The 57,671-nt window shown below is 58.2% G+C and carries 52 protein-coding genes (2 of these 52 cut by a window edge); 12 read left to right on the top strand and 40 right to left on the bottom strand.

The features are described 5' to 3' along the window. The 3 genes in view from BLU78_RS12115 to buk are tightly spaced (at most 45 nt apart) and all read left to right on the top strand, a layout consistent with a single transcriptional unit that may run on beyond the window. A protein-coding gene (locus BLU78_RS12115; protein ID WP_010265735.1) for an acetate/propionate family kinase crosses the window boundary here: on the top strand, positions 1-262 show its final stretch. Its footprint begins 941 nt before the window's first position; 262 of the gene's 1,203 nt are visible here — the last part of the coding sequence; the start codon falls outside the window, past its left edge; the stop codon is at positions 260-262. 35 nt (positions 263-297) lie between these two features. After that, on the top strand, positions 298-1,206 hold the full coding sequence (locus BLU78_RS12110; RefSeq protein WP_010265737.1) for a phosphate acyltransferase: 909 nt from the start codon (positions 298-300) through the stop codon (positions 1,204-1,206). A gap of 45 nt (positions 1,207-1,251) precedes the next feature. Further along, entirely contained in the window at positions 1,252-2,319 is a 1,068-nt protein-coding gene (buk, locus tag BLU78_RS12105) for a butyrate kinase (RefSeq protein ID WP_026020833.1), read from the top strand. Between the two features lie 31 nt (positions 2,320-2,350). On the opposite strand, the gene BLU78_RS12100 is transcribed toward buk, so the two are convergent. From BLU78_RS12100 to aroQ, 3 genes are read right to left on the bottom strand one after another with little or no spacing between them, the layout of a single operon-like run. Continuing rightward, a complete protein-coding gene (locus BLU78_RS12100) occupies positions 2,351-3,811 on the bottom strand; it encodes a lipopolysaccharide biosynthesis protein (RefSeq protein WP_010265741.1) in 1,461 nt (486 codons plus the stop codon). 11 nt (positions 3,812-3,822) lie between these two features. After that, on the bottom strand, positions 3,823-5,298 hold the full coding sequence (gene pyk, locus BLU78_RS12095; RefSeq protein ID WP_010265743.1) for a pyruvate kinase: 1,476 nt from the start codon (positions 5,296-5,298) through the stop codon (positions 3,823-3,825). Between the two features lie 20 nt (positions 5,299-5,318). Then, positions 5,319-5,738 carry a type II 3-dehydroquinate dehydratase gene (gene aroQ, locus BLU78_RS12090; protein ID WP_010265744.1) on the bottom strand — a complete coding sequence of 140 codons (420 nt, stop codon included), beginning with the start codon at positions 5,736-5,738 and terminating at the stop codon, positions 5,319-5,321. Between the two features lie 238 nt (positions 5,739-5,976). On the opposite strand from aroQ, the gene thiL reads away from it, so the two are divergent. Next, positions 5,977-6,915 (top strand): thiamine-phosphate kinase, encoded by a 939-nt coding sequence (thiL, locus tag BLU78_RS12085; RefSeq protein WP_010265746.1) that lies wholly within the window; start codon positions 5,977-5,979, stop codon positions 6,913-6,915. Between the two features lie 30 nt (positions 6,916-6,945). On the opposite strand, the gene BLU78_RS12080 is transcribed toward thiL, so the two are convergent. From BLU78_RS12080 to hpt, 3 genes are read right to left on the bottom strand one after another with little or no spacing between them, the layout of a single operon-like run. Beyond that, positions 6,946-7,221 carry an FtsB family cell division protein gene (locus BLU78_RS12080; RefSeq protein ID WP_010265748.1) on the bottom strand — a complete coding sequence of 92 codons (276 nt, stop codon included), beginning with the start codon at positions 7,219-7,221 and terminating at the stop codon, positions 6,946-6,948. After that, complete coding sequence (locus BLU78_RS12075) at positions 7,222-7,857, bottom strand: 7-carboxy-7-deazaguanine synthase QueE (protein ID WP_010265750.1); 636 nt, start codon at positions 7,855-7,857, stop codon at positions 7,222-7,224. Continuing rightward, complete coding sequence (hpt, locus tag BLU78_RS12070) at positions 7,857-8,399, bottom strand: hypoxanthine phosphoribosyltransferase (protein ID WP_010265752.1); 543 nt, start codon at positions 8,397-8,399, stop codon at positions 7,857-7,859. The genes BLU78_RS12075 and hpt overlap by 1 nt, the downstream gene beginning before the upstream one ends. 230 nt (positions 8,400-8,629) lie before the next feature. On the opposite strand from hpt, the gene BLU78_RS12065 reads away from it, so the two are divergent. Next, entirely contained in the window at positions 8,630-9,229 is a 600-nt protein-coding gene (locus tag BLU78_RS12065; RefSeq protein WP_010265755.1) for an RNA polymerase sigma-70 factor, read from the top strand. A gap of 41 nt (positions 9,230-9,270) precedes the next feature. Here the strand turns inward: BLU78_RS12065 and BLU78_RS12060 are convergent, their stop codons facing one another. The 22 genes from BLU78_RS12060 to trkA all read right to left on the bottom strand — a co-directional run bounded on the left by BLU78_RS12060 (position 9,271) and on the right by trkA (position 37,671). Then, complete coding sequence (locus BLU78_RS12060; RefSeq protein WP_010265759.1) at positions 9,271-11,277, bottom strand: glycoside hydrolase family 97 protein; 2,007 nt, start codon at positions 11,275-11,277, stop codon at positions 9,271-9,273. Positions 11,278-11,340: 63 nt separating this feature from the next. Further along, positions 11,341-12,936: a putative Ig domain-containing protein gene (locus tag BLU78_RS12055; protein ID WP_026020835.1), complete on the bottom strand. Its 1,596-nt coding sequence runs from the start codon at positions 12,934-12,936 to the stop codon at positions 11,341-11,343. A gap of 17 nt (positions 12,937-12,953) precedes the next feature. Beyond that, positions 12,954-14,642 (bottom strand): calcineurin-like phosphoesterase C-terminal domain-containing protein, encoded by a 1,689-nt coding sequence (locus BLU78_RS12050; RefSeq protein WP_010265763.1) that lies wholly within the window; start codon positions 14,640-14,642, stop codon positions 12,954-12,956. Between the two features lie 77 nt (positions 14,643-14,719). Beyond that, the gene (locus BLU78_RS12045; RefSeq protein WP_010265766.1) at positions 14,720-16,642 is read right to left on the bottom strand and encodes a BT_3987 domain-containing protein; all 1,923 of its coding nucleotides are present in this window, start codon (positions 16,640-16,642) and stop codon (positions 14,720-14,722) included. Between the two features lie 23 nt (positions 16,643-16,665). Beyond that, positions 16,666-18,534 (bottom strand): RagB/SusD family nutrient uptake outer membrane protein, encoded by a 1,869-nt coding sequence (locus tag BLU78_RS12040; protein ID WP_010265768.1) that lies wholly within the window; start codon positions 18,532-18,534, stop codon positions 16,666-16,668. Between the two features lie 20 nt (positions 18,535-18,554). Then, positions 18,555-21,860, bottom strand: coding sequence for a SusC/RagA family TonB-linked outer membrane protein (locus tag BLU78_RS12035; RefSeq protein ID WP_231290991.1), 3,306 nt, complete (start codon positions 21,858-21,860; stop codon positions 18,555-18,557). 70 nt (positions 21,861-21,930) lie between these two features. Then, positions 21,931-22,890: a FecR family protein gene (locus BLU78_RS12030; protein WP_176791140.1), complete on the bottom strand. Its 960-nt coding sequence runs from the start codon at positions 22,888-22,890 to the stop codon at positions 21,931-21,933. Between the two features lie 312 nt (positions 22,891-23,202). Then, positions 23,203-23,781: an electron transport complex subunit RsxA gene (gene rsxA, locus BLU78_RS12025; protein WP_010265773.1), complete on the bottom strand. Its 579-nt coding sequence runs from the start codon at positions 23,779-23,781 to the stop codon at positions 23,203-23,205. Positions 23,782-23,783: 2 nt separating this feature from the next. Continuing rightward, positions 23,784-24,368 (bottom strand): RnfABCDGE type electron transport complex subunit E, encoded by a 585-nt coding sequence (locus tag BLU78_RS12020; RefSeq protein ID WP_026020838.1) that lies wholly within the window; start codon positions 24,366-24,368, stop codon positions 23,784-23,786. Continuing rightward, positions 24,361-25,035 (bottom strand): RnfABCDGE type electron transport complex subunit G, encoded by a 675-nt coding sequence (locus tag BLU78_RS12015; protein ID WP_010265778.1) that lies wholly within the window; start codon positions 25,033-25,035, stop codon positions 24,361-24,363. The genes BLU78_RS12020 and BLU78_RS12015 overlap by 8 nt, the downstream gene beginning before the upstream one ends. 13 nt (positions 25,036-25,048) lie before the next feature. Beyond that, a complete protein-coding gene (locus BLU78_RS12010) occupies positions 25,049-26,017 on the bottom strand; it encodes an RnfABCDGE type electron transport complex subunit D (protein ID WP_010265780.1) in 969 nt (322 codons plus the stop codon). Between the two features lie 180 nt (positions 26,018-26,197). Continuing rightward, entirely contained in the window at positions 26,198-27,547 is a 1,350-nt protein-coding gene (gene rsxC / locus BLU78_RS12005) for an electron transport complex subunit RsxC (protein WP_010265783.1), read from the bottom strand. A gap of 16 nt (positions 27,548-27,563) precedes the next feature. Next, positions 27,564-28,508: an RnfABCDGE type electron transport complex subunit B gene (locus BLU78_RS12000; protein WP_010265786.1), complete on the bottom strand. Its 945-nt coding sequence runs from the start codon at positions 28,506-28,508 to the stop codon at positions 27,564-27,566. Further along, entirely contained in the window at positions 28,508-28,927 is a 420-nt protein-coding gene (locus BLU78_RS11995; protein WP_010265788.1) for a SoxR reducing system RseC family protein, read from the bottom strand. The genes BLU78_RS12000 and BLU78_RS11995 overlap by 1 nt, the downstream gene beginning before the upstream one ends. A gap of 4 nt (positions 28,928-28,931) precedes the next feature. Next, positions 28,932-30,512, bottom strand: coding sequence for an NAD+ synthase (locus tag BLU78_RS11990; RefSeq protein ID WP_026020839.1), 1,581 nt, complete (start codon positions 30,510-30,512; stop codon positions 28,932-28,934). A 170-nt stretch (positions 30,513-30,682) separates the two neighbouring features. Continuing rightward, positions 30,683-31,444 (bottom strand): zinc ribbon domain-containing protein, encoded by a 762-nt coding sequence (locus BLU78_RS11985; RefSeq protein ID WP_010265790.1) that lies wholly within the window; start codon positions 31,442-31,444, stop codon positions 30,683-30,685. A 23-nt stretch (positions 31,445-31,467) separates the two neighbouring features. Continuing rightward, a complete protein-coding gene (locus BLU78_RS11980; protein ID WP_010265792.1) occupies positions 31,468-32,253 on the bottom strand; it encodes a Nif3-like dinuclear metal center hexameric protein in 786 nt (261 codons plus the stop codon). 10 nt (positions 32,254-32,263) lie between these two features. Then, entirely contained in the window at positions 32,264-32,827 is a 564-nt protein-coding gene (locus tag BLU78_RS11975; protein WP_010265794.1) for a MerR family transcriptional regulator, read from the bottom strand. 2 nt (positions 32,828-32,829) lie between these two features. Continuing rightward, on the bottom strand, positions 32,830-34,206 hold the full coding sequence (locus BLU78_RS11970; protein ID WP_010265796.1) for a methyltransferase RsmF C-terminal domain-like protein: 1,377 nt from the start codon (positions 34,204-34,206) through the stop codon (positions 32,830-32,832). 2 nt (positions 34,207-34,208) lie between these two features. Then, positions 34,209-34,826 carry a deoxynucleoside kinase gene (locus BLU78_RS11965; protein WP_010265799.1) on the bottom strand — a complete coding sequence of 206 codons (618 nt, stop codon included), beginning with the start codon at positions 34,824-34,826 and terminating at the stop codon, positions 34,209-34,211. A gap of 17 nt (positions 34,827-34,843) precedes the next feature. Continuing rightward, positions 34,844-36,328 (bottom strand): GH3 auxin-responsive promoter family protein, encoded by a 1,485-nt coding sequence (locus BLU78_RS11960; RefSeq protein WP_026020840.1) that lies wholly within the window; start codon positions 36,326-36,328, stop codon positions 34,844-34,846. Positions 36,329-36,333: 5 nt separating this feature from the next. Beyond that, entirely contained in the window at positions 36,334-37,671 is a 1,338-nt protein-coding gene (gene trkA, locus BLU78_RS11955) for a Trk system potassium transporter TrkA (protein ID WP_010265804.1), read from the bottom strand. Between the two features lie 128 nt (positions 37,672-37,799). Here trkA and BLU78_RS11950 point away from each other — a divergent pair, with 128 nt between their 5' ends. Further along, complete coding sequence (locus BLU78_RS11950; protein WP_010265807.1) at positions 37,800-38,054, top strand: hypothetical protein; 255 nt, start codon at positions 37,800-37,802, stop codon at positions 38,052-38,054. Between the two features lie 30 nt (positions 38,055-38,084). Here the strand turns inward: BLU78_RS11950 and BLU78_RS11945 are convergent, their stop codons facing one another. The 5 genes from BLU78_RS11945 to BLU78_RS11925 form a co-directional block, all read right to left on the bottom strand. Next, positions 38,085-39,281, bottom strand: coding sequence for a leucine-rich repeat domain-containing protein (locus tag BLU78_RS11945; RefSeq protein ID WP_143029405.1), 1,197 nt, complete (start codon positions 39,279-39,281; stop codon positions 38,085-38,087). Positions 39,282-39,426: 145 nt separating this feature from the next. Next, positions 39,427-40,272, bottom strand: coding sequence for a 3'(2'),5'-bisphosphate nucleotidase CysQ family protein (locus BLU78_RS11940; RefSeq protein ID WP_010265812.1), 846 nt, complete (start codon positions 40,270-40,272; stop codon positions 39,427-39,429). Positions 40,273-40,357: 85 nt separating this feature from the next. Continuing rightward, a complete protein-coding gene (locus BLU78_RS11935; RefSeq protein ID WP_010265814.1) occupies positions 40,358-41,278 on the bottom strand; it encodes a hypothetical protein in 921 nt (306 codons plus the stop codon). Further along, positions 41,275-42,222 (bottom strand): hypothetical protein, encoded by a 948-nt coding sequence (locus BLU78_RS11930; RefSeq protein ID WP_010265816.1) that lies wholly within the window; start codon positions 42,220-42,222, stop codon positions 41,275-41,277. Before BLU78_RS11930 ends, BLU78_RS11935 begins: the two co-directional genes overlap by 4 nt. Next, positions 42,219-42,587, bottom strand: coding sequence for a response regulator (locus tag BLU78_RS11925; protein WP_010265818.1), 369 nt, complete (start codon positions 42,585-42,587; stop codon positions 42,219-42,221). Before BLU78_RS11925 ends, BLU78_RS11930 begins: the two co-directional genes overlap by 4 nt. 154 nt (positions 42,588-42,741) lie before the next feature. Here BLU78_RS11925 and rplU point away from each other — a divergent pair, with 154 nt between their 5' ends. Together rplU and rpmA are read left to right on the top strand one after the other, a co-directional pair. Next, a complete protein-coding gene (gene rplU / locus BLU78_RS11920) occupies positions 42,742-43,053 on the top strand; it encodes a 50S ribosomal protein L21 (protein WP_010265820.1) in 312 nt (103 codons plus the stop codon). A gap of 21 nt (positions 43,054-43,074) precedes the next feature. Next, the gene (gene rpmA / locus BLU78_RS11915) at positions 43,075-43,335 is read left to right on the top strand and encodes a 50S ribosomal protein L27 (protein WP_010265823.1); all 261 of its coding nucleotides are present in this window, start codon (positions 43,075-43,077) and stop codon (positions 43,333-43,335) included. Between the two features lie 265 nt (positions 43,336-43,600). Here the strand turns inward: rpmA and BLU78_RS11910 are convergent, their stop codons facing one another. The 3 genes from BLU78_RS11910 to nifJ form a co-directional block, all read right to left on the bottom strand. After that, positions 43,601-44,032 (bottom strand): META domain-containing protein, encoded by a 432-nt coding sequence (locus BLU78_RS11910; protein ID WP_010265825.1) that lies wholly within the window; start codon positions 44,030-44,032, stop codon positions 43,601-43,603. A gap of 215 nt (positions 44,033-44,247) precedes the next feature. Then, positions 44,248-45,108 (bottom strand): hypothetical protein, encoded by an 861-nt coding sequence (locus BLU78_RS11905; protein ID WP_231290993.1) that lies wholly within the window; start codon positions 45,106-45,108, stop codon positions 44,248-44,250. A 211-nt stretch (positions 45,109-45,319) separates the two neighbouring features. Next, the gene (nifJ, locus tag BLU78_RS11900; protein ID WP_010265829.1) at positions 45,320-48,853 is read right to left on the bottom strand and encodes a pyruvate:ferredoxin (flavodoxin) oxidoreductase; all 3,534 of its coding nucleotides are present in this window, start codon (positions 48,851-48,853) and stop codon (positions 45,320-45,322) included. Between the two features lie 986 nt (positions 48,854-49,839). Between nifJ and BLU78_RS11895 the strand changes: the two genes are divergently transcribed. Together BLU78_RS11895 and BLU78_RS11890 are read left to right on the top strand one after the other, a co-directional pair. Then, complete coding sequence (locus BLU78_RS11895) at positions 49,840-51,078, top strand: M16 family metallopeptidase (protein ID WP_010265831.1); 1,239 nt, start codon at positions 49,840-49,842, stop codon at positions 51,076-51,078. Further along, on the top strand, positions 51,075-52,343 hold the full coding sequence (locus BLU78_RS11890) for a M16 family metallopeptidase (protein ID WP_010265833.1): 1,269 nt from the start codon (positions 51,075-51,077) through the stop codon (positions 52,341-52,343). Before BLU78_RS11895 ends, BLU78_RS11890 begins: the two co-directional genes overlap by 4 nt. Here the strand turns inward: BLU78_RS11890 and rsmA are convergent. Beyond that, on the bottom strand, positions 52,312-53,100 hold the full coding sequence (rsmA, locus tag BLU78_RS11885) for a 16S rRNA (adenine(1518)-N(6)/adenine(1519)-N(6))-dimethyltransferase RsmA (protein WP_010265835.1): 789 nt from the start codon (positions 53,098-53,100) through the stop codon (positions 52,312-52,314). The two genes, BLU78_RS11890 and rsmA, sit on opposite strands and share 32 nt — an antisense overlap. A gap of 154 nt (positions 53,101-53,254) precedes the next feature. Here rsmA and BLU78_RS11880 point away from each other — a divergent pair, with 154 nt between their 5' ends. Next, positions 53,255-54,571, top strand: a complete 1,317-nt coding sequence (locus BLU78_RS11880) for a hypothetical protein (RefSeq protein WP_010265838.1) — start codon at positions 53,255-53,257, stop codon at positions 54,569-54,571. Between the two features lie 69 nt (positions 54,572-54,640). On the opposite strand, the gene BLU78_RS11875 is transcribed toward BLU78_RS11880, so the two are convergent. The 3 genes from BLU78_RS11875 to recQ form a co-directional block, all read right to left on the bottom strand. Beyond that, the gene (locus BLU78_RS11875; protein ID WP_010265841.1) at positions 54,641-54,880 is read right to left on the bottom strand and encodes a hypothetical protein; all 240 of its coding nucleotides are present in this window, start codon (positions 54,878-54,880) and stop codon (positions 54,641-54,643) included. A gap of 111 nt (positions 54,881-54,991) precedes the next feature. Next, on the bottom strand, positions 54,992-55,210 hold the full coding sequence (locus tag BLU78_RS11870; RefSeq protein ID WP_010265843.1) for a hypothetical protein: 219 nt from the start codon (positions 55,208-55,210) through the stop codon (positions 54,992-54,994). 147 nt (positions 55,211-55,357) lie between these two features. Next, positions 55,358-57,550: a DNA helicase RecQ gene (recQ, locus tag BLU78_RS11865; protein ID WP_010265845.1), complete on the bottom strand. Its 2,193-nt coding sequence runs from the start codon at positions 57,548-57,550 to the stop codon at positions 55,358-55,360. 109 nt (positions 57,551-57,659) lie between these two features. On the opposite strand from recQ, the gene lptB reads away from it, so the two are divergent. After that, positions 57,660-57,671: the beginning of an LPS export ABC transporter ATP-binding protein gene (gene lptB, locus BLU78_RS11860; protein WP_010265847.1), read on the top strand. It continues 783 nt past the right edge of the window; only the first 12 of its 795 coding nucleotides appear in the window; it begins with the start codon at positions 57,660-57,662; the stop codon falls past the right edge of the window.

Raw genomic sequence — 57,671 nt, 5'->3', positions numbered from 1 at the left:
CGTCGGCGAATACGCGGCCGAAATGGGCGGCGTGGACATGATTATCTTCACGGGCGGCGTGGGCGAGAACTCGTGCGAAATGCGCGAGGAGGTCTGCCGGGGACTGGAGTTCATGGGCGTCAAATTCGATCCCGCCGCCAACAAGGGTGCCCGCGGGGTGAACAAGATACTTTCGGCCGCCGATTCGAAGGTCAAAGTCGCCACCATCGCCACCAACGAAGAGCTGGTGATCGCCACGGATACCTATAATCTGGTGAAATAAACATTCAATTTTTACACATTAATACCGTCATTACCATGATTCAGCATCTTACCGAAATCGTCGAGGAGGCGAGAAAACGGGGTAAAAAACGTCTGGCCGTCGCTTACGGACAGGATTCACATACGCTGGAAGCCGTTTACGAGGCTTACAAAGAGGGGCTCGTGGAGCCCACGCTCTTCGGCGACAAGGAGGTTATCAAACAGGTCTGCGAGGAGAACGACATCGACATCAAAGCCTTCAACATCGTCGATGAGTCCAACGACGTGAAATGCGTCCAGCAGGCCGTCGCATCGGTCGTATCGGGCAATGCCGACGTTCTGATGAAAGGTCTCGTTTCGACCGACAAATACATGCGCGGCATCCTCAACAAGGAGGCAGGACTGTTCCCCCCGAAGGGCGTCCTGAGCCACGTCTCGATCGTCGAGATGCCCTGCTACCACAAACTGCTCACCATTTCCGACGTGGCCGTGATTCCGCTTCCGGACTTCAAACAGAAGATGGTGCAGATCGGCTACCTGGCCCGCACGGCCAACCTGCTGGGCATCGAGACCCCGAAGATCGCCTGCATCGCCCCCTCGGAACAGCTGCTCCCCAACGTGATCTCCTCGACCGAAGGCGCGCTGCTGGCCAAGATGGCCGACCGCGGCCAGCTGGGCAAGGTCGTCGTCGACGGCCCGCTGTCGCTCGACGTGGCGCTCTACAAGGACGTCGCCGAGCACAAGAAAGTCAAAGGCTCGTCGGTGGCCGGTGACCCGGACTGCCTGCTGTTCCCCAACCTCGAGTCGGCCAACGTCTTCTTCAAATCGGTGACCCACCTCTGCGGCGGCGAACTGGCCGCGATGGTCATGGGCACAAAGGTACCCTGCGTGCTCACCTCGCGCGGCGACACGAGCAAGACCAAGCTCTACTCGATCGCCCTGGCTTGCCTGGCAGTGAAAAAATAAAACCCGGATACGGGACTAACCCAAACTCTAACGAACCGAGAACTTATGGGCTACAAAGTTTTAGCAATAAATCCCGGCTCAACATCCACAAAGGTCGCCCTCTACGATGAGGAGCGGCCTTTGTTGGATTTGACCCTGCGTCACTCGACCGAAGAAATTTCCCGATTTGCCGACGTCATCGACCAGCTCGACTGGCGCCGGGGGCTGATCCTCTCGGCCCTGCGTGAACAGTCGTTCAACATCAAAGAGCTGTCGGCCGTGATCGGCCGCGGAGGCCTGATACGTCCCATCCCTGCCGGGGTCTACGAAGTCAACTCACGGATGCGCTACGACCTGCGCAACGCCCCGATGAAACACGCCTGCAACCTCGGGGGACTCCTCGCGGCGCAGATTGCCCACATGGCGGGTGTGAAAGCCTACATCGCCGACCCTCCGGTGGTCGACGAGATGGACGACGTGGCCCGCATCTCGGGCATGCCGATGTGCCCGCGCAAGCCGATTTTCCATGCCCTGAACCAGAAAGCCATCGCGCGCCTGCACTGCGGCCGCGCGGGCTGGACCTACGAAGAGTCGAACCTGATCGTGGCCCACATGGGCGGCGGCATCTCGGTGGCGGCGCACAAGCAGGGCCGCATCGTCGATGTAAACAACGCACTCGACGGCGACGGACCCTTCGCCCCGGACCGTGCGGGGAGCATTCCGTCGAGCGAGCTCATCAAAGTCTGCTTCTCGGGACAGTACACGAAAGAGGAGCTGCTGAAATTCATCTCGAGCAAAGGCGGCCTGGTGGCCTACCTGGGCACCAACTCCGTGATTCAGGTCATGGAACGCATCGCCGAGGGCGACCAGCGGGCCAAAAAGGTGTTGGAATCCATGTGCTACAACATCTCGAAACAGATCGGCGCCGCAGCCGCAGCCCTCTCGGGCAAGGTGCAGGCGATCCTGCTCACGGGCGGCATCGCCTACAACGAGCCCGTCGTAGCGTATATCCGCGAACACTGCGGTTTCATCGCCCCCGTCGAGGTCTATCCCGGCGAGAACGAACTCGAGGCATTGGTCATCAACGCGCTGGTGGTGCTGCGGGGGACCGTCACCCCGAAGGTCTACAAATAGCCCGTATCCATCCGGAAAACGAAAGGACCGCCTAAACAGGACGGTCCTTTTTTTTCAGCTGCCGGCGCACGATGGAGACCAGCTCTCGGTAAGCCTCCAGCCGGAACAGCGCCGAGAGCAGCAGGTAGCAGACGGCACCCGCCGCGACCTCGGCGACCAGCCGCAGCAGGTCGTTGCCGGGAATTGCCGCCGCCGTGAGCCGCACAACGGCGTACATCGCCGCGGACACCGCAGCCGGAGGCAGCAGCGTGCGGACGAAACGGCCGTACGACAGCGGCGTGAAACGGGTCGTGGCGATGAAATTGACGGCCATTTCACAGAAAGCGATAGCCACCAGTCCCCATACCACAGCCATCACGCTGTGGGGGATGGTCACGGCGAAGATCGCCGTCATCAGAACCTTCTTCACCACTTCGAGACGCACGATCAGCGGTCCCGAGCATTGGACTTTCAGGATGTTGTAGGCGATCACGGCGATCGGCGAGAAGAGCCCCGCCAGACACACCACTTCGAAATAGGGCGCCGTGGACATCCACTCCTCGCCCAACAACACGGCGAAGATATCGTGCGACACGGCCGACATCCCGACCATGATCGGAAACATCGCGTAGGCCACGACCATCACCACCTGCCGGTAACTTTCGGCCAGCTTCGGAGCGTCGTCCCGGATTTTCGAAAAGGCCGGGAAGGTGACGTTCTGCACCGCCTGCATCCCGGTCGTCGCGGGCATGTCCTTCAGTTTGACCGCCTGATCATACGATCCGAGCGTCGCCGCAGGATAAAGTTTTCCGAGGAAGAACTGGGGTATTTTGTTGTAGAAATTCGAGATCAGATCGGTCGCCATCAGACTGCACCCGAAAGGCGCCATCTCCCGCAGGGGCTTCACACTGCATTTGCCGCAGGGCCGCCAGTCGCTCAGCCACCACAGGACCGCGGTCCTCACGCCGACGGTTATCACCCGCTCGGCCACCAGGCTCCAGATGCCCCATCCGGCCAGCGCACAGCCGATGGCCGCGAATCCGCCCACGAGCGACGACGTAAAAGTCACCTTCGACAACAGCGCGAAGCGGAACTGACGGATGAAGATGGTGTTCTGCACGGCGCACAGGGCGTTCAGCGGCAGCAGCAGGAAGAACACCGGGGCGATCCGTGCGATCTGGGGCATGCCGTACCAGCGCGCCGCAAAAGGCATCAGCGCCATCAGCGCGCCGTAGAGCACCACCGATACGGCGATGTTGAAGAGGAACACCGACTTGTAGTCGCTCTGCGAAGGGTCCCGGCGACGGATCAGGCTTTGCGAAAAACCGCTGTCCACGACCACCAGCAGGATAGTCGCCACGGCCGACGGAATGGACATGAATCCGAGGATGTCGGGCGTCAGCAGGCGCAGGATGACCAGCCGCACGGCCATGGCCAACAGCATCGAACCGACCTTCTCAGCCATGCTCCACGCCACGCCCTGCGCAACCTTCTCTTTAAGCTGCTCCCCCAAATCTTCGGCGTTTACTTACATTGTGCCGCGAGAATCTCCTCGTTGCGCTTGCGAATGTTGTGCACGTTGGCGATCTCAACGTAGGAAGCGCCGCCGTCGGGACCGAAACTGCCGCCTACGATGGCCAGCAGGTCTTCGTCGTGCAGTTTCTTATACTGGTCGAGAAATTCCAGCGCGTCGACCAGGAAATGGTAACGGTCCGTGAGTTCCTGGTTCCGGAGAATCGGCACCACGCCGTACGACAGGGCCAGGATACGCTGCGCGTGGAGCTGGTAGCAGACGGCCATCACGGTCTTGCGACCGCGGAACGCCGCCAGGTAACGCCCCGTGCGGCCCGTCTTGGTGTCGAGCACCACGTATTTGATCGGCAGGTTGGTCGAGGCGCGCACGGCCGAACGGGCCAGTTGGGCCGTGATCTCGTGGTTCACCGAGACCATGTCCATGTCGATCATGGGTTTAAAATGCGTCTCATCGCGTTCGATCTCGCGGGCGATGCGGGCCATCGTCTCCACCGACTCCACGGGGAAATCGCCCATGGCGGTCTCGTCGCTCAGCATCACGGCATCCACACGCTCGTAGATGGCGCTGGCCACGTCACTGACCTCGGCGCGCGTCGGACGCGGGGATTTGACCATCGAATAAAGCATCTGCGTGGCGATGATCACGGGACGCTTGGCGCAGATGCACTTCTCGACGATGCGCCGCTGCGTATTGGGAATCACCTCGGCCGGAAGCTCCACACCCAGGTCGCCGCGGGCGACCATAATGCCGTACGAAGCCTCGATGATCTCGTCGATATTGTCCAGACCCTCCTGATTCTCGATCTTCGAAATGATTTTGATGTTGCTACCGTGGGCGTCGAGGATCTCCTGCACGGCTTTGATGTCACGGGCCGAGCGCACAAACGAGTGGGCGATGAAATCGACGTCGTTCGTCACGGCCCATTCGATGAAGCGGCGGTCCTTCTCCGTCACCGACGGCAGGGCGATCGACACTCCGGGAACGTTGACGCTCTTGCGCGAACGCATGGCGCCTCCCACGATGAACTCGCAGTCGAGCTCCTCGTCCGTCTTGCCCACGACGCGGATCTCCAGTTCGCCGTCGGCGATCAGCATCCGCGCCCCGACCGGAATGTCGTTCACGATCGAGGGGACATTCATGTAGACCACCTTGCGGGTGGTGAGATCCGAGCCGTCCGAACCGCGCACCGCCACCCGGTCGCCCGTGCGGAAATTGATGCTGTTCCCGTATTCGTCGGCGATCGTCGTCACGCGGATCTCGGGCCCCTTGGTGTCGATCATGATCGGAATGGCCGGATTGACCCGGTGTACGATCTCGACGATACGCGTGGCGCCCTCCTCCGTGACGTGGGCCGAATTGATACGGATCACGTCCATTCCGGCATCGAAAAGTTTCGCAACGAACTCTTCCGTGCAACGGAAATCCGACATGGTGGCGACGATCTTGGTTTTTTTCATGCGATACATATGGAAATGCTTTTTAATTTTTAATCAATCAAAAGGGCCTCAATGCCGAGCCGATACGAATTCAACCCGAATCCCATGATCGACCCCGCGGCTACGGGGGCCAGCAACGAGACATGACGGAACTCCTCGCGGGCGAGGATCGACGAGATATGCACCTCGACCACCGGCACCGACACCGCCGACACGGCGTCGCGCAGCGCCACGGAGGTATGCGTGTAACCGCCGGCGTTGAGCACCACACCGTCATACAGGCCGTCGGCCTGCTGCACGGCATCGATCAGTTCACCCTCGATGTTCGACTGGAAATAGGCGAACTCCACGGCCGGGTAACGGCTTTTCAGTCCTTCGAAATACGACTCGAAAGTCTGCGATCCGTAAACCCCGGTGTCGCGCCGCCCCTGCAAATTGAGGTTCGGGCCGTTGAGAATCAATATTTTCATGTTTTTCTGCTGTTTTCTGTCCCTAACTGCGCGCAAAGATACGAATAAGCGAGGGCAATGTCAAATTTATTTGAACATTGCCGAGCGGGAGTATCTTCGGCAAAGCCAAAGTACGAATAAGCCGAGTGCAAAAGCAAGTTTTCTTGCATTTTGCCGGACGGGAGTATCTTCGGCGAAGCCGGAGATAGCTATTTTCAGCAAATTTCGGTACCTTTGCCCGTAACAACGCGAAATACACATGACCGAATTCGGATTTATCGAACAGATACGCACCCGCTTCGCCTCACTCCCCGACAACGGATTCGAGGGCATCGGCGACGACTGCGCCGTACTGCCCATCGGCGGCGGCGAATCGCTGGTCTTCACCGCCGACCTGCTGACCGAGGGCGTCCACTTCCTGCGCGCCGCCACTACGGCCCGGGAACTGGGAGGCAAATCCCTTGCCGTAAACCTCAGCGACGTGGCGGCAATGGGCGCCCGTCCCGTCGCCACGCTCCTCTCCATAGCCCTCCCGCCCAATGCGGCCGATGCGTGGGCCGCGGAATTCATCGAGGGTTACCGGGAACTCTCCGCGACGTTCGGCACGGCCCTCGCCGGAGGCGACACGACCCGTTCGGAATCGGGCATCACGATCAACGTCACGGCCATCGGCCGCGCCCCTTCGGCGAACCTCAAACGCCGCAGCGACGCACGCCCCGGCGACGTGATCTTCGCCGCAGGCGAGCTGGGCGCCTCGGGAGCCGGGCTCCGGGACATCCTCGCCGGACGCTGCGACACCCCGCAGGCCGCCGTGCACCGCAACCCGCAGCCGCAGGTCGCCGAGGGTCTCTGGTTCGGAACCCGCCCGGAGGTGCACGCCATGATGGACCTTTCGGACGGTCTGGCTTCGGACCTGCAGCACATCCTCGACCGGTCGGGGGTCGGCGCCGAGGTGGAGGTCGAACGCATCCCTGTCGCCCCGGGCGCCGATGTCCGCACGGCAGCCTGCGCGGGCGAAGACTACAAACTGCTGCTCACCGCGGCTCCCGACGCCGCCGAACGACTTGCCGCGGAGTTCGCGGCCCGCTTCGGCAGCCCCCTTCACCCCATCGGCCGCATCACCGCCGCACCGGGCCTCGTGTGGCTCCGCAACGGAAAACCCGAGCCGCTGGACTGGCACGGGTTCGAACACTATTAAAAAGGAAAGGCAGCCTGCAGGCTGCCTTTGTCACTCCCGGATGATATACACATGTTCGTCGCGCCGCTGCATGTGGTAATTCTCGCGGGCATACTCTTCGAGAAAATCATCGTACCGCAGGCGCTCCAGCAGGGCGCTGTCCTGCTCGATCTTCTCCGAGTAGTAAGCTCTCTCGCGGGTCAGGACGTTGATCTGGCGTTTGATCTTCACGGCATGCAGGGCATTGCGTCCCACCATGAAAACGGTGAAGACGACGATAGCCGCCGTGGCGACGATCCAGAATTTGCGGCCGAACTGAATTTTCATCTATGGTATGTGCATATACTTATGCGTCTGTATCGAGATGTTCCACCGGGGATTCGCCTTGGCATACTCGACCATCGCAGGCATCATCCGCTCGGCGACGCTCCATTCGGGCTGCAGATAGAGCCGGCATTTCGCACTCACCCGCGCGGCATTCCGCTCGGCCCATTCGAAATCGGCTTCCGACTCGACGATCACTTTCAGCTCGTCGGCCCGCCCGTAAGCCTCCTCCAGCGGAGGCTGCTGACGCTTGGGCGAAAGGCATACCCAATCGAAAACGCCGCTGAACGGATGCGACCCCGAGGTCTCCAGAAAGATCTCCAACCCCTTTGCACGCAGCGCCCGGGTCAGCACGTCCAGCGGATAGAGCAGCGGCTCGCCGCCCGTGATGACGATGGCCTGCGCCGGACACGCCGTCGCCCGGTCGATCACCGTCCGGACATCGGTCGGGGGATAGAGCTTCGGATTCCACGTGTACTTGGCGTCGCACCAGCGGCACCCCACGTCGCACCCGCCGAGACGAATGAAATAGGCCGGTTTCCCGGCGTGGAAACCCTCGCCCTGAATGGTGTAGAAATCCTCGACCAGCGGCAGCAGGCGCCCGCCGTCGAGCAATTCGCTATCGACTGTCACGGCCATTACTCCGTTACGACGTAAATGTCTTTCAGACTGCGCCCCAGCTGGTCGTAATCCAACCCGTAGCCCACGATGAACTCGTTGCCGATCTCCATCGCCCGGTATTTGACCGGCAGTGTCTTGCGGTACGACCCCGGTTTGAAAAACAGCGTGCAAACCTCGATCGACGCAGGTTTGCGGGCCTCCAAATCATGAATCATGTGCTCGATCGACTCGCCCGTATCGACGATGTCCTCGACGATGATGACGTGGCGGCCTTCGATCGAATTGTTCAGGCCGATCAGGCTTTTGACACAACCCGTCGAGCAGGTTCCGTCGTACGACGCCAGTTTGACGAACGAAAGTTCGTTCTGGAATTCGATCTTCTTGATCAGGTCGCTCATAAACATGAACGAACCGTTCAGAATACCCAGAAACAGCGGCGTCTCCTTGCCGGCGTAATCTGCATTGATACGCTGCGCCACAGTCTCGACGGCTTGGTCGATCTTCTCGGCGGGGATCATGATTTTGAACTTCCTGTCGTGAAGTTGTATGATATCCTCCATTAAAGTACGGGATTATTGTTTAATAAGTGCAAAAATAACTATTTGCCCGGAACAAACGAAGAAACCGCCGTTCTTTTTTCGCCGGACCGGATTCTTTATAAAAAGAGTATATGATTTGGATGAATCGAGAATGTACCCTATTTTTGTACTCGGGAAAACGGAATATTCGAAATAACGAAGCTTGCCGTTTGCCCCGGAAGATTGCCCAAACACCGCAAGGACAGTTGATTATGAAGTCAAAATATGACATTTCCGATAACGCAGCGACGACCGAATCCATTCGTGGCGGCGACAAGGCGGCTTTTGACTTCATGTACCGCTTCTATTTCAAACCGTTGTGCGCTTTTGCGTCGCGGTTTGTCTCGACCGGGGAAGAAGCCGAGAATATCGTGCAGGACGCGATGCTGTGGATCTGGGAGAACCGCAGTACGCTTCTGCCGAACATGTCGCTGAAAGGACTTCTTTTCATGATCGTACGGAACAAGGCCCTCGATTGCGTCAAACACGACAATATTTCGGGACGGGTTCACAAGCAGCTTTATCACAAGTTTTCCGCCACCTTCGACGATCCCGATTTCTACCTGGAACAGGAACTTACCGAAATGCTCGAAAAAGCCATTGCCGCCATGTCGCCGGAATTTCAGGAAGCCTTCAAACTGAGTCGCATGCAGGGAATGAAACACCAGGAGATCGCAAAACAGTTGGGAGTGTCGGTACAAACCGTCAATTACCGCATAAGCCAGGCGATGAAGATACTCCGCCATGAATTGAAAGATTATCTGCCTTTAATCCTGCTTCTTCTCAAAATCCACGGAAATTTACAATCATAAACGAAAAGTCCGGCGTAATGCCGGACTCTTCGTTATCCATATCAATCGGTAACCCTGTATATTTTTGCGGTCCATCCTCCGCCCGGGGCCATATCGATCTTCAGGCGACGGTCTTCGGGAATGCCGATCGTCTCCTTTTTGTAGTCGCGGGCCGCCCGGGAGGCATTCACTCCGTCCCGGTAAACCTCGGCGGCAAACTTCCCTTCGCCCAGGAACGACAGATCGAGGGTCAGCGAACGTGCCGTCCAGTTCGTCATGGCTCCGACATACCATTGCTCCCCGCTGCGGCGCGCCATGGAGACGTACTTGGCGATCTCGCCTCCGAGAACCACGGTTTCGTCCCACACCGTCGGAATCGCCGCGATGAATTCCAGGCACTCCTTTTCGTTCATGTAGTTGGAGGGGCTGTCGCAGAGCATATTGAGCGGAGATTCGAAAACGACATATTCAGCCAGCTGGCGGCAGCGCGTACCCTGGCTCATCGCCTCGGAATACACCGAGCGGTAATTGCCTGCCGTGGCATTTCGCATTGCACCCTGCGTATAGTCCATCGGCCCCGCTACCTGGCGCACGAAAGGAATCGTCACATCGTAGGTCACCTGGTCGAGATCCGGCGACCATTTCATCTGTTCGAGTCCGTTGACCCCTTCGAAATTCACCACGTTCGGATAGGTCCGATGCAGTCCGGTCGGTTTGTGCGTGCCGTGAAGGTCTATCAACAAGCCGTAGCGGGCACCCGTTTCCGCCGCACGACGGTTGAAATCGACCATCTGCTGATCGTCCCGGTCCATGAAATCGACTTTGAACCCTTTGACCCCCATATCGGAATAGTGGCGGCAGATGTTCTCCATATCGCGGTCGAACGCCCAGTAACCCGCCCAGAGAATGATCCCGACATTGCGTTCCGCGGCGTATCCGAGGATGCCCGGCAGGTCTATTTCCGGAACCACCTGCATCAGGTCCGCCCGTTTGTTCACGGCCCAGCCTTCGTCCAGAATAACGTATTCGATGCCATGATCCGATGCGAAATCAATGTAGTATTTATAGGTCTCCGTGTTCACCCCCGCCGCAAAGTCCACGCCATAGAGATTCCAAGCGTTCCACCAATCCCAGGCCACCTTGCCGGGCTTCACCCAGCTGAAATCGCCTGTCGGGGGAGAGGATATCTTGTATACCATGTCATTGTCCAGGAGTTCGGCATCGTTTTCCGCAACGACCATGACCCGCCACGGGAAACAGGTCGGTCCGGCAACCCGGGCTATGTAGTTTTCGCGGGCTGTGACGATCATTTGCAACTGGTTGTGTCCGCCCTGCTCGACCGTTTTCGGATAGGGGGCGTACACACCCGCAAGCGTTCCGTCTTTTGCCCCGCCGTAGAGGTACATCCCGGGATAATCCATGAGGTCGGCCTCCGTTATGCACACCTTTTTTCCGTTCGGACCGCCCACCACAACCGGCAGGAATGCCAGCTGTTCGGATTTCCACGACGAAAGGGGTTCATAGGTATAGAAGTTCTCGAACGAATTGAAAAACTGCCTTTCAAACTTATCGCCCGTCTTGCCGTTACCGCCTCCGCGGACATACGAGAAAACCCCTTCGGCTGCGGCCGGAAAGGTAAATTCGGCCTGTTCGCCGAGGACTTCGAACGCCTTTTTACCCGTGTATTCGAAACGATAGGCCGCCCCGTCGTCGTAGGCTCGGAAGACGATGTTGTAGTTGTTGCGGAACCTCAGTGTCAGCTCGTTGAAATTGTCGCGGACACGCGCACGCTTGTAGACCGGCGCGTCGAACGTGTCATCGACGCTGCGCGTCGACGAACCCGCCAGGCGAGCGTCTACGCCGAACGAAGGCACGCCGGCGGTGGTCATGGATATGGCGGACGGAGCGATCATCACGTCGTCTCCGTGCAACACCGAATATTCAACGGTACCGTCGACCGCCACCTCCACCCGCAGACGGCCGTCGGGTGAAGAGAGCGTGAAATTATTTTGCGCCGAAAGAGTCCCTGCCGCGAGAACCGCAAGCGCAATCAATACATTTTTTTTCATATTGCCAAAATTAAGACTTTTTTTTCATATGGCCAAATTAAGATCAGGGCAGACAGTTCCCGCTCAGCGGGGATTGCCGGGATACACCCGCAGCAAGGCGGCTCCGTGCGGTGCGACTTCAGTCGAAAACGTCTCGTTTCCCCGGAGTGTCGCCACATCGGTCTGACGCCACAGGTCCCGGACGGTCTGTTTATCGCGCAGGCCGAGCAGTTCCAGCGAAAACTTCATCTTGGCGGCTTTCTCGCCCCGGTTGAAAAGCCCCACGGCAACCGATCCGTCTTCGAGATGTTTCATGTAGATCACCTCCTTGTCTCCGTTGTGCCAGACAGGGGCGGCCTGAAGGCCGAGCGGGTCCTGATTGACCTCCAGCACCTCGTCATTGGTCAGCAGGCTGAGTGTAAAATCATCCAGCTGGGCCAAATCACACCCGATGAGGAGCGGTGCGGCCAGCAATGACCACAACGAAATGTGGGTGTACTGTTCGTCGGGAGTGAGATTCGTCGGGTGCAGTTTCGTACTCCATCCGACCATGCCGACGACCAGCATGTCGGGATCGGCCCAATGCCCCGGTCCCGTAAACGGAAGCCAGCGGTCGTGGGCGAACCCGATCGAAGAGACGCTTTCCCAGTTGTCGCGGATGTCGCTCGTAGTGCGCCAGCAGTTGCACAGGTTCATCCACAGGGGCGCGTCGGCATAGGGCGCTTTGTTGGAGATGCTGTAAACAATATCGCGCCCGCAGTTCTCGAGGGCATCGTGCATCTCGGCCGTGTAATAACGGTCGTTGGGCAGCCAGTCGTATTTCAGGTAGTCGATGCCCCACTCGACCCACTGCGCCACATCGGCCTTTACAAACGAATATTCGGCATGGCGGTATGTCTCGGCACGGTCTTTCCAATAGTTGCCGCCGGGTTTCTGGTAACGAAAGTGTTCGTTGTGCATCCCGTCTTTGATCCACTGGTTTTCACCGTCCGGGTTGTCGGAGTAACTGCCGATGTGGGCGGCATAGGTTCCCACCCACGGCGTGGAATAGATGCCTATTTTGAGCCCCATTCCATGAATTTCGTCGGCCAGCGCTTTCATGTCGGGGAATTTCGTATTCGGCTGGATGGCGTTGTACTTCCCTCCGCGGCGTCCCTGCCAGCCGTCGTCGATGTTGATGTAGGTCCAACCGTGACGGTCGAGCCCCTTTTCCACCATGGCGCGGGCCGACGAAAGGACCTGCTCCTGGGTGACATCCCTCGCCCAGCAATTCCACGAGTTCCACCCCAACGGCGGCGTAAGGGCTATTTTATCGCCGATAACGATGCGAAGGTCGCGCTCGCAGCTTCCCGAACCATTCTCGGCCCGCAGCGTCACGACATACTCCCCCGCTTTTTTCACACAGCCCGTAATACGACCGGTTTCAGGGTCGAGCGCAAGACCTTTGGGCAGCCCTTCCGCCGAGAAGGTCATGGGACGGTCGCCCGTGGCGGCTATGGCGAAGAAAAAATCACTGCCCGGGCGCGCCCCGAACACACGGGCTCCGTTGATGCGCGGAGCGGGAGCGGGCTCAGGGGTCAGTATATATGCGGACAAATCCGAAGACGCGGCCTGAGCCGCAGCCGGCGAGGGCATGACGAGGGCGGCCATCAGCGCCCCTTTTATAAACAATCTGTACATAAACGATATGGGTTTGATTAACGGTCTTTCATCACAAAATCATAGAGGACGCCATCGTAGTCTTTCGTGAATTCCGTCACTTTGTACGTGTGTCCCCGGCCGTCATCGGCCTGCACTTCGAACGCCTCGCCCGGATACTTCAACTGCAGGTAGAAAAGATGGTCCCTGGCGGTGGAGATGCTGTTCCACCCGCAGCCGTAAACCTCGTAGAACCAATAGGCAACCCACAAATCCTGCTTGTTCAGGAACGGTTTCATGTCCCCGACCTTCTCGCCGCGCTGCCAAAGGCTCACCGTCCAATCCGGATCGCAGTTCCAGACATTGGCCACGACACTGTTCGAAGGCAAATTTCCCGTCAGAATGGTCCCGTATTTTTTCTGAAAACAATAAGGCGCATATTTGCCGGACAAGGGAAGGCCGTTCTCGTTCATCCGGGGATGGGTGTAAGTATGCTCGCTGTCGTAGGCCCTGATCTGGAAATCACGGTTTTTACCGGTCGCCTTGTAGTACCAGTCCGCAATGTGCGCCCCGTCGATTTCATAAATGCCGTAACCGTTGGGGGTGCCGTCGGCATTGAACGAAGCGCGCCAGAACTGGCCGCAGACCGCACCGTGGATATGCTCGTAAATCTCTTTCCCGTTCACCGTATGAATCTTGTTCTCGTTGTAGTGCGAGTGCCCGATCATCAGGTGTGCCTCTGCGAACCCGGCCAGCAGGTTCAGGGTCTCGGTGTGGTAGCGGCTTTTCGAATGGTCGCCCGCACCGCCGTTCCGGAACGGGATATGAGCGCACAGAATGACCATTTTATCTTTCGGAACGTATGCGAGGTCCTGCTTCAGCCACTCGTACTGCCAATCATAGAACCCGCAGGCAAACTCCTCGGTGCGCCCGCCTTCGGCTTTTTCGCCGTGCAGGACGTTGTCCATGCAGACGATGTGGACATCGCCGCGATCGAACGAGTAGTTCTGCGGTCCGAAGGCGTTCTGAAAATTCTCGATGCTCTTCCAATAGGTCGTCGCAACCGATGAATTCAATTCGTTCAGGTGGTCGTGGTTGCCGATAGTCTGGAAAAAGGCGACGCTCCGGTTCGACATGGCCTCTTTCATTTTCGTCCAGATATCCTTCCGGTTGTTGTCGGTGATATCCCCCAATGTGACGGCATAGACGTTCGGGTTCTTTTTCGCCGTGCTTTCGACATCGGGCAGCGTTTCATCGACAAACCGGTAGACGTTTCCGGCGGATGTCTGCGGATCGGCCAGGCAAAAAAGCGTGAACTTCGTCTCCTTCCCGCCCGCAAGCCGGGTAAGTTTGAAATCCTGGCGGAAAACCGGATTCCGGTCATTGATAGGCCGGTAGAAATAGGGCAGGCCGTTTTGCAGGGAACGGTACACCTCGTACTCGGCAGGAGTCGAATAGAAGACGATCGTGGCCCGGCTGTCCCGGACCAACTGGTAGACGCCGTTGGCGTCGGTCTGCACACAGTTGAATCCGTCGCTCACCATTACACCCGAGATGCCCGTGCCGCTTTTGGCATCGGAAATGAGTCCGCAAAGCGTCGTCCTGGAGTCGATTTTCGTGCCGTTGATTTCCGTTACCGAGCCGCCGTTTCCGGGGCCGCCCGGGGATGCGCCGGGCGAACCCGGATTGTCATCCGAACAGGATGCCGCCATCAGCAAGACGGCGCATAAGGTGATTAAATATCGCATTGTGTCGTTTGGGTTTTTAAGTTTCCGTATCGCTCCTCCGGCGGAGGAGCGATACGGAAACCGCTTTTACTGATTCGTTATTTCCTTACGGCGGAAATTTCGCTGATCGCCGCCGTATCGCGCGTCGTGTTCTTATCGTTGGAATCCGTGATGTAGATACGGATGTAACGCGCATTCGTCGTCTGGGGCAGCATATAATAAAACGGTCCGACCAGTATGGAGGCGTTCATTTCGAAATCGAATTCCCCGGCCTTGGTCCACGCCCCGGAGGTCTGCCACGCCGTCGAGGTCTTCCAATCGCTGTCGTCCGCACGCTCCGAAACCCAGATGCTTCCGGATTTCAGTCCGAAAATGGATTCGTTTTTGCCGATGGTGTTTCTGCGCCACATTTCGACTCCGTCGATAGACTGAACCGATGCCATGTCGACCTGGATGACAAAAGGAAGCTTCAGGTTGTCGGGCGTTTTCGATCCGGAGTTATAGCCGGCTTCCCAGTGGGACCCGACGTTGCCGTCGATCAATTTACCGCACGTGTCGTTGTTCTGATACGAGTTGGCGTCCACAGACCATCCCTCCTGCGAAAGCTTGCTCAGCGGTTTATAAGGCTTGTCGGCAGGAGCATAGGCATAGGCTTCAGCCAGCGACGCCTGATGGTACTCCCCGTTTATCGCGTTGGACTCGGTGATGGTCATGCGCATATAGCGGGCCTCGGCGGGTTCGAACCAATATTTATAGTCCAGATTCGGGTCCACCTGGCCTTTGACAAACCCGAATTCAGCGACCCGCGCCCAGTTATCGCCGTCCTTGGATATTTCGAAATAGCCGGCTTTCAACCGGTCGCAATACGCTCCGTCGCGATTGCGTATCCCAAGGCCGCAGACGGTCTTCACCGCCCCGAAATCGATCGTGAAATCGATGGGCATTTTCCCCTTGTTGGGATCGGACACCGCCGAAGAGTTATAGGGAGCGTCCCAAAAACTATTGACGGTAACGCCGTCTATGATTCTCCACAGGGTCGGGATCTGCTTGCCGGAGCCGCCGACCGTACCATGATAGTACTGACCGTCTATTTTCCAGCCGTAACGGTCCAGGGGCTCGTACATTTTGAAATCCTCGGAAGCGGGGGCGAAATGGAGCAGCAGGCACTCCTTGTCCGGATCGACTGCGAACCCGTCGGCAACCAGACGCACCGGAACGGCGCAGGGCTCCCCGTCCCATCCCGACGGATCGACGCGCAAAGTCGTCGAAACGCTGGTCTGGCCGCTTTTCAAAACGAGCGAGTTCTCGGCGACCGAGGCAAAGCCCGAAGACGGCAGCCGGAAAGAGGTGTGATGCGCCGTGTTATACCAATCTATCGCCTCCTGCGACATATCCAGGCTGACCACGACATCCTCTTTGAGCGGCCGCGCCACCGAAACGGTGAGTTTCCGGTCGTCGGGCGACACTCCGCCGTCCACGATAAACTGGGTCTCCGCCTGATCCAACGACAGCAACACCTGTTCCAGAACATCGGGAAGGATCAGAATGGAGTTGTGATCGTTGTTTACGACGCCGTCGGAAACCAGTTCCAACGGAATCACGTAATTCTCCAAACCTTCGCTCTCCTTCAAGGCGAACAGCGCCGCAGGATCGGTAAACGTCACATAGAGATTGCCCGCGCGGTTGTCGCTCGTCAGCGCGATGGGTTTCGCATCCACTTCGTAATACTCCTCCGGAAGCAGTTTGTAATCGGCGGCGTTGATTCTGTTGTACTCGGCCAGGACCTTTTCCGACAATTCGACGGACGCCATAACGGTCTGGTCGAAATAACCCGAGCGGAATACCCGGACAGGCGTTTTGGCAACCTCGTCGACAGAGTAAAACGTTTCGGAAGTCTGCAACCCGTCGTTGACGATGTAGATCGCGGCGCCGGGAAGATTGTTGTCGCGTTCATTTTCACACGACACCGACAACATCCCCAAAGCAGAGAATATGAAAGCAATATATTTGAACTTTTTCATGACAAAATGATTGTTTCGAAATGTTACCATTGATAGTTCTGGGTAATATTTTTCAGACGGTCGATTTCCGACTGGGGAATCGGCAGAAGATAATTCTTCTTCTGGAATACGCGGGTCGAAGGAGTGTTGCCGCCGTCCGATGCGATGACCGTTCTCTCCCAGAACGGGCTGTTCTGGGCGTCGCTGCCCGGCTGGGCCATTACGTTCATGCCATAAACCGCTCCTGCATCCTCCTGCTCGGCGATTGCCCATGTACGGGTGTCGAAGAAGCGATGGTTTTCGAAGTTCAGCTCCAGCATGCGCTCGCGGAGAATCATTTTGCGCAGCAGCTCCTTATTCCCCTCAACTTCCGGATATACGTCTTCGATATCGTCCACTCCGGCCCGGTTGCGGATCATGTTCATATACACCAGCGCATTGGTTTCATCCCGATCGGGCTGCTCGTTGAGAGCTTCGGCATAGTTGAGCAGCACTTCGGCGTAGCGGAACAGCGGCCAGGTTATAGCCGTCCACAATGCCTGGTTGCTTCCCAGGGTGGTGCTGTTGAAACTGATGTCCTGGAATTTGAACGGGAGGTAGCCCGTGAGCGAATAGTTGCTGCCTCCGGCGCTCGGACCGGCACCCGAATTTCCGCCGTAGTAGAACTCCACCTTATTCAGCGTGTACGAGCCTCCGATCCATTTCAACCCCTGATAGAACACCGACGTATAGAACCGGGGTTCACGATCGACGTACATATTGTAGGTCGACATGGTCTGGTCCAGAATCGGATGTTTGAAAGACGAGAATCCCCGTTCCGAATAACCCGACGCAGCGTCGATGACGGGCTTTCCGTCAGCCTCGTATCCCGTAATGGGATAACGTCCGTTTTTCATCGCAAAGGCGTCGACCAACTTCTGCGTCACGGCCACTCCGCCGTAAGACGTACCGCCGACACCCCGCGGAATGGTCGCCACCCGGTGGCTGTAACTGGACTTTTGATAGGCAAAGATCAATTCGTTGTTCCAGTTGCGGATAAAAACATTTTTCAGGTCCGTATAAGGATTGCCCGTGTTGATAAGCTCATACTGGTTGAGGTCGATAACGTCCCATGCGGCATCGGCGGCTTTCGTCCATTTGCCGGCATCGGGTTCCTGGGGGAACAGATATTGCCCCTTGGCATTTTTCAGGCCGGCGTACATCGGATTGCCGTTGAACAACGGACGCGCCGAATAGAGCAGCAAACGCGCTTTCAAGGCAAGGGCGGCTCCTTTCGTGGCGCGGCCATAGAAAGTGGCCGACTGCTCCAGCGGCAGGTCCCTGGCGGCGGCGTCACACTCGTTGCTGACCCATTCGACACATTCGTCCCAGGGGTTGCGGTCGACGTCGCGCAGAGCGGGATCGTTGAAATCCACCGGCTTCTCACCCAACAGTACGACAGGGCCATAAAGGCGCATCAGACTGAAATAGTAGTAAGCACGCAGAAAACGCGCTTCTGCGGCCCACTCCTTCACCTCGTCGGGAGTCAGTTCCGGGCAGCGGCCAACGTTGGCGATAAAATAACTGGCTTCGCGGATTCCCTTGTAGTAGTTAAGCCAATACTGGATCTTGTAACTCTTCTGAGTGTCTTCCGAATTCACCGACCACGTCGAATTGTTCGACAAAGCGAACATACGGCTGGGGAAAGCACACGCAGCCTCGTCAGAAGAGGGCGTAAAGTGGTTCTGCTGGCCGCTGGGGTCGGTTTCGTTGAATATCCAGCTATACACGTTGACCAGATAGGCGAAGGTCGAACTGTATTTCTCGAAAATATTACCCGACGTGTACGACTCATCGGGCTGGCGATCGAGGTAGGACTCGCATCCGCCTGCCAGAAGCGCCGTAAAACAAAGAATTATGATGCTCTTTTTCATATTATCGTCTTTTTCAGAATTTAGAATGTCAGCGAGAGGCCGATGTTATAGACTTTGTTGTTGGGATAGTTGGCGGCGCCTGTCTGCAAATCGGGGTCCCAAAGTTTGAAATCGCTGAACGTCAACAAATTCATACCCGATATGTAGATGCGCAGACCCTCGATTCTCATTTTGTTCACCCAGGACTTGGGCAGCGTATAGCCGATCTCGGCATTCTTCAACCGGATATAGCTTCCGTCGACCATCCAGAAACTCGACACCTGCTTGTTATTCTCATTGGCAGAGGTGGTCAAACGGGGGTATTTGGCATTCAGGTTCTCCGGAGTCCAATAGTTCCCGACCAGGTCGGTGAAGACGTTGCCCATGGAGATATTGGTCGCCGTGAAAGGCTGCGTATAGGTATTGTTGGCAAAGAAATTGACATTGCCCACTCCCTGAAAAAACACCGAGAAGTCGAAACCCTTCCATTTGACGGAAGCGCCGAAACCATAGGTTATTTCGGGAACATCGGGATACCCGAGCGGTTTGACGTCGTATTCGTCGACCTTGCCGTCTCCGTTCAGATCGAGATATTTGATGTCGCCGGGCTGAACGACTCCCCACGACTGCGTCGGCCAGCCGTCGATCTCTTCCTGGGAGGAGAACAGACCCGCAGCCACCAGACCGAACGTCTGCCAGTTGCTCTGGCCCACCCGATTCATATAGGGCTCTCTCCATGCAGGCTCGTCGTTGTCGACGATGATGTTGTGAGCGTAGGTGAAATTACCGCGCATGGTCAGCTGCACCTGCCCGATCTGCTGATAATATTCGAGTGAAGCGTCGACGCCGTGATTCTTCATTTTACCGACATTGATCCAGGGCTGGGTCGACAGACCCGCAATCCCCGGTACGGATTTGGACTGAAGGAAAATGCCGTCGCGGCGTTCCCGGAAATAGTCGGCCTGCATTTTAAGCTTGCCGAAAAGTGAAATTTCGGCTCCCACGTTCAATTTGTAGGCCTTTTCCCAGCCCACTTCGTCGTTGGGCCAGTTACCCAGACGAATGCCGTTGTAGGTGGTGTTCGTGCTTCCGAACTGATAGGACCCGGCACCGCTCGTCAGAACCGTTTCGTTGTAAATGAAACGACGGTTGCCGCCGATCTTGTCGTTGCCGACGATACCGTACGAAGCTTTGAATTTCACCATATCGAATATGTCCTTCAACGGCTCGAAAAACGGCTCCTCGGAGAGCAGCCAGCCGATGGCTCCCGCCGGGAAAAAGCCGAAACGGTGATTGGGCGAGAAGTTTTCGGAACCGTTGTAACCGAAGTTGCCCTCGATGAAGTAACGGTTGTCGAAGTTATAGGTGATTCGGCCCGCAATACCCTGATGACGGTACGGCAGCGCTTTCTCACTCAGCGTATTCTTCGTGTCGGTGTAGTTCTTCTGCGACTGCTGGTAGAGGAAAAGGGCTCCGACGGTATGCTTGCCGAACGTGCGGCCGTAATTGATGCCGGCCTCCAAATAGAACGAGCGCTGTCCGCTGGCGTACTCCTTATACGTGAGCGTCTCCTGACCGACCACCGTGGGCTCTCCGAAGATCAGATTGCCGTCGTCATCGCGCCCCAGGGCCATGTGCTGAGGAGGCTGCTTGGTACGTTCCAAACTCTGGTGGTTCTGGGCATCGAAAGCCACTTTCACATTGGCGGTAAGTCCCGGGGTGATCCAGGAGCCGAAATCCTGCACGAGGTTGACGGTGGAAGTCGCCGTGTTCCAGAATTTCTCCTTATATCCGCTCTGGGTCAGCTCGTTATAGGGGTTGACCTGGTTGTTGCCCGGACCTGCCAGCGAACCGTCGGAATAGAACAGCGGGAAGGCATTGGGAGCCGTCGACAAAGCGTATTCCCACACTTTCTTCGTATCGCCGCCGGGCTCGTTCTTCCGTTCGAAGGAGGTTCCCAGATTGATATTGAGCTTGGTGTGAGGAAATATCTGGACATCGACATTCGACCGGAAGTTGTAACGCTGATAGGCAAGCGACGTGTCGTAGTTCTTCATATTGTCAACCGCGAACAAACCATCCTCGTTGTAGAACGAGCCCGAAATATAGTACTTCGCAATATCTCCGCCGCCGCTCACGCTCAAATTCACCTTTTCGTTCCAGGAATGGTTTTTATAGAGCTCGCCGAGCCAGTCCACGTTGGGATAAAGATCGGGATCGGAGCCATTGCGGTACCTCTCGATCACATCGTCGTCGTAATATTTGCGGCCGGCGGCCTGATTGTACATGTTGGCAAACTGCACCGAATTGAGCATGCTGGGCACCTTCGTCGGCGACACCAGGCCTCCTTCCACCGAGAGCGAAACACGGGGCTTGCCGACCTCTCCGTCGCGCGTCGTAATCATCACGACGCCGTTGGCTCCGCGGACACCGTAAATGGCCGTGGCCGAAGCGTCTTTCAGAATCGACATTTCTTTGATATCGTCGACATTGACAAGATCCAAATCGCGCTCGATACCGTCAACCAGAATCAACGGCGACTTGGCCTCTCCGAACGTATTGATACCGCGAATCCAGAACGTAGAACCGGCTCCGGGCTCTCCGGAACGCTGAACCGACACCACACCCGCGAGCTGTCCGGCCAGGTTGTTGGAGATCTTGGCTACCGGAGCTTTAATGTCGTTGATGGCCACCGTGGAAATGGCGCCGATGACACTGCCCTTTTTCTGCCGGCCGTAGCCGACCACCACCACATCGTCGATATCGTTCGAAGACGGTACGAGGTTCACATCAATGGCAGTGCGCCCGCCCACAACGACCTCCTGCGCCTCATAGCGGAGATAGGAAAAGCTGAGTACGAAATAGTTCGAAGGAAAGGTGATGGAGTAAAATCCGTTCACATCGGTACTCGTGCCGATAGAGGTATCCTTCAACCAGACAGTCGCCCCAATCATCGGCTCGCCCGTAACCGCATCCTTCACATAGCCCGTAACCGTCTGCTTTTCCTTTATGGGGGGGGGTACAGCGCTCTGTCTCACCTTCTTGGTGAGAATGACATTGAACTGCTGGATGGAAAAATCGATATCCGTCGTCCGCAGCGCAGCGCTCAATACCTCCTCTATCGGAGCGACCATGTCGACCGCAGGGAAAGAGACGGCGTTGATCAGGTCGTCCTGCCACGAAAACCGGTAACTGGAACTGCCCTCTATCTGGCTTATCAACCCGCTCAGGGTCGTAGCGTTACGAACGGTAACCCGGCGTGCATCCTGCGCATGGCCCTCCACGGAAAAAGCGGACAAGGCAATGACGAGCAAAACCGCAAAGCGTTGCAGAAATCTAATAGTCAAGCGTTTTTTCATAATTAAAGTTCATAATTGGTTAAATAGTTAATGAATTGATTGGGTTTGGGTCAAAATATCATTTGTGAATTACAACGGTATCGCCTTTCAGCGTGAACCGGGTGCCGGTCGTGAGCGTGATTACGTTCATGGTGTGCTCCAGATCGTTATTACTGCTTACGGTACCCGTGAATTTAATCTGTCCGAGAGAAGCGTCATCCAGCCGGATTTCGCAACCATACATGTCGGATATCACCTGGATGACCTCATGGAGATCTTCATGTACGAAACTGCGCTCGGCGGTCACTTCGGAAACCTGAATATTGCCATCCGCGCGCGAGTAGGCCACCTGCTGATTCGGGGTCATTCCCACCACCTGATCTCCCGCCACGAAATCGATTATTCCGCTGTGAAGTATCGCCGTGATCTTGTCGTCCTCCTGACGGGCATGAACATCGAACGAAGTTCCCCGCACGACGACCTTCGTTTCCAGAGCCTTCACAACGAAACGCCGGCCATTCGTCTGTTTCACCACATCGAACCGTGCCTCGCCCTCTATGTCCACCTCGTATTTTTTGCCTCCGCCGGCATTGACCGGATATGTTATCCGCGAATCGGGTTGCAGGCAGGCCGTCGATCCATCCGGCAGCGAAACGCTTACGACGCTATTCTCGGCATAAACCTCCTCGAAACGCACTCTGTCCGATGCCTGCTTCAATACGACGAAAGACAAGGCCACGATTACCATGGCCGCAGCGCCGTATGTCGCAATCCGGCGCAGCAGAACGGGAAAACGGCTCTTTGCACGCCGCTCGTTTTCGGCGACACGTTTCCGCAACTGCCGTAAAGAATATTCCACATCGATATTTTTCACTACCTCGGCACAGTTGCAGAGGACGGATATGTAATAAATATCTTCGAGGATTTTTTTATGCTGCTCCGACTCATCGTACCATTCTTCCACCATGGCTTGCTCCGAACGGCTTAACCGTCCCGCCAGAAAATCGATGAGCATGGATTCGTCTATTTCTCTCTTCATAAATTTTTGCTTATTCATATATACTACGATTATGACGACAAGGTTACTAAACCATCGGCTGCAATTCTTTCGAAAAACAACGGTCGCTCATGCTGCACGGCAAAACGGCCGGCAGCCTGCCCGCAGTCGATCATGTTCGAAAAGAATTTAAAGGAGGATAACGTACGGCTTCCGCGGCCGGATCTTCAGAATTGCCTGTCAGGCCAGGAACCGGCAAAAAAACGAGGTTGCGATTTGAAAATCGCAACCTCGTCTAAAAAATCTCTTTTTTCACCTCCGGATGTGCGGCAGGTGCACCGCAAACATCGAAAATCAGACCAGTCCGGAGAATCCCATGAACGCCATAGCCAGAATCCCGGCCGTGATCAGCGCGATGGGAATACCCTTGAACGACTTGGGAACGTCCTCGAAGTCGAGACGTTCACGAATGCCGGCGAAGAGCACCAGCGCCAGTGCGAAACCCAGGGCCGTAGCCACCGAATAGGTGACGCTTTGCAGCAGGTTAAACTCTTTCTGGATCATCAGGATCGCAACGCCCAGCACGGCGCAGTTGGTCGTGATGAGGGGCAGGAAGATACCCAACGCCTGATAAAGCGACGGAGACATCTTTTTGAGCATGATCTCGACCATCTGCACCAGAGCCGCGATTACCAGAATAAAGACGATCGTCTGCATGTAGACGATGTCCAGCGGCACCAGCACGTAGGTCTGGATCAGCCACGCCACGACAGCCGCAATGGCCATCACGAAGGTTACGGCGGCTCCCATGCCCATCGAGGTCTCGACCTTGGACGACACGCCCAGGAAGGGGCAGATGCCGAGGAACTGCGCCAGCACGACGTTGTTGACGAAGATGGCGCCGATGATGATTGCAAAATAGGAAATCTCCATAACTATTTCTTGGCTAATTTGTTAAACAATACCATCAGGTACCCGAGCACCAGGAATGCACCGGGAGCCAGCACGAAGATCAGCGGCGTGTAGTCGGCGATCCCGAGGCTGAGGCCGAAGATGGCCCCGCTGCCGAGAATCTCGCGCACGGCGCCCACGACCGTCAGGGCCAGCGTGAATCCCAGACCGATGCCTACGCCGTCCAGTACGGAATCGAAGGCCGAATTCTTCGACGCGAACGCCTCGGCACGGCCCAAAATGATGCAGTTCACCACGATCAGCGGAATAAAGACGCCCAGCGCATCGTACAGCGCGGGAACATAGGCCTGCATCAACATCTGGATAATGGTCACGAACGAGGCGATCACGACGATAAAGGCCGGAATGCGGACCTTGTCGGGAATGATGTTCTTAATGAGCGAGATCACGAGGTTCGACATGATCAGCACGGCCATCGTCGCCAGTCCCATACCCATACCGTTCTCGGCCGAGGTGGTCGTACCCAGCGTGGGACACATACCCAGCACCAGCACGAACGTCGGGTTGTTTTTGACAATGCCGCTCAAAATAATCTGCAACTTATTCATTTTGCCCTCCTTCCTGAGCCGCAGGCTCGTTGGTTTGTCCGGCGGCGGCACCCGCCGTCGCCGTCGCACCGGATGCCACGTCCGTCGGGGCTTCGCCCGACGCTACGCTTTTATAGGCCATCCATGCACGGTTGATCGCATCGACATAGGCGCGCGACGAGATGGTCGCAGCGGTCAGCGCATCGACATCGCCGCCGTCTTTCGTCACGGCCAGTTTGCCGTCCACGAGTTTCTTGTCCTCGAGTTTCTGCCCTTGGACGCTCCGCAGCAGGACATTGCCCTCGTCGGCCATCTTGGTCCCGAGGCCCGGGGTCTCGGTCTGCTCCAGCACGTTGACGTTCACGACCTCGCCCCCGGGGGTGAAGCCGACCATCAGGCGCACCACGCCGCCGAATCCCTGCTTGGTCATCGACTGCACGGCATATCCGCTCACGGCGCCGTCCTTGGTGGCCGTATAGACCGTAATCGGCATCTCGTCGATCGTCAGCACCTCGGGGGTCGTCGCATCAAATGCCGGGAGCACCTCCGTAAGCGCCGCCTTCGTCGCCGCCTCCTTGGCCGCAGCGATCGGCTCTTCGGTAATCATATTGACGACGCCCACTCCCGCCGAAGCCACGAGGGTGATGCCGAAGAGGACGGCCGTCATGTTCAAAAGTGTACTTTTCATCGTGTCACCTCCGTTATTTCACGCCGAAGCGCTTGGGTTTGACATACTTGTTGATCAGGGGCACGCAGGCGTTCATGATGAGGATCGCGAACGACATGCCCTCGGGATAGGCGCCCCACAGACGGATGCACATGGTGATCGCACCGATACCCACGGCGAAGATCACCCCGCCTTTGACGGTCATCGGCGACGTGGAATAGTCCGTCGCCATGAACACTGCTCCGAGGATCGCACCTCCGGCCAGCACATGGAACAACGGCAGCTGCCACAGCGCCGCCTCCGACTGTCCGGAGCAGAGTGCCGCTACAAATGCGAACACAGCCATCGTCACGAGCACCGTCACGGGAATATGCCACGTGATGACGCGCCGCCACAGCAGGTAAACGAATCCGCAGAGCAGTGCCAGCGCGGCCACCTCGCCCAGCGAACCGGGCATGTTGCCCAGCAGCAATTCCTGAGCTCCCACCGTCCCGGGAGTCACGATGCCCTGCTTCACGGCGGCCAGCGGCGTGGCGCCCGAAAGGGCGTCGAACGTGCCGTTCACCGGCAGCGGAAAAGTGGTCATCTGCACCGGATAGGCGATCAGCAGGAATACGCGGCCCACCAACGCGGGGTTGAAGGGGTTCTTGCCGAGACCTCCGAAGGTCATCTTGGCGACGGCGATCGCCACGAAAGCGCCCATCACGACGATCCACCAGGGAATCGACGCCGGGAGGTTGAAGCCCAGCAGGACGCCGGTCACCGCGGCCGACCAGTTGGTGACGGTCACCGCACCGCGGACCATGAATTTCTGAATCAGGTACTCGAACGCCACGCACGCCGCCACCGAAAGGGCCGTAACGCGCAGCACGTCCGCTCCGAACACCACGGTCGAGACGACCAGCGCAGGCATCAGCGCGATCACCACGTCGCGCATGATCCGGGCCGTCGACTGGGAGGTCTGAACGTGCGGCGCAGGAGCTACAATGAGTTTGTTTGCCATAAGTTATACTATAATTTTACATTCTTCGTATTATCGGACCGTTCCTGCCATTCCCGAGGTATCGTCCCGCGGCTTGCAGCCGCGTTTACAAATCCCACCCCACCCTAAATCCCTCCCTCGGGAGGGACTTACGGCCGCAAGCGGCCGCCGGGCCGGAATCTTCGAAACGGAAATCCACCCTTACTTTTTGGGCGCTGCTGCGGCGCCGCGGGCACGGATAATCCCCATCACGGTCTGTTTTCCGAGACGTATCCAGTCCAGCAGCGGCAGGTACGAGGGGCACGTGGACTGGCAGCATCCGCACTCGATGCACGAAGTAATCATCTGCTGTTCCAACGCATCCCAGCCTTTCTTCTGCGTCATTTTCGAGAGGTAATAGGGTTCCAGACCCATCGGGCAGGCCGACACGCACTTGGCGCATTTGATGCACTGCGCGGCTTCGCGGCGCACGGCTTCGCGCCCCGAAAGAACCGTGATTCCCGAGCATCCCTTCGTGACGGGCGACGCGAGGTTGACCATCGCACGCCCCATCATCGGACCGCCGTTAATCACCTTCGAAGCCTCTTCGGGAACTCCTCCGGCAGCTTCCAGCAAGGTCGAAACCGGCGTACCCATGCGGGTCAGCAGATTCTTGGGCTCCTTCAGGCGTTTGCCCGTGACGGTCACCACGCGCTCGATCAGCGGCATCGACTTCTGCACGGCCCGGTAGACGGCCACGGTCGTCGAAGCGTTGCACACCACGGCGCCCACGTCGATCGGCAGTGCGGGCGGAGGCGGCACCTGACGGCCCGTGACAGCCGCAATAAGCTGTTTCTCACCGCCCTGCGGATACATCACCTTCAGCGGCACCACCTCGATGCCCTCATATCCCGCCGCGATCTGCTTCAGGTGCGCGATGGCGTCGGGTTTATTGTTCTCGATGCCGATATAGGCCTTCTCCACGCCCACGGCTTTCATCAGGATCGTCACGCCGACCACCAGTTCCTCGCCGTGCTCCAGCATCGTGCGGTGGTCCGAAGTGAGATAGGGTTCGCACTCCACGCCGTTGATGATGACGCACTCGGCCTTTTTTCCGGGAGGCACCGCCAGTTTCACGTGCGTAGGGAACGTCGCGCCGCCCATGCCGACGATACCGGCATCCTTGATCTTGGCGATGATCTCCTGCGCCGAGAAGGGACATGCTTTCACCAGCGTCTCCGAGCGGTCGATGCCCTCGGCCCAGTCGTCGCCCTCGCGCTTGATGGTAATCATCATCTGGCGCAAACCCTGTCCGTTGGGAACCATATCCACGGCCGTGACCGTGCCCGACACCGGGGAGTGGATGTTCGCCGACATGAAGCTGCCGGCTTCGGCGATGAGCTGTCCGGTCAGCACCTTGTCGCCCTTGGCGACCTTGGCCACGGCGGGAGCCCCGATGTGCTGCGCGAGGGGGATCGTCACCACCTCGGGCAGCGGAAGCACCTCGATCGGTTTGGCACAGCTCAGCTTATTTTCCGACGGATGGACTCCGCCCATTGGAAATGTCTTCATAGTTGGAATTCCTTTTTTACGATTCTTTGTTAGCATCAGGCGCATCCCCGGCCTTCGGAGCCGCCGCCGGTTTCTCCGCCGCAGGGGCCGTTTCGGCCTTGGGAGCCGCGGGAGCTGCCGGAGCGGCCTTCGGGGCTTTGGGCAGCGGGTCCATGCCGACCAGCCGGATGGCGCCCGTGGGACACTCGTTCACGCACTTGCGGCACAGTTTGCATTTCAGCGGGTCGATGTAGGCGAGGTTGTTCTCCACGGTGATGGCATCGAAGGCGCAGACCTTCACGCACTTGCCGCATCCGATACACCCGGCCTTGCAGGCCTTCATCACCACGGCGCCCTTGTCTTTCGAGACGCACGACACATAGACCGCACGGTTCTTGGGCCACTTCTTGCGCAGCTCGATAATCATCTTCGGGCACGCTTTCACACAGGCGCCGCAGGCCGTACACTTGTCCGCGTCGACCTCCGGAAGCCCCGTTGCAGGATTGATGTGAATAGCGTCGAAAGCACAGGCCACGACGCAGTCGCCGAACCCGAGGCATCCGAACGCACAGCCCGTTTCACCCACATAGAGCGACGAAGCCACGGCGCACGACTTGGCACCGTCGAAGTCGTTGGTGCGGGGGCGCTTTTCGCACGTGCCGCCGCAGCGGACGGTCGCCACCTCGGGCTGCTTTTCGGCAGCGGCCTTTCCGAGATATGCGGCCACAGCTTTCATGCAGTCGCCGCCGCCCACGGGGCAGAACAGCGACGAAATGTCGTCCTGCCTGACCAACGCATCGGCCATGCCCCGACAGCCGGCGAATCCGCAGCCGCCGCAGTTGGCGCCGGGGAGCATCTTCTCCACCTCGTCGATGCGCGGGTCCTCGTCGACCCGGAACTTCTGGGCCACGAAATAGAGGATCACCGCCGAGAGCACGCCCAGCGCACACAGCGTCAGGATCGTGTAAAGTAATACTTCCATCAGATTTTAGTTATTGTAAATTGAATTGTGTGTTCGATTTTCGTGCGGAAGAGCCACAGCACGAAATAATAAACGCCCACGCCGGCGATTGCCGCGAGGGCGCCTGCGCCTTCACTCCATCCCATGCCGGCAATGGCGGCCACGAGCACCGCCATGAGCACCGCCAGCGCGCCGACATAAGCCAGCACGACGGCCCGCATGCCCGCACTGCGGCGCACACCGACTGTCACGGCATCGCCCGCCGCATATTCCGCGGCCCCGGGGGTCGCCACCGTGACGATCTTGTCCTGGGCTTCGGCCAATCCGCACGCCTGACGGGCCTTGCAGCTTCCGCAGGCGCTTCGGGAGGTGATCCGCACATAGACCGTGTCGCCTTCCGTGCGTTCCACCACGCCGCTGTGTTCGATCAGTTCCGCCACGCCGCTAATCTCCGTATTTATTGGTGAGGGGCATCAGCCGCTCGTGCCCGAAAGTGCACGACGACAACCGCAGCACGGGCGGGAACTGATAGCGTTTCTTCTCGTTGTGCATGATCATCGCATGGATCTTCTCCACGACCTCCGAATCGAATCCCGCGTTGACGATCTCCTCGCGGTGCTGCCCCTCCTCGATCATGCGCGTCAGAATGGCGTCCACCACCTCGTAGGGCGGCAGGATGTCGCTGTCCTTCTGCCCCGGATGAAGCTCCGAGGAGGGTTCCTTCGTCAGGATGCTTTCGGGGATCGGGTTGCCCTGCGTACGGTTGATGTAGCGGGCCACGTCGTACATTTCGCTCTTGTAGAGGTCTCCCGTGGGGCTGAACGCCCCCGCCGTGTCGCCGTAAAGCGTGCAGAGTCCCAGGGCGTTCTCGCTCTTGTTCGAGGAGTTGAGCAGAATATAGTCCGTCTTGTTCTGCAGGGCCATCAGCAGCACCGTGCGGATGCGGGTCTGGATATTCTCCTCCGTGGCGTCGAACTCCGTGCCGCCGATGACGGGCTTCAGGGTGTTCACCACGCTGGTATAAATTTCGGAAATGGGTATGACGTTGTATTCGATGCCGAGGTTGCAGGCCAGCTCCTTGGCGTCCTCCACCGATTCGTCGGACGAGAACGGCGAGGGCATCAGCAGCGCCCGGACGTTCTCCGCACCCAGCGCATCGGCGGCGATGCAGGCCACCACGGCCGAGTCGATACCGCCCGAGAGACCGATCGAGGCCTTCTGGTAACCGTTCTTGCGGAAGAAATCCCGCAGTCCGCAGCGGGCCGCTTCGTAGACCAGCCGCGTGCGGTCGTTGTAGGTCGAGGGGATCGCAATCGGCTCCGCTTCGGCTTTCGTGTCGAAAATCTGGAAATCCTCCTCGAAGTTCTTCATCATCAGCACCACTTCGCCGCGGCCGTTCATCACCCCCGACGTGCCGTCGTAAACGATGTCGGTCGATCCGCCCACCTGATTGACCAGCACGAGGTTCTTGCCCTCGACAAATGCCAGGTGACGCATCATTTCATAGCGGTAGGTCATGGTTCCCTTGCCGTATTTGCGGGCGTTGATCGAAATGACGGTCTCGACCGACTGGTCGAAATCGTGCTCGCGGCTCAGGTCGTCGCCCACGATGATGGCGCACTTGTGGCCTTTGATCGTGGCGTACTCAAATCCCTTCGAAGGGGTCAGGAAACCCATCTCGCGGCGCGCGGTGATGTATTTCTTGCCGACATAGCGCAGCACCTTGCGGTCCTGAATCAGCGCCGCGGCGCTGATCGTGCCGTTGTTCGTGAGGATCGGCAGTCCGACGATGGCGGCAATGCCGTCGCAGCACGAGGCGATCTCGACCAATGCGTCCTCGCACAATTCGAGGAAAGTCGTTTTCCGCAGCAGGTCGAAGGCAGGAGTCCCGCTCACGGCCTGTTCGGCGAAGATCACCAGGTCGGCGCGCTGTGCTTTCGCTTTGTTGATCGAATCGATGATCTTGGATGCGTTGCCGTCCACATCTCCGATCGTGTAATTCAACTGGGCAATAGCTATTTTCATGGCAACAATTTAAGTCGGAGCAATAGAGCTTTGCAAAGTTAAGGATTATTTGCAAAACTCGGAAGAAATTTCGGTGTTAATAAATTAACATTCTTTTATTTACAAAATATTTTAAAAACAAAACGAAAGGCTCCCGGAAAACCGGAAGCCTTTCGCCGTTCTTATCGTCTCTATTCCTGCGGTTCGTCGGGATCGGCCACCAGGATACGGCCGCAATACTCGCAGATAATGATCTTCTTACCCTGCCGGATATCCACCTGACGCTGGGGCGGAATGCGGTTGAAGCAGCCTCCGCAGGCGTCGCGCTTTACGGTCACCACGGCCAGTCCGTTACGGACGTTGCGGCGGATACGGTCGTAAGCCGACAGCAGGCGCTCGTCGATCTTCGCCTTAACGCCTTCGCCCTGCACGGAATATTCCGCCACCAGCGGCGCCGTCTCGGCTTCGATACCCTCCAGCTCGGCCTTCTTGGCCCCGAGGTCCGCCAGACGCTCCTTGCTCTGCGCCTCGGCCTCCTCCAACTGTGCCTTTTTGATCTTCACGCCGGCAGCATACTCTTTCAGGCGCTTCTCGGCCAGCTCGATCTCGAGCTCCTGATACTCGATCTCCTTGGTGATGGCATCGAACTCGCGGTTGTTACGCACGTTGTTCTGCTGCTCCTTGTAGTTGCCGATCATGATCTTGGCCTGATCCACCTCGCGCTTGCGCTGCTTGGTGAGCGTGTTGAGCTCCTCGATCTCGGCGTTGATGTGCTCGATGCGGGTCTTCATCCCGGCCATCTCGTCCTCGAGATCCTGCACCTCGAGCGGCAGTTCACCTTTCACCTTGTTGATTTCGTCGATCTTGCTGTCGATCTTCTGCAGCTCGTAGAGCGCCAGGATCTTCTCCTGCATCGAGTAATCAACCTCGGCCGTCTTTTTTTGTGTTGCCATATAATGTACTGTATAGTTTAGACTTACACCAGATAATTCACCGGATTGCGAGAGCGTTCACTCTTGCGAACCGCAAAGGTACATAAATTTTTCGATAAAATATCAAATAATAGCTCAATTGCGCAATATTCGCTCTCAAAATGGCCTATATCTGCTACCGTGAGGACTTTATCGGGTGTCATGAAGTCGTTGTACTTCAGGTCTGCGGTGATGTAAATATCGGCCCCTGCGCGGCGTGCTTCGCCGATCAGCGAAGCCCCGGCGCCGGTGCAGACCGCCACGCGGCGCACTGCGGAAGTCGCCGTGTCGCTGTACCTTACGACCTTCACGCCGAGTTTTCGCCGGATAAACTGCATAAACTCCACGGTGTCAACGGATTCAGATAGTTCGCCCACTACGCCGAATCCCACGCCCTCGCCGGCTTCCGAGGGTTGCAGCACCCCGAGGTTTCCGACGCCCAGTATTTCGGCCAACCGCCAGCTCATCCCTTCGGGGGCGCTGTCGAGGTTGGTGTGGCAGGCATAGAGGGCGATCCGGCTGCGGATGGCCCGCTCGACACACCGCTGCACGGGGTCCGCCGAATTGAAACGTTTGAGCGCATGGAAGATGATCGGATGGTGTGTCAATACGATATCGCACCCCTCGGCTTCGGCCTCGTCCAGCACCTCTTCGGTCACGTCCACGGCCAGCAGGGCCTTGTGGACCTCGTCGTCGGGACGCCCGACGATAAGTCCCGCATTGTCATACGACTCCTGCCACCCAAGCGGGGCGAAGCGTTCGATGACTTCGGTTATCTGACTGATCTTCATAGGATTTTCCTTAAAATAACGATTGTTCGTAGAACGCGAACAGCTCCTTGTGCTCGACCTCTTCCTTCTTGCGGCGGGGCTTGCGGACCGTGCGTTTGGCAACCGCCTGCCCGGCGTCGGAAAGCTCCTCGCCCGTCGATTCGTCGATCTTCACCACGGCCTTGACCCGGCGGCGCACGGGGGCGGCTTCGGAATCACCGGCGGTCTCAGCCGTGGCATCCGCATCGGCCACGATCTCCCCCGCTCCGGCTTTCAGGTCCTCGCGGACCTCGACCAGCAGGGCCCGGATGCGCTGCAAACGCTCCATCAGTTCGGCATCACGGTTCACACCGCTCTCGGCAGGCCCCTTGCGGAGCGCCTTCTTGGCTCCTTCGAGCGTCATGCCGCGCTCTTTGACCAAATGGTAGATCAGCTTCAGGTTCTCGACGTCCTGCGGCGAGAAGAGACGGTTGCCCTTCTTGTTGCGCTTGGGGCGGAGGATGGAGAACTGCGACTCCCAATGGCGGATGAGCGACGTATTGACGTCGAACATTTCGGCCACCTCGCCCATCGAATAGTAAAGTTTATCGGCCATATCTATTGTTTTATAATTCGCAACGAATTGGGGTACATGTTGTTGACCCGCGCACCGATTCGTTTGGCAAACCCCAGCGCACGTCCCCGCGAGCACACGAGGTTCACCCCTTCGGCCAGCCCTGCGGCGGCGATGTCCTGCTTGCGCAGGAAACGCAGCGCCTCCTCTCCGTCCAGCTCCGCGACGGGCACCGCTTCGCGGCAGAGTCCGTCGAAGAACGCCAGCGCGGGATCGGGTTTCAGCACTCCTTTGAATACCTGCCCCATCGCCACACCCGAATAAATGACGGGCAGCGCCTCGGACAAGGCCCTGACGGCATCTGACTGCGCGGCATACCACGCATAAAGCGTATCGGCAACCTGTGCGAAACACATTCGGTCCGGCTCCCGGACCCAGCGGGCCAGTTCGCCGACGCCCTTACGGTCCACCGCCGCAAATACCGTGCGCCGCGCCCTCGGGGTGCGCATGCGGCCCCCGGCGTCGAACGATTTGCGGGCCACGGCGGCGAAAAACCCCTCGCCGCAAGCCCTGTGGGGATAGAACCGGAACGTCCGGAACGCTCCGACACGGCCGCAGGCGATGCCCCACGCATCCTCCACGGCGATCTCGTCCGATTCGGCGACCTCTTCGCCGGCCCATGCGAGCATCCGCTCCAGCGAACCCTCGTCCTCGTCGCGGTTGAACGTACAAGTGCTGTACACGAGCGTTCCGCCCGGTTTCAGGGCCCGCCACGCCTCGCGCAGAATGTCGTCCTGACGCGACGCGCACTGTTTCACATTCCCCTCGCTCCACTCCCCGCGGGCTTCGTCGTCCTTGCGGAACATCCCCTCGCCGGAGCAGGGAGCGTCCACGGCCACGATATCGAACCACGCCTCGAAATCACCCAGCAAACGGGGTTCGCAGGTCGTGACGGCCACATTGCCCGTACCCCACTTGCGCACGTTGTCCGCAAGCACCGCGGCACGGCGGCGGTCGATCTCGTTGGCGACGACCAGTCCGTCGGGTCCCGCCAGCGAGGCGTAAAGCGTCGTCTTGCCGCCCGGAGCCGCACACAGGTCGAGGATGCGGGCCCCTTCGGCCCCGGCATCCGCCAGCAGGTGTCCCACGAACTGCGACGAAGCCTCCTGCACGTAATAGGCCCCGGCATGGAAATCGGGGTCGAACGTAAAGGGCGGGCGCGCGGCAAGATAATGCCCGTCGCGGCACCACGGCACCTGTCCGGCGATCTCCAGCGCGGGCAGCGCACCGGGAGCCGCTTTCGCGGGGTTGATCCGCACCGATACCGGCGGCTCCCCGTCGAGCGCGGCGCAGAGAGCAAGGCCCTCGGCCTCACCCAAGTCGCACAGGACCCGTTCGACGAATTTCGCAGGCAGCGTCATCCTCAGCGTTTCTTGGCTTTGATCGCATCCAACCGCGCGCAGATTTTCTCCAGCACGGCCGGGTCCGACACGAAATCCTCGTGATCCTTGTCGACGACGAGCACTTCGCCTCCGTAAAGGTTCTCGATCCAGTTATTGTATTTGTCGTTCAGGCGCTTGAGGTACAGCTCATCAATGTTCATCTCGTACTCGCGGCCGCGCTTGCGGATTTGCGAGATGAGCGTCGGAACGCTCGCCTTGAGGTAAATCAGCAGGTCGGGCTTGGGGATGAGCGTCGTGACCAGTCGGAAAATCTTCATGTAGGTCTCGATGTCGCGCGTAGCCATCAGCCCCATTTCATGAAGGTTGTCGGCGAAGATGTGCGCATCCTCGTAAATCGTGCGGTCCTGGAAAATCACTCCCGAACGGCAGTCGGCCAGCATGTCCATCGTCTGCTGGATGCGGCTCCCGAGAAACGAAATCTGGAGGTTGAACGCCCAGCGGTTCATGTCCTCGTAAAAATCGCCGATGTAGGGATTGTCGCACTCCTCGAGGTAGCACTTGGCGTCGTAGCGCTTCGTAAGGATTTGGGTCAGCGTGGTTTTCCCGCTCCCGATGTTTCCGGCTATGGCAATGTACATAGTAGTATAGGTATTTGTTATTTCTCCACTCCGGCCGGCTCCGCCTGAAAAGTCGCCAGTTCGTCGGCCACACGGCGGTCGTTCACGAGCCGCGGAACCTTGTTCTTACCCCGCGCGCGCATCCACGCGAGGAACGTCCCGCGCTCCACGACCGTCAAACGTTGCCGCTCGAGCGTGGTCCGGCGCTTGGCGTCATAGTCCGAATTGACGGACCTCAGCTCCTCGTCCAGCGTCTCGGCGAAACGTTCGCGGCTGTCGGGCTCGCGTTCGAACTCCACGATCCACTCGTGGGCTCCGCGTTCGCGCAGCGACATGTAGCACGGCGCGACGCTGTATTCGCTCACCACAGCCCCGGTCTTGCGGCAGGCCGCCAACAGGGCATGTTCGGCGTTGTCGACAATCAACTCCTCCCCGAAAACGTTGATATACTGCCGCGTGCGGCCCGCAAAGCGGATGCGGTAGGGATTCGTCGAGGTGAACTCCACCGTATCGCCGATCTCGTAGCGCCACAGACCATTGTTCGACGTGATGAGCACGGCGTAAACCTTTCCGCACTCCACGCCCTCCAGCGGCACGACCTGCGTCCCGTTGCGGAACTCGAAGAAAGTGCCGTAATCGAGCATCAGCAGCATGTCGCTGCGCGCGGGATCGTCTGCCATGGCAAAAAAGCCCTCCGAAGCGTTGTAAGTCTCCATGTATTTCATCCGCTCCGAGGGGATCAGCTCCTCGAACGTCGTCCGGTAGGGTGCAAATTCCACGCCCCCGTGGGCGAACATCTCCAGGTCGGGCCACACTTCCAGCAGGTTCCGCTTGCCGGTGTATTCCAGCACGCGGCGCATCATCGCCAGGTTCCACGACGGCACGCCCGCAAAGGCCGTGATCCGTTCGCCGACGCACTCGCGGCAGATCGCCTCGACCTTCGCGTCGAAATCCGGGATGATCGCCGTCTCGGTCCGCGGGGCCCGGAACCAGCCGCTCCAGAACGTCGTCTCGTGGATCAGCAGCGCCGAAAGGTCCCCCACCAGGTTGCGTCCCTCACGGCTGCACGAGCCGCCCAGCGTCAGGGTCTTGCCTTCGAAAACCCGCGACTTGGGGAAGTTGGACGAAAAGACCGTCGCCACGTCGCGCATGCCCAGCGTATGGTTCCACCACAGCGACTCCATCGTCACGGGGATATATTTGCTACGGTCCGAGGTGGTGCCCGACGAGCGTGCGAACAGCGATACCCGGCCCGGGTAGGTGACGCTCCGCACCCCCTCCATCATCCGTTCGATGTAGGGTTTGAAAGTCTCGTAGTCGAACGTCTCGACCTGCGACTGGAACCGCTCCACCGAACGGATATGCCGCAGGTCGTAGCGGTCGCCGAACTCCGTCAGCCGCCCCCGGCGCAGCAGCCGGCGGAACATCCGTTCCTGTGTTTCGACGGGGCGGCGGCGGAACCGGTCGATCGACCGTTCGCGCTGCGAGAACCACGCCCTGAGAATTATGCTTCGGAAAGACACGCTGTTCAATTAAAGTAATAACCGACCTTCCCCACAGCCCCCGGCATGGCGAAGACCACCACCCGGTCGTAGGGATTTATCTCCATGTTGTCCACCGCGATGAAAACCTTGTCGCCGCGGACGATGCCCCCGATGATCGTGTCCTCGGGCAGCCCGAGGTCTTTTATCCGGGACTTCGTAGCCGGGGAGTTGGGTTTCACGATGAATTCCAGCACCTCGGCGTCGCTGCCCGTCAGGCATTTGATCGCCTGCACGTCGGTCGACATCGTGAAGCGGAAGATGTTCGACGCCGTCACCAGTTTCTTGTTGATGATCGTGTCGATGCCGATCGACTCGGCGAGGTTGATATAATTCATGTTCTCGACCTCCGCGATGACCTTCTTAACCCCCATGCGTTTGGCGAGCATCGCCGCCAGGATGTTGGTCTCGCTGCGGCCCGTCACGGCCACGAAAGCGTCCATATTCGCGAGCCCCTCCTCCATCATGGTATCCGTATTGCGACCGTCCTCATTGATAATCAGCGTCTTGTCGAGCATCTCGGCCAGCCGGTAGGCCTTGTCGGCATTGTAGTCCACCAATTTGATGTTCACCTCGTCCTGCAGCTCCGTGGCGATGCGGATGCCGATGCGCGAACCGCCGAGAATCATCATGTTTTTGATCTCGATGTTCGACTGTCCCGAGAACTCCATCACCTCCCTGACGGCATCCTGCCGGGCGATGACATAGACCATGTCGCCCTCCATGAACTGCTCGCCCTCGCGCGGAATGATCGTCTGCCCGCCGCGCGTGATAGCCACCGTGCGGTAGCTCAGCGGCGTCTCGTCGGCGAAACCCGTGAGCACCTGCCCCACCAGCGGCGAGGCCGGTTCGAGGCGGAAAACCACCAGCGAAAGCTTGCCGCTCGAGAAATCGACGTACTCCGTGGTCGAAGTGTGTCCCAGCAGGTTGATGACCTCGCGGGCCGCGACCTTCTCGGGATAGAACAGGTAGTCGATGCCCATGTCAATGAACATCTCCTTGTTATTGGGTTCGAGGTATTCGTTGTTATCGATGCGGGCGATGGATTTCTTGGCCCCGAGCTTCTTGGCCAGCATCGCCGCCACGACGTTGGCGTTCTCCTCGTGGTTGACGGCGATGAACAGGTCGCACTTGCGCACCGAAGCCTTTCGCAGCACGGCGAAGATCGTCGAATCGCCCTCGACCGTAATCACATCGGCCAGGCTGCTCACTTCGGAGAGCAACTTCTGATCGCCGTCGATGACGGTGATGTCGTGGCCGTTGCCGCTGAGCATCCGCGCCAGATGGCTGCCCATCTCGCCCGCACCCGCTATCACGATTTTCATACTTGCGTCAATTTAGTCTGCACAATACGCCCTCCGGAAAGGATGGGCAACATTTTTGCAATTTATCTTACAAATGTATACATTTGTCCCGGAAACCCCAAATTTCGGGCACTAAAAAACTGAATCCCATGCCAACCTGGTTAATCGTCATACTGTGTGCCGTCGCGGCCGTCGGGCTGTTCGTCGTCGGCATGTCGCTGACTCTGATGATCAAGGGCCACCACATCGACTCCGAAATATCGACCAACAAGAACATGCAACGGCTGGGCATCAAATGCGCCGTGCACGAGACCCGCGAGGCGGACGGCGGAGCCGATTGCTCCGACGGACAGCCCGCAGGTTGCTCGGGCAACTGCGGAGCGTGCGACATCGAGCATAAATAAACGGAGCGGCCTTTCCGACCGCTCCATCCGTCAATTATTTTTGAACCGGATTTCGAACGGGGGATCAAGGTACTGATCCCACATATGGCTAAGCTGCTCCTCATCCCGGAACCAGACCTCTTTCAGCGCAGGGCAATTTTCAATCGTCAGTCCTCTAAACCACCACGGGCACACACTCACGTCGAGTGAAACGACGTCGACATTATCCAGGCTCAACCGAACCAGATTCGGAAATTTACCCAAATCGATCGCCTTCAAAGGCAAATTTTTCATCGAAAGAGTAGCCAACCAGTTATGTTCCGCCACATCGTCCATCGATTTCAGCCGGGCCTTGTCCTTATCCGACGCCGCAATCTCCAGGTCATCCAGATTCCGAAGATGGGCAATGTCTTTCAATGTAACAAGCTGCTCCCCATCGAGCTTTATGTTCAAAACCCGGCAGGCTTCCCGGCGGGATACCCTGCCATCCGCATTTACATCAATAGAATGAAAAGCCAATGCTGCATAAAAACCGGCACCGAGAACCTTTTCTTCGATATGCGGTTCGGCAAAATTCAGGTCCCGATCGCCGTCGATCACGAACGACGGCCCCTTCAAATACTGAAAAGAATTGCTCGACAGATATTTACTTCTATGCGGACTTACCTGATACCACATCATATAAACCTTCAGGTCGGAACTCTCCAATCTATCCAAAAACGAGCATTTGAAATACTCGGAACACTGCCGCACATCCAGCCGGGAAATCGGAGTATGATCAAAATAAAGAAATTCCAATTTGTGATTCCGACTCAAGTCGAGTTGCGTCAACGCACAATCTTCACACGACAAGGATTCGAGTTCCGGGTTTCCCGACACATTCAACTTTTTTAAGAACGGGTTGTGGCTGCATATAAGGCTCGTAAGCTTCGTGTTATGGCTCACATCGAGCGATTTGAATTCCTGATATGCACAACAAAGCTCTCTCAAATTTACGAAATATTCGATTCCCTTCAACGAACGGATTTTCAAACTCCCCGGTATCTCCAAATTCCACACCTCTTTGACATCCCGTGCGAAAAGTTTTCCATCGTGATCGTGGTCAAATTGGCAGAGACAAAACCGTTCGAAATCAAGATCGTCGAACAACACGGGATCGTCGTCGGAAACGATAAAGGGAGGCTCCTCTTCTTTGGAACAGCCACAGACGAACAGCCCGAAACACAGAATCAGGAAGAAGTTTTTCATGAGGCCAAGTATTAATGTTCCAAAAATAAGCATTTTACAGCCAATTTGCAACATTATCCTTCGAAAAGCAGCGTTCGGACCCGACGCAGCGGACGCACGGCCCCAATTCGAATAGGGGATTCGCCTCCGACGTTCTTCGACGAAATTACAGCTTGCAGAATTTCGAGCGGCAGACGAACCACGGGTTGCGGAGATCCGGCTCGTTATAGAGCAGCTCCCCGTCGCCGGGCAGCGTGCGCGTGCTTCCGCCGGCTTCGGCGAGGATCAGCTCCCCGGCCGCGGTGTCCCACTCGTAGGTGTGCGTCGTGCGGACGTAGTAATCGACCCGGCCCTCGGCCAGCAGGCAGAATTTGTAGGAGCTGCCCTGCTCCACGACCTCCAGGTCAGGGTGCATTTCGCGCAGGCGGGCGATGTGTTCGTGGGTTTCGGGAGTCTGGTGCGAACGCGACACGGCCACGACGGGATGTTCGTGCCCCGCCTCCGAAGCGAGCGGCAGAGCCGTCCAGCCCTGCACGATCTCGTCGTACGTGAAGGCCGCAGCAGCGTCGGGCACGATGTGTTCTTTGAGGAAAGCGCCCCCGCCGCGCCCCGCCACGTACATCTTTTCGAAATAGGGAACATAAATAACCGCCCCCATGCAGACGTTGTTCTCCATCAGGGCGATGTTCACCGTAAATTCGTTGTTGCCTTTGATAAATTCGACCGTGCCGTCCAGCGGATCGACCAGCCAGTAAAGCTCCCAGTTGCGGCGCTCTTCGTAGCGCATCTCCCGACCCTCCTCCGAAAGGATCGGGATGCGTGTGGTGCCGAGGTATTCGCGGATGGTCCGGTGGGCCACACGGTCGGCCACCGTGATCGGGGTATTATCCTCTTTGAGACTTATATAGTAATCGTCGAGATTCTTGTATACGTTCATGATCGAAGCTCCGGCTCGGACCGCTGCATTGAACAGAGGCGGCAGCAGATACATTCTCACCTTGTCGTTAATCATCGTAACTCTTATTTTGGGGTCGGATACTTTTATTGCCATGGTAAAGGTAACAAGAATTTATGATATGGTGAAATATTTCGATTCCTTAATAGTAACGGAAAACACGCCGTATTGGTATGAAACGTCGGAGCCCGGACCGGGCCGTTCCGGACACGGCCCGCGAGGCGCATGCGGCGGCAGTCCAGACCAGCGCGGCGGTCACGACGGCGGCCGCAGCCGTCCACCATCCGGCAGCGACCGACAGCCCGAACGCCACGGCCAGCGACAGCGCCGGAAGGAGAAGCCACCGCCGGGGCACGTGCCGTCCGGCTTCGGGCGGCGCCAGCAGCGGCTCCCACAGGGTTCTCCGCCTGCCGCGCGGGATTTCCCGCAGGGGCCGCATCCCGAAACCGCCTGCGGCGATCAGCGCCTCGCGGCTCAGGAGCACGGCGGGTTCGCCCAGATGCGAGCGCACGAGGTCGAGCGTTCCGGGCGGTTCCGAGCCCAGCTCCGCAACGAGGCGTTCGACGGCCCCGGGAACCAGGTATTGCCCCGCGCCGACCGGCAGCAGGTAGTCGTAGGTGGCTACGGCGGCGGCCGCGTCGAAATCGCCCGCGGCGCCGTCGAAAGCCCGGTCGACGAGCACCAGCCGCCGGAAGCACCGCTTGCGCGAACGCCCCAGCGCCCGCACCCCCGCGACCTCCAGTTCTCCCGTAGGGGCCCACTCGACACGAATCATGCGGTAGCGGGCGGCCAAGGCGCGGAACTCGGCAGTCTGGCGCCGGGAGTCGAACACCGCGACCACCTCATAACGGGAATATTCGGACGAAAGCAGATTTTCGAGTTGTGCGGGGTCGGTCACGCCGCTGCAAAGAACCGAAATGCCGATGCCGTCAGGAGCATCGCTGTACGCGGCGCGTGCAGCGGCGGCCAGCAGGCGCCGTTCCCGGGCCCGCAGAATGAGCAGCAGCAACGTGCAGGCGCACACCGCCGCTGCGGCGAAAAACAGCAGCAGGGCGAGCTTCATGCCAGGGAGCGTTTATAGGATTGCACGAGCGATTCGCAGTAGGAGCGTTCGCGGCGGGCGTCGAAAAGCCGGCGGAGAAGCCCCGGAGAGTACCCTTCGGCGGCCATGTAGCGCATCAGGGCCTTGCGTTCGGCGGAGCTCATCACGGCCAGCCGGCGGCTGACGCGGCGGCGTGTCAGCGGACGCCGCAGGGCGCAGAGCGTGTAAAGCGCCTCGCGCCCCAGTTCCGGGACTTCATCCCCGGCCACGATCCGCAGCAGTTGCGGCTCGGCCTCCTCGATACCGAACTGCCGCACGATGCTCAGCCCCACGATCCGCAGGTTGCGGCAGGGAGATTCCACGAGCGGCCCGTAGGCGATCGGCAGCATGCCGCGCCGCAGCAGGATCAGGATCTCCCCCACCTCGCAGGCCGAGAAGGGCGCGGGATATTCGGCCATCAGCCGCAGGGCTGCCGAAGGGTCGGCCGCCAGTTGCACCATCAACGCCTGAAACCGGACCCGGCGGTTGCGGCTCCGGACGTAACGCGCCGCACGGGCCGCTACGGCACCGTCGAGCGGCATGCGGGCCAGCAGCATCAGATTGCGGGCCCGGCGGCATCCGAAGGTACGGCGGACACGGCCCAGCAGCCAACGGTCGAGGCCATAGGCCGAAACGACGCGCCGCAGGGGTGCGGTATCGAGCCCGTAGGTCACGCCCGTCAGTCCGGCGACGGTCTCGGCGAGCAGACGCCGCGCCCCGGCGCGGCGGATCATCGGGAAGCGCGGTACGGGCCCCTCGCCCGAGAGCAGGTAGAGCATCAGGATACGCAGGTACCTGCTCCCCAGCACGGCATCGCGGCCGCACCGGCGGCGGGCCTGGAGCTCCGAGGCGCACAACGCCCCGAGCAGTGCGGCCGTGGCGAGTGCCGTAAGCAGCGTATAGGCGATCAGGAGTCGTTCGGTCATAACTGTCGGTTCAAATCGTTGGCGACCTTCATCCGCAACCGCTGCAAGCTCACGGGAAAGGTCAGGTATTGATCGACGCCGCACTCCAGCAGGCTCAGCACCGACTGCTCGGCCTGTTGCCACGCCACGACGTAGACCAGCGGCTTCCGCAGTCCCGGAGGGCGCAGGATGCGGACCACGTCGCGGCCCGAAAAGAAGAGCGAAGTGCCCACGACGATCACCAGGTCGAAAAGCATACGCCGCGACAGGCGCTCCATCGCAGCCACCCCCGGTGCGCAGCGCACATCGGCCCGCATGCCGGCAAGCGACAGGCGGATCACGTCGCACAGGAACTCCTCTTCGGATACGATCAATATTCGGTGCATGGGCGTCACGCCGGCTTTGCCGGCCGGGGATGCCCCGCCCAAAACCGTGCCAGAGCCCCGCGGAGACAAAAAAAGTTGCCGGACAGCTTGTTTATAAGATAAATATGCGTATATTTGCACTCCGAATTTATGTTCACATACATAATCGAATTAAATGTACGTTATAGTAGAGATTGCAGGTCAGCAATTTAAAGCTGAGAAAGGTCGGAAACTTTATGTCCACCGTCTTCAGGGCGAAGAAAATTCGTCCGTAAGTTTCGACAAAGTCCTGCTCACAGACAACGACGGTCAGGTTAAAGTCGGTGCACCTGTAGTGAAAGGCGCCGCAGTGAAGTGCAAGATCCTCAAGCATCTGAAAGATGACAAGGTTCTGGTGTTCAAAAAGAAACGTCGCACGGGCTACCAGAAGTGCAACGGTCATCGCCAGTACCTCACCCAGATTCTCATCGAGGAGATCGTTGCATAAACCTTTAAAAACTGAATCAACATGGCACACAAGAAAGGTGTAGGTAGTTCGAAGAACGGCCGCGAGTCGGAAAGCAAGCGACTCGGCATCAAACTTTTTGGCGGTCAGTTCGCAAAGGCGGGCAACATCATCGTTCGTCAGCGCGGAACCGTGCACAACGCCGGTGAAAACGTAGGCATCGGTAAGGATCACACGCTCTTCGCCCTCGTGGACGGAACCGTAGAGTTCTGCAAGAAAGGCGAAGGCAAGTCTTACGTGAGCGTATCTCCGCTGAGCGAGTAGCTCCAGCGTCACAGAGTATAAGAAAACGGCTTCCCTTTCGGGAAGCCGTTTTCTTTTCGGGTAACAGCCCTCCCCCGACGGGCCTTGTTCCGGATAAAAAAGGGGCGGCGAACAATGTTCCGCCGGAATGATCCCTGCATTGCCTCGCACAGTCGCCGTGCGGCCTGAGCGCAGCGGCGGCCGGGAAATCCGGCGGGCAGGAGATACAAAAAGCCCGCTTCCGGAATTATCGGAAGCGGGCCTGCACCGGACGTATCCGGAACGATTATTTCTTGGCCGGGGCGGGTACGGCGCGGAACTCGGCGATAACCTTCTTGTCGTCGTAGAATTTCAGCTCCGAGCCTTTAATCTCGTAGCTGTCCACCTCGTCGAGCATCTTCACGAAAGCATCCTCGTACTGCATGTCGGGGCAGGCCATCCGGGTCATGCCCAGGTTCTCGAACGACAACTCCCGGCCCTTCAACTCGTACTTGCCGAAGAAACGGTTGCAGTTGGTGCGTCCGGCCACCATCGTGTCGGCGGCATTGAACTCCAGGGTGAAGAAGTCGTCCTCGGCGGTGACGGCCTTCTCGGGAATGGCCTCCATCTTGGCGAGTTTCCACTGGGTGCCCTCCAGCGGCAGGGCTTTCTGCTGCGAGCCGCCGCAGGCGGTCATCGCTCCGAGCAGCACGGCGGCTGCGAAAATCTTTTTCATCATCTCAAAAACATTTATTAACAGAATGATCCATTCAAAATACGCGCCAAACGGTAATTGCCATCGCACGGCGGATTCCGGCGAAGCATGCTCTCATCACACCTGCAGGACGATTCCGCCCGACAAAGATAGGCAATAATATCTGGACGGTCAACCCGCAAAGGGGGAAAAAAGCCGCCCGGATTGCCGGGCGGCGTAAAACAATGATGGAAAAGGCTTTATTCTGCTTGTTTGGTGAGTTTGATGCCGAGCTCGAACTTGGTGCTGTTGTCGAAAATATCGGTGACGAATTTCAGAATATCCGCCTTGGCAATAGTCATCGTTTCATCCATCGACACCCCCTCATCAGGTACCAGCTGTCCGATCAGGTCGGCCAGAAGCCCCCGGAAAGGCAGTATCATTTCCCGGTCGACATAGAGCGTAAGCATATCCCCCTCGACCGTGTATTTGAACGGAACGGCAAAAATATCCTTGTTGCTGACCAACCCCAGTTTGTACTGGGAGATCATCTCCTCGATCATCGTACAGATCGGCTTCCCGAGCGTTCCGGGATCGATTTTCGAAATAAACTCCTTGCTGACGGTCAGGTAGAGTCTGCCGTTCTGCGTATAGTAGCGGACAGCGTCGGCAGGAACCATCGGCAGTGTCGCGGCATCGGGGAACGTGAACACCTCCTCGCTGAAAGTGGGATTGAAAATGTCGGCAATCCCGTTTTCCAGCGTCACCGAACGGTATTTCGCTCCGACACGTCCGTCGTTCTGCAATTCAAGACCGACGAGACCCTGGGCATAGTACGCTCCGCCCATCATGGGCAGCATGGCTTCAATCAGTTCCCATCCGATCGCATTGTCCGGATCGCCGTTCAAAGGCAACGAAGGAGCCCCCTTCTCATTCCACTCGGTCGAGAGGAAAATGCCGAAATCGTAAGCAGCCTGGTCCACCCGGGGAACATAACTGCCGATCAGTTCGGATTCAAACGGTTTGGGACCGTCCCCATCGTCGTCGTTACAGGCCGTAAAGGCAAATGCCGTCGCAGCAACGGCCAGCAGCATCGCTGCACGCATAAAAATGTTTTTCATCATAAAAGGAGTATTTAGAATTCTATTTGCCGTGTAAAATTACCGCTAAGGTATCTTACGGGCAAATAAATTCAATCGGGGGGGGGAAAGCGACAACGAAACGGGAGGTTTTCATCACGAACCTTTTTGCCGGAAGCCGAAAACAGGCCGCCGGCGCAAAAAAGGCCGCGGCATTGCTGCCGCGGCCTTCACCTATTATTTAATGGAGATATCAGAACTCCATCTTCGAAAGACGGACATAGCCGTTGTAACGCCACTTGGCGTTTTCCTCGGCAGCGGCGAACAATTCGTCGGCCTCGGCGGGGAACGACTTCTGGAGCGAGGTGTAACGAACCTCCTTCATCAGGAAGTCGCGGAACTTCGACCAGTCGGGCTCCTTCGAGTCCAGCACGAACGGGTTCTTGCCCTGCTCCTCGAGCATCGGGTTGTAGTGCCACAGATGCCAGTAACCGCAGGCTACGGCCTCTTTACCGATGGTCTGCGTGCGGGTCATGCCGCCTTTGATGCCGTGGTTGATACACGGGGCATAGGCGATCACGAGCGAAGGTCCGGGATAGGCCTCGGCCTCCTTCAGCACGTTGAACAACTGCTGCTGCGAAGCGCCGATCGACACCTGCGCCACATAGACATAACCATAAGTCATGGCCATAGCGCCGAGGTCCTTCTTGCGGATGCGCTTGCCGCTCGATGCGAACTTGGCGACGGCGCCCACGGGAGTCGATTTCGACGACTGGCCGCCGGTGTTGGAATAAACCTCGGTGTCCACGACGAGGATGTTCACATCGTGGCCCGTAGCCAGCACATGATCCACACCGCCGTAACCGATGTCGTAGCCCCAGCCGTCGCCGCCGATGATCCACTGCGACTTCTTCACGAGCCACTCCTTCAGTTCGAGGATTTTCTTGCAGGCGTCACAGCCGCAGGCCTCCATCATCGGGACCAGGCGCGCCGTAACCTCGGCCGATCCAGCCGACGAACCGCGGTTCTCGATCCACTCCTTCATCGCGGCTTTCAGCTCGTCGGAGCACTTTGCGCAGTTGGCAATGGCATCCTCCATCGCCAGCTGGATGCGGTCGCGGAGTTTCTCCACACCGATGTGCATACCCAGACCGAACTCGGCATTGTCCTCGAAGAGCGAGTTGGCCCATGCGGGACCGTGGCCTGCGGCGTTGGTGCAGTAGGGAGTCGAGGGAGCCGAACCCGAGTAGATCGAGGTACAGCCCGTGGCGTTGGCAACCATCATCTTGTCGCCGAAGAGCTGCGAGATGGCTTTGATATAAGGAGTCTCGCCGCAGCCGGCGCAGGCGCCCGAGAACTCGAACAAAGGCTGTGCGAATTGCAGGTTCTTGACCGACTTGGTCTTGTCCACGACCTGCTTGTAACCGATATTTTTCGTAATGTAATCCCAGTTCTTCTGCTGAGGCATCTGCTCCTCGAGCGGACGCATGACGAGCGCCTTCTCCTTGGCGGGGCAGACATCGACGCAGTTCGAGCAGCCCGTACAGTCGAGCGGCGAGATCTGGATGCGGAACTTGTACTCCTTGGTCTCGCCAAGGCCCTGCTTCCACTCCAGTCCCGAAGCGGCTGCCTCCTCCTCGGTAGCGAGGAACGGACGGATCACGGCGTGGGGGCAGACATAGGCGCACTGGTTGCACTGGATACAGTTCTCGATCTTCCACTCGGGAACGTTGACGGCGATGCCGCGCTTCTCATAAGCGGCCGTACCGTTGTCCCACGTACCGTCCTCACGGCCGTTGAAGGCCGAAACGGGCAGCATGTCACCCTTCAGACCGTTGATCGGCTCGACGACCTTGCGCACGAACTCCGGATACGAAGCGTTCGAAACGTGCTCGAAGCCCTTGTCCTCGATCGACGCCCACTCGGCGGGAACATCGACCTTCACGACGGCGTTGCCGCCGGCATCGACAGCCGCGTAGTTCATGTTGACGATATCCTCACCCTTCTTTCCGTAGGATTTGAGGATAGCCTTCTTCATCTCCTCGACAGCCTTGTCGAACGGAATGACGTTGGCGATCTTAAAGAACGCCGACTGCATGATGGTGTTCGTACGCGAACCCAGACCCAGCTCGGCGGCGATCTTCGTGGCGTTGATGATATAGAAGTTGATCTTGTTCTTGGCGAGGTAGACCTTCATGTGGTCGGGCAGCGTCGCGCAGGTGGTCTCGGCGTCATGCACCGAGTTCAGCAGGAACGAACCGCCGGCTTTCAGCCCTTTCAGCACGTCGTACTTGTCGACATACGAAGGAACGTGGCAGGCCACGAAATCGGGAGTGGTCACCAGATAGGGCGACGTGATGGGCAGGTCGCCGAAACGCAGGTGCGACGAGGTGTAGCCGCCCGATTTCTTCGAGTCATAGGAAAAATAGGCCTGGCAGTACTTGTTCGTCGTGCCGCCGATGATCTTGATCGAGTTCTTGTTGGCACCCACCGTACCGTCGGCGCCCAGACCGAAGAAGAGACCCTCGAACGTGCCGGGCTTCGCCAGCGAAATCTCCTCGCCGACGGGCAGCGAACGGAACGTCACGTCGTCCACGATACCCACCGTGAACTGGTTTTTGGGTTCGTTCATCTTCAGGTTCTCGAACACGGCCAGCATTTGCGCCGGGGTGGTGTCCTTCGACGAAAGGCCGTAGCGGCCGCCGATGATGAGCGGCTTCTTGCTGCACGGGCAGGTTGCGAATGCCTCGACAACGTCCAGGTAGAGGGGGTCTCCATTGGCTCCCGGCTCCTTCGTACGGTCGAGCACGCAGATACGCTTCACGCTCTCGGGAAGCACCGCCATCAGGTATTTCACCGAGAAAGGACGGTAGAGGTGTACGGTGACGACACCCACCTTCTCGCCCTTGGCCGTCAGGTAATCGACCGTCTCTTTGATGGTCTCGGTCACCGACCCCATCGCAACGACGATGTTCTCGGCATCCTCGGCACCGTAATATACGAACGGCTTGTAGTCGCGGCCGGTGATCTTCGAGATCTCCTTCATGGTGTCGGCCACCATGTCGGGCACGGCGTCGTAGAACTTGTTCGAAGCCTCGCGCGTCTGGAAATAGATGTCGGGATTCTGAGCCGTACCGCGGGTCACGGGGTGCTCGGGGTTCAGGGCCCGGTTGCGGAACTCCTTCAGGGCGTCACGGTCGAGCATCGCCGTCAGCGCGGCCTCGTCGATCAGCTCGATTTTCTGGATTTCGTGCGACGTGCGGAAGCCGTCGAAGAAGTGCAGGAACGGCACGCGCGACTTCAGCGACACGAGGTGTGCGACGCCCGCGAGGTCCATGACCTCCTGCACCGACGAGGTGGCCAGCATGGCGAAACCGGTCTGACGCGTAGCCATCACGTCCTGGTGGTCGCCGAAGATCGACAACGACTGTGCGGCCAGCGCACGCGCCGAAACGTGGAACACGCCCGGGAGCAGCTCGCCGGCGATCTTATACATGTTGGGGACCATCAGCAGAAGGCCCTGCGATGCGGTGAAGGTCGAGGTCAGCGCACCGCTCTGCAGCGATCCGTGCACGGCGCCGGCAGCGCCGGCCTCCGACTGCATTTCAACGACTTTGACGGTCTCGCCGAAGATATTTTTGCGTCCCTGCGCAGCCCACTCGTCCACGAGCTCGGCCATCGTCGACGACGGTGTGATGGGATAGATGGCTGCGACTTCCGAGAACATATAAGCCACATGGGCCGCAGCGTAGTTACCATCACAGGTGATAAATTTCTTTTCTGCCATTTTAGTTGAAATTTTAGATGATATTTGTGTGCATTTCCTAACAATTCAGACACAGCCCGGAAACACGGGCGTTGCAAAGATAGCAATTTCGACCGAGAAACGATGTCTATTTTTGTTCAAAAAAGTGTAAATTTTTGCCTTTTCAAATGTTAATAAAATAACAACCGAATTGTTATTCGAGTAACACTAAAGTCCCGGAGAATCACTGAGTTGAAGAACTTACTATCTGATAGCGCATTACCCCGAAACACACACCTGAAACGGACAAACTGCAATACAGTTTTCTCCTGTGAAAGAAAATTCATCTCTTCAGCAACAAAATACGTACATATTGTCAGACGTAGTCTGCTCCGTCACTCCATAACAAAACAAACAACGACAATTTATCTTTAGGGAATACAGAATGGGGAATTCTAACATAAAGCATAGAAAACGAGCGGCGTCCTGAAAAAAATCAGACGGTGACGCCCGAGCCGGATCACCCGGAATCCAAAATACGGTTCTAAGAATAAGACTTTCGGGCACATGACTTTCATGTCCGGAAAAATTGTTAACTTTGTCCATGCGATATTCCGTATTCGCAACCGTTCTTTAAATAATCGGAAATAAAAGACGATTGTATTGGGGCTCCTGAAATCTGGTAAATTTTTTGCAAACCCACAATGGATCGTACCTAAGGGTGCGTGCTGATGTGAAGGGTTTGAGGGCTTACCAGAGCCACAGGAGCCAGATTGTCGGCAGCACTCTTCTCGTTTCTGCCGGTCTGTCATCATGCAGCGGCGGGAACGATGGATTCTCTAAATCCCAAACTTCTTCATAGTCACCGAATCCATTTTTCTGAAACAATGAGGCGTCACTTGTGTTCTCCGCCGCTGCTTTTTCATACCTTTGGTGTCGTAACGACACTTTTACCGCTCGGAAGGGCCTGCTGAACCGAATTGCATTCGGTTTTGCAGCCATTCCGCTTTTTATTACCTTTGCCAATCATGATTCCATACACCAAGAAAATACTGCCGAACGGCCTCACCGTAGTCGTCAACCGCGACCGGGCTTCGAAACTCGCCGCCGTGAACATGCTCTACAAAGTCGGCGCACGCAACGAGAATCCCGCACGCACGGGATTCGCCCACCTGTTCGAGCACCTGATGTTCCGCGGCACGCGCGAAGTTCCCAATTTCGACCTCCCGGTGCAGATGGCCTCGGGCGACAACAACGCCTTCACGAACAACGACTATACGGATTTCTACATCACGCTCCCGAAGGACAACATCGAGACGGCCCTCTGGCTCGAAAGCGACCGCATGGAGGGACTGGACATCACCCCTGCGAAATTCGAAGCCGAGAAAAAAGTGGTGATCGAGGAGTTCCGCCAGCGTTACCTCAACCAGCCTTACGGCGACCAGACGATGCTGCTGCGGGCGCTGGCCTACAAGGTCCACCCCTACCGCTGGGCGACCATCGGCCTTACGACCGACCACATTGCCGGAGCGACGCTCGAAGAGGTGGAGGCCTTCTACCGCGCCCACTACCGCCCGTCGAACGCCGTGCTGTCGATCTCCGCGGACATCGAGGAGGAGCGCATGCTGGAACTGGCCGAAAAGTGGTTCGCACCGCTCGCCGACCACCCTGCCGACGCCGCAGCCATTCCGCAGGAGCCCGCGCAGACCGAGGCGCGCCGCGAGGAGGTGGAGCGCGACGTGCCGGCTTCGACCGTCACCGTGGCCTACCACATGGGCGGACGCACCGAAGGGGATTTCTACACGGCCGACCTGGTTTCGGACCTGCTGTCGGGCGGCGACTCGGGACGACTCTACACGCATCTGGTCAAAGAGCGCCAACTGCTGTCGAGCGTCAACGCCTATGTCACGGGCGACGTGGACCCGGGGCTGTTCGTCTTCACGGGCCAGTTGCTTCCGGGCATCCCGCCCAAGGCGGCCGAAGCGGCGTTCCGCGAAGAAATCGCCATGCTGCAAACGACGCCCGCAACGGCTTACGAGGTCGAAAAAGTCAAAAACAAGTTCGAAGCCAACACGCTGTTCGGCGAACTGAACGTCATGAACAAGGCGATGAACCTCGGGTTTTACGAGATGCTGGGAGACCTCGAACTGATCAACCGCGAAGTCGACCGCTACCGTGCCGTCACCGACGAAGAGATCCGCTCGTTCAGCAGCCGCACGTTCCGGCCCGAAAACAGCTCCACGCTCATTTACAACACGAAAAAATGACACAACCCCGCATAACCCCCTCGGAGATCGAGGTCGCCGAGGCTGCAAAGACCCTGCTGCCCAACGGCGTCGCCCTCTACACGCTCGCTTCGGAGGATTTCGAGGTGCTGCGCATCTCGTTCGTCTTCCGCGCCGGATCGGCCCTTCAGCAGGCGCCTTTCTCGGCATCGGCCGCCGCCAACCTGCTCGCCGAGGGCACACACAACATGACGGCCCGTGAGGTCGCCGAACAGCTCGATTACTACGGCTCGTGGTACGATGTCAACATCGACCGCGACTACGCCTATATCAATTTCGCCACCCTCTCGAAATTCTTCGACCGGACGCTCGCCGTGGCGGAGGAGATACTGCTCCGCCCCACGTTCCCCGAAGAGGAGCTGCGCACCTATGCCGCCAAACGCAGGCAACGGCTGGCCATCGACCGCACGAAAGTCGACGTCCAGGCCCGCGAAGCCTTCGCCCGGGCGCTGTTCGGGGCGCACCACCCCTACGGCATTTCGTCGGACGAGGCTGAATACGACCGGCTCACACGCGACGACGTGGCCGATTTCCACCGGCGGTTCTACACCGCAGAGAACTGCTTCGTGGTCTGCAGCGGCCGCATCGGAGAACACGAACTGCAGGCCGTCGGAGCCCTCGCGGCGCAGCTTCCCCACGGGGAGGCCGAGACGGCGATCCGGTTTCCGGCGCCCGAGACCACGCACGCGGCGTTCGTCGACCACCCCGGGGCGGTACAGTCGTCACTGCGGCTGGGACGCCTGCTGTTCCCGCGCCAGCATCCCGATTTCGTGGGCATGCAGGTCGTGGCGACGGCCCTGGGCGGCTACTTCGGATCGCGGCTGATGCAGAACCTCCGCGAAAAGCACGGGTACACGTATGGTGTGGTGGCCGCAATGGTCAACTTCGAACGCGAGGGCTATTTCGCCGTGGCGGCGCAGGTCGGGACCGATGTCACGCAGGAGGCCCTGCAGGAAATCTACAAGGAGATCGAACGCCTCCGCACGGAGGCGATGCCCGAGGAGGAGCTGGCGCTGGTGAAGAACATGATGACGGGCGAGATGATGCGCATTCTCGACGGACCGTTCGGCATCGCCGACGTGACGATCGAGAACATTCTCTGCGGCACGGACAACACGGCAATCGGCGAGAATATCCGCCGCATCCGGCAGATGACGCCTGCCGACGTGCAAACGCTGGCCCGGAAATACCTGGCGAAAGAGGATTTGGTGACGGTTATTGCCGGTGCGCGGCGACCCAATTCGTAAGTTCGACGAAATCGGCCACCGAGAGCTGCTCGGCGCGCTGTGTGAAGAACGGGTGCTCCGCGCCGCCGAAATCGCCGAACACGGATTTCAGCGAATTGCGGATCATCTTGCGGCGCTGGCCGAAGGAGGCTTTCACCACCTTTACGAACAGCGGCTCGTCGCACCCCAGACGCTCCGTGGCGTTGCGGCGCAGGCGGATGACGGCGCTTTTGACCTTCGGAGGCGGATTGAAGACCGTTTCGTTGACCGTGAAAAGGTATTCGATGTCGTACCACGCCTGCAGGAGCACCGAAAGGATGCCGTACTCTTTCGACCCGGGAGGCTCGGCCAGCCGCACGGCGACCTCTTTCTGGATCATGCCGACGCACTCGGGCACGAGGTCGCGGTTTTCCAGCACTTTGAAGAAAATCTGAGACGAGATGTTATAAGGGAAATTGCCGATGATCCGCAGCCCCTCGGGAAAGCGTTCGCGGAGGTTCATCCGCAGGAAATCGCCCTCGATCAGCCGCGGTGCGAACTCCGGATAATGGGCGTGGAGGTAGGCGACGCTCTCCGAGTCGATCTCGGCGCCCCACGTCACGACATCGTCGCGGCGCAGCAAAAACTGCGTCAGCACGCCCATACCGCACCCCACTTCCAGCACCGGACACGGCGCGGAGGAGGTTCCGCCCGACAGTGAATCGCAAATTTTGCGTGCAATGTTCAGGTCGGTGAGAAAATGCTGTCCCAGCGCCTTTTTAGCCCTTACTTCCGTCATAATTACTCGAATAGGCTCCAAAGGTACGAAAAAGTCGGATGGATTCAAAACCGAATTGCATGCGGTTCGACAAAACTTTCCGACAATTAAAAAGTGTCGTTACGACACCAATGGTGCGAAATATTGTTACCTTTGTCTCCATACGCCCCGAAAAATGAAACCCCTATACTGCCTCCTGCCGGGCCTCTGGTGTATCCTGAGCGCCTCGGCCCAACTCAAAACCGAATCCGTCCTGCCCCGCAAAGCCGCCCCGGAGACTCCGGCAGCCGTCGTCTACGACTCGCTTTCGAACATCCGCGTAAACGGCGATGCGGCCTATTACGAGGGCCTCAAAGGGCAGCGCATCCTCTTCTATCCCCGGGACATCCACGCCGGTCTGAAGCCGGTCGCCTATTTCAACTTCCTCGCGGAAACGCCTGCCGCCGTCGCCGTCGACACGGTGTGGCTGCGCAAGCCCCGCAGAAAGTTCCGTCCGGAGGATTTCCGGATCGACACCGTGTACAGCGACGTGTACAGCCCCCGGCATTACAAGCACTTCGGGCACGACGACCTGACGCCCCTCGGATGCCCGTTCCACGAAGCAGGCGGTCTGGGCACGCTGGACTATTCGGGACAAACCCGCTCCGGGTGGTTCACCCCGGCGGAGGCGGTCGACGGGCGGAGTTTCGAAATTCTCGGGGTGGAGACAAGCCGGCTCGAAGATTCCGAGCTGCTGATGTTCCGGCTCCGCGACGACGCAGGCAAGGTGCTCTGCTGGTTCGCACACCGCGGAACGGACCCGAAAAACCTGCGGGACGAATGCTATCCGGCCGTGATCGAAGGGCTGATCGAAAAATACCGCGCGGAGTATCTCGGCAAAGATTTCTTCCTGACGGGACGCAAACCGGACGCCTTGGGGTACGTCTCCGACTATTTCGGACTGTACGTCAACACCATGCAGGGAGAGGCCGATCAACTGCAGTTCGGCACGGAACTGCGCTGTACGGATGTCCGGCTGATCGGCGACGGAACGGGATACGCCGTACCGTCGTTCGTCTTCGAAAAGAGAGAGGACAGCGTGCAGATTTACATACCGCTGACCCGTTACCCGACCCCGTTCGGGGTCGAAGGGTACGCGCATCGCAGGGACCGCGCCTTTGTGGACAAGCTGGTGCTCACCCCGGCCGAAGAGGTGTACGCCCGGCGCGCCGAGGAGGAGCGGCAGCGCGAAGAGGCCCGTCTGCAACGCGAGAAAGAGGAGCGCGAGCACAAGGCGGCGCTCTACCGGAAATACGGCAGACAGACCGCCGACCTGATCCTCGCAGGCAAGGTGCGGATCGGCATGACCCGCGAAATGTGCCGCGAAGCGTGGGGATCGCCGGACGACATCAACCGTTCGTCGGGAAGCTGGGGCGTCCACGAACAATGGGTTTACGGACTGGGCAGCTACCTCTACTTCGAGAACGGAATACTCTCTTCGATCCAGAATTAACGCACGAATCCGCCGGAGGCCATAAAGCCGTTCGGCGGATTCGTTCCATTTCCGGCAACAACTGCCTCCTCAGCGTCTCGAGCGGCGGCTGCGCTTCTTTTCGAGGCGTTCCTGCTCGCGCCGGGCACGCGCCGCACGACGCTGCGTCAGGCGGAACGTGTAGAGCAGTCCCACAAACCCCACGCCCAGGAGCGTGACCCAGAACCACACGGCGATGCCGCGCTCCATAAACTCCAGGGCATAGATGATGCCCGCAATAGCCAGCACCATTGCTACCAGGCGCACAAGCTGCATAAGATTGTTCTTCATATCAATCCTCGTTTTGAGAATATTTCTTTTTCCGATGCCGGAGCGCTCCGAGGGTCGTCAGGCCGGGGCGACAGCCAATATCGCCTGAAACCGGTCTGTCGCATGCACAGGCTACGGAATCTTGTGCCGGTTGACCTCGTCGAGGTGCCGGCATTTTTTCTTTTTGCACTCATTGTAAACCATTCCGATACCGGCCGCGACGAACAACAGCGCCACAACCATATCGAACGCATTGTTCTGACGGTTCAGGGCCCAGTAGATGTTGACACCGAGCCACGCAATCGTCACCAGCAGAAATACCAGGGCAAGTGTAAAAGTCTTCTTGTTCATAGGCGTCATAGTTAAGTTATATCGGTTAGTTACATCTCTTGCTATCCCGGCGCCCAAAGCACCAACCCCGTTCCATTCATTTTTAATTTTAGAGGAGCAGTTTCCGGGCCGCAAACGAAGCGCGGAAATGCCCCGTAAAATCAAAAATCAGTTGCCCTGTTCACACATGAACTTAATGCGCACGAGGCGTATCTCCTCCTCGGTATAGTCCGCCCCCAGTTCCTCGATGGCCATGTCGAGCGAATCGCTCTCGGCATCCTCTTTGAAATAGAGGTAGATATCCTCGATCTTGTCCTCGTCCATAAACCCTTTCAGGTAATAGGAGATGTCGAGTTTCGTGCCCGAGTTGACGATGCCCTCGATCTCGGTGAGCAGTTCGTCGAAGTCGAGGTCCTTGGCCCGGGCGATATCCTCGAAATCCATCTTGCGGTCGATCGACTGGATGATGAAAATCTTGTTGCCCGACTTGCTGGCCACGCCTTTGACGATCATATCCTGCGGACGGATGATCTCCTTCTCCTCGACGTAGGCTTTGATGAGTTTGATGAACTCCTCGCCGAACTTGCGGGCCTTGCCCACACCCACGCCCGTTATGTTCTGCATCTCCTCGAAGGTGATCGGGTACTGTACGGCCATATCCTCCAGCGACGGGTCCTGGAAGATGACGAACGGCGGCAGTCCGTGCTGCTTGGCCACCTTCTTCCGCAGGTCTTTGAGCATCGAGAACAACTCCTCGTCGGCGGCTCCGCCCTTGCCCATCGGGGCTACGGACTCGGATTCCTTCTCCTCCTCGTCGTAATCGTGATCGAGGGTCACGGTCACCGGGAACGGCAGGGCGATATATCCCTCGCCCTTTTTATTGACCGAAATAAGGCCGTAATTCTCGATATTCTTGTCCACCAGCCCCAGAATCAGCGCTTGTCGCAGCACCGCACCCCAGAACCGGGCGTCGTGCTCGGCGCCGGCCCCGAACCATTTCGACTTGTTATGGCCGTAGCTTTTGATCAGCGCCGTGGTCTTGCCCACCAGCACATTGATCAGGTAGTCGGCCTTGAACTTGTCGCCGATGTCGCGCAGGGCTTCGAGAGCCATCTTCAGGGCCGCCTTGGCATCGACCTTCGGCTTCGGATTGCGGCAGTTGTCGCAGTTGCCGCAGTTGTCCTCGGTATAGTCCTCGCCGAAATAATGCAACAGCGTCTTGCGGCGGCACATCGAACTCTCGGCATAGGAGACCGTCTCCAGCAGCAGCAGCTTGCCGATCTCCTGTTCGGCGATGGGCTTGCCCTGCATGAACTTCTCGAGTTTCTGAATATCCTTATAGCTGTAAAAGGTCAGGCAGTAACCCTCGCCGCCGTCACGGCCGGCGCGGCCGGTCTCCTGGTAGTACCCCTCCAGCGATTTGGGAATGTCGTAGTGAATGACGTAGCGCACGTCGGGCTTGTCGATGCCCATGCCGAAAGCGATCGTGGCGACGATCACCTCGACGCGCTCCATCAGGAAATCGTCCTGGTTGGCAGCCCGCGTCACGGCGTCCATGCCCGCATGGTAGGCCAGCGCACGGATGCCGTTGGCGACGAGCAGCTCGGTAAGCTCCTCGACCTTCTTGCGGCTCAGGCAGTAGATGATGCCGCTCTTGCCCTCGTTCTGTTTGATGAAGCGGATGATGTCGCGGTCGACGTTGCGCTTGGGGCGGATCTCATAGTAGAGGTTCGCCCGGTTGAACGACGATTTGAAGACCGAGGCGTCGGACATGCCCAGGTTCTTCTGGATGTCCAGCTGCACCTTGGGCGTGGCCGTGGCCGTGAGGGCGATCAGCGGCGCGGCGCCGATCTCGTTGATGATCGGGCGGATGCGGCGGTACTCGGGCCGGAAGTCGTGTCCCCACTCCGAGATGCAGTGCGCCTCGTCGATGGCGTAGAACGACACCTTTATTTTATGCAGGAACGCCACGTTGTCCTCCTTGGTGAGCGACTCGGGGGCGAAATAGAGCAGTTTGGTCTTCCCGGCGAGCACGTCGGCCCGGACCTGCGCCACGGCGGTCTTGTTGAGCGACGAATTGAGGAAATGCGCGATTCCCGACTCGGCCGAGAACGTGCGCATCGCGTCGACCTGGTTCTTCATCAGGGCGATCAGCGGCGAGATAACGATGGCGACCCCGTCCATCAGGAGCGCCGGCAACTGATAACACAACGACTTGCCGCCGCCCGTAGGCATCAGCACGAAGGTATCATTGCCTTCCAGCACGTTGCGGATCACCGCTTCCTGGTTCCCTTTGAACGACGAAAAGCCGAAGTACTCCTTCAGTTTGTCGTGCAGCAGGGATGAATCGAATTGTTTCATTTCGCCGTTTATGTGATTTAATGCTTTAAAATCGGAAAATTCAATGTAAAGATAAAAAACATTTCGGAAAAAAACATAACTTTGTAAAAAATTTTATCGCCGATACGCAATGCGTCTTTAC

The organism is Alistipes timonensis JC136 (assembly GCF_900107675.1).
GTDB lineage: Bacteria > Bacteroidota > Bacteroidia > Bacteroidales > Rikenellaceae > Alistipes > Alistipes timonensis.
This window is presented reverse-complemented; position numbering and strand designations above follow the sequence as displayed.

Coding starts and splice junctions, on each gene's coding strand:
- rsmA (WP_010265835.1), bottom strand. CDS start 53,100: ATGACGGAAGTAAGGGCTAAAAAGGCGCTGGGACAGCATTTTCTCACC.
- BLU78_RS11870 (WP_010265843.1), bottom strand. CDS start 55,210: ATGAACAAGAAGACTTTTACACTTGCCCTGGTATTTCTGCTGGTGACG.
- BLU78_RS11925 (WP_010265818.1), bottom strand. CDS start 42,587: ATGCACCGAATATTGATCGTATCCGAAGAGGAGTTCCTGTGCGACGTG.
- BLU78_RS12075 (WP_010265750.1), bottom strand. CDS start 7,857: ATGGCCGTGACAGTCGATAGCGAATTGCTCGACGGCGGGCGCCTGCTG.
- BLU78_RS12010 (WP_010265780.1), bottom strand. CDS start 26,017: ATGGCAAACAAACTCATTGTAGCTCCTGCGCCGCACGTTCAGACCTCC.
- BLU78_RS11890 (WP_010265833.1), top strand. CDS start 51,075: ATGACACAACCCCGCATAACCCCCTCGGAGATCGAGGTCGCCGAGGCT.
- BLU78_RS11945 (WP_143029405.1), bottom strand. CDS start 39,281: ATGAAAAACTTCTTCCTGATTCTGTGTTTCGGGCTGTTCGTCTGTGGC.
- buk (WP_026020833.1), top strand. CDS start 1,252: ATGGGCTACAAAGTTTTAGCAATAAATCCCGGCTCAACATCCACAAAG.
- rpmA (WP_010265823.1), top strand. CDS start 43,075: ATGGCACACAAGAAAGGTGTAGGTAGTTCGAAGAACGGCCGCGAGTCG.
- BLU78_RS12020 (WP_026020838.1), bottom strand. CDS start 24,368: ATGAATAAGTTGCAGATTATTTTGAGCGGCATTGTCAAAAACAACCCG.
- BLU78_RS12060 (WP_010265759.1), bottom strand. CDS start 11,277: ATGAAAAAAAATGTATTGATTGCGCTTGCGGTTCTCGCGGCAGGGACT.
- recQ (WP_010265845.1), bottom strand. CDS start 57,550: ATGAAACAATTCGATTCATCCCTGCTGCACGACAAACTGAAGGAGTAC.
- rsxA (WP_010265773.1), bottom strand. CDS start 23,781: ATGGAGATTTCCTATTTTGCAATCATCATCGGCGCCATCTTCGTCAAC.
- BLU78_RS11940 (WP_010265812.1), bottom strand. CDS start 40,272: ATGATTAACGACAAGGTGAGAATGTATCTGCTGCCGCCTCTGTTCAAT.
- BLU78_RS11980 (WP_010265792.1), bottom strand. CDS start 32,253: ATGAAGATCAGTCAGATAACCGAAGTCATCGAACGCTTCGCCCCGCTT.
- BLU78_RS12015 (WP_010265778.1), bottom strand. CDS start 25,035: ATGAAAAGTACACTTTTGAACATGACGGCCGTCCTCTTCGGCATCACC.
- BLU78_RS11935 (WP_010265814.1), bottom strand. CDS start 41,278: ATGAAGCTCGCCCTGCTGCTGTTTTTCGCCGCAGCGGCGGTGTGCGCC.
- BLU78_RS12030 (WP_176791140.1), bottom strand. CDS start 22,890: ATGAAGAGAGAAATAGACGAATCCATGCTCATCGATTTTCTGGCGGGA.
- thiL (WP_010265746.1), top strand. CDS start 5,977: ATGACCGAATTCGGATTTATCGAACAGATACGCACCCGCTTCGCCTCA.
- aroQ (WP_010265744.1), bottom strand. CDS start 5,738: ATGAAAATATTGATTCTCAACGGCCCGAACCTCAATTTGCAGGGGCGG.
- BLU78_RS11970 (WP_010265796.1), bottom strand. CDS start 34,206: ATGACGCTGCCTGCGAAATTCGTCGAACGGGTCCTGTGCGACTTGGGT.
- BLU78_RS12000 (WP_010265786.1), bottom strand. CDS start 28,508: ATGGAAGTATTACTTTACACGATCCTGACGCTGTGTGCGCTGGGCGTG.
- BLU78_RS12065 (WP_010265755.1), top strand. CDS start 8,630: ATGAAGTCAAAATATGACATTTCCGATAACGCAGCGACGACCGAATCC.
- BLU78_RS11895 (WP_010265831.1), top strand. CDS start 49,840: ATGATTCCATACACCAAGAAAATACTGCCGAACGGCCTCACCGTAGTC.
- BLU78_RS12110 (WP_010265737.1), top strand. CDS start 298: ATGATTCAGCATCTTACCGAAATCGTCGAGGAGGCGAGAAAACGGGGT.
- BLU78_RS11990 (WP_026020839.1), bottom strand. CDS start 30,512: ATGAAAATAGCTATTGCCCAGTTGAATTACACGATCGGAGATGTGGAC.
- BLU78_RS12080 (WP_010265748.1), bottom strand. CDS start 7,221: ATGAAAATTCAGTTCGGCCGCAAATTCTGGATCGTCGCCACGGCGGCT.
- BLU78_RS11985 (WP_010265790.1), bottom strand. CDS start 31,444: ATGGCAACACAAAAAAAGACGGCCGAGGTTGATTACTCGATGCAGGAG.
- BLU78_RS11950 (WP_010265807.1), top strand. CDS start 37,800: ATGCCAACCTGGTTAATCGTCATACTGTGTGCCGTCGCGGCCGTCGGG.
- BLU78_RS12055 (WP_026020835.1), bottom strand. CDS start 12,936: ATGTACAGATTGTTTATAAAAGGGGCGCTGATGGCCGCCCTCGTCATG.
- BLU78_RS12045 (WP_010265766.1), bottom strand. CDS start 16,642: ATGAAAAAGTTCAAATATATTGCTTTCATATTCTCTGCTTTGGGGATG.
- trkA (WP_010265804.1), bottom strand. CDS start 37,671: ATGAAAATCGTGATAGCGGGTGCGGGCGAGATGGGCAGCCATCTGGCG.
- BLU78_RS12040 (WP_010265768.1), bottom strand. CDS start 18,534: ATGAAAAAGAGCATCATAATTCTTTGTTTTACGGCGCTTCTGGCAGGC.
- rplU (WP_010265820.1), top strand. CDS start 42,742: ATGTACGTTATAGTAGAGATTGCAGGTCAGCAATTTAAAGCTGAGAAA.
- BLU78_RS11880 (WP_010265838.1), top strand. CDS start 53,255: ATGAAACCCCTATACTGCCTCCTGCCGGGCCTCTGGTGTATCCTGAGC.
- BLU78_RS11975 (WP_010265794.1), bottom strand. CDS start 32,827: ATGGCCGATAAACTTTACTATTCGATGGGCGAGGTGGCCGAAATGTTC.
- BLU78_RS11905 (WP_231290993.1), bottom strand. CDS start 45,108: ATGAAAAACATTTTTATGCGTGCAGCGATGCTGCTGGCCGTTGCTGCG.
- BLU78_RS11965 (WP_010265799.1), bottom strand. CDS start 34,826: ATGTACATTGCCATAGCCGGAAACATCGGGAGCGGGAAAACCACGCTG.
- nifJ (WP_010265829.1), bottom strand. CDS start 48,853: ATGGCAGAAAAGAAATTTATCACCTGTGATGGTAACTACGCTGCGGCC.
- pyk (WP_010265743.1), bottom strand. CDS start 5,298: ATGTATCGCATGAAAAAAACCAAGATCGTCGCCACCATGTCGGATTTC.
- BLU78_RS11875 (WP_010265841.1), bottom strand. CDS start 54,880: ATGAAGAACAATCTTATGCAGCTTGTGCGCCTGGTAGCAATGGTGCTG.
- BLU78_RS12050 (WP_010265763.1), bottom strand. CDS start 14,642: ATGCGATATTTAATCACCTTATGCGCCGTCTTGCTGATGGCGGCATCC.
- BLU78_RS11930 (WP_010265816.1), bottom strand. CDS start 42,222: ATGACCGAACGACTCCTGATCGCCTATACGCTGCTTACGGCACTCGCC.
- rsxC (WP_010265783.1), bottom strand. CDS start 27,547: ATGAAGACATTTCCAATGGGCGGAGTCCATCCGTCGGAAAATAAGCTG.
- hpt (WP_010265752.1), bottom strand. CDS start 8,399: ATGGAGGATATCATACAACTTCACGACAGGAAGTTCAAAATCATGATC.
- BLU78_RS11910 (WP_010265825.1), bottom strand. CDS start 44,032: ATGATGAAAAAGATTTTCGCAGCCGCCGTGCTGCTCGGAGCGATGACC.